This window comes from Pseudorhodobacter aquimaris (assembly GCF_001202025.1).
Lineage (GTDB): Bacteria > Pseudomonadota > Alphaproteobacteria > Rhodobacterales > Rhodobacteraceae > Pseudorhodobacter > Pseudorhodobacter aquimaris.
In genome coordinates this window covers 1-57,671 of sequence record NZ_LGHS01000046.1, presented here as the reverse complement: position 1 = coordinate 57,671, position 57,671 = coordinate 1, and the positions used below count along the sequence as shown (strand labels likewise).

The following is a 57,671-nucleotide window of genomic DNA, read 5'->3' as shown; positions in this document are numbered from 1 at the left end:
CATGGCCCCCCATCTTGCCCATACCACCGCCCAACATCCCGCCGTGCTGCCCGTGGGTTTGCTGGGCGATGACAGGCACCGCAACAGCCGCAAGGCCGAGAGTGGCAACAGTAGCGAGGGCAAATTTCAGTGAACGTTTCATTCTATATTTCCTTGATTGGATATGTGATGAAGCCAATCTAGGCGCCGGATGTCCCAAAAGTTTGTCACAAGGGAAGGGACTTTGTATCAAACTGTCGCAAAGCGAGATATCCAGACGATTTGCTATAATCTTTCGTGCGCGGTGCTAGCAGGTTCGGCTAGGGTCGGCATAAGGAGGCCCTGAAATGACCCAAACACCCCATATTTTGATCGTCGATGACCACCGCGAAATCCGCGATGCGCTGGTGAAGTATCTGGAAAAGAATGGGATGCGTGCAACCTCTGCCGCAAATGCTGTCGCAATGGATGCACTGCTGCAAGTTGGGCAGTTCGATTTGATCGTGCTTGATGTGATGATGCCAGGAGAGGACGGCCTGTCGGTCTGCCGAAGGTTGCGCGCAAAGGGTGAAAACCCGATCCTGATGCTGACCGCCTTGGGTGACGAAACAGACCGTATCGTCGGGCTAGAGGTTGGGGCCGATGATTACCTGCCAAAACCGTTCAATCCGCGCGAGTTGTTGGCCCGTATCAAGGCGATCCTGCGCCGGTCCGACCGGGTCGAAGTGGTGGGGGGCAGTCTTGCAGGGCACAAACTGGCATTTGATCGGTGGGAATTGGATACCGACCGCCGAACCCTAACCGGCTGTGATGGGGCTGACGTGGCCCTGACCACCGCCGAATTTCGCCTGCTTACGGTGTTTCTCGAACGCCCGCGGTTTGTTCTTACCCGAGAGCAGTTGCTTGATCTGACCTCGGGGCGCGCGGCGCAGGTCTTTGATCGTACCATCGACAACCAGATCAGTCGCCTACGCCGCAAGATTGAGGCCGATCCAGCCAAACCTGCGCTGATCACCACCGTATGGGGCGGTGGATACAGCCTTGCTGCCGACGTGAGGGCGGTTTCATGACCCAGCGCTCCAGTCTACGCCGCGTATTTCCTCAATCGCTGGGTGGTCAACTTCTGGCCATGTTGTTACTTGCACTCGCCATCACACAGGGGCTGGGCCTTCTGTTGTTAACGGATGAGAGGAACCGGGCTGTGCGCGCGGCCTTGGGCCTAGAGGCGGCCGGTCGCGCGGCAAATGTGGTCTTGCTGCTGGATGATGCACCCCCCGCGCTACGCTCGTCTATCCTGCGGTCTGCGGACTCGCCACTGGTCAGGTTTACGGTTGGGCCGCAGGCAGAAGCGCCCCATGACAGCAGTGAGGCTACCTTTGTCCTAGGTCAAATCCGGCAAATTCTGGCTGATCCGTCGCGCGAGGTGCGGGCAGATGTCCATGCCCTTGCAATCGCTCCACTTGCCATGCCCGAAGGTATGCCTGCTGCAATGCGCCCGATGCACGAAGCGATGATGGCCGGCCGCACTGATCCCATCGAGATGACGCTTTCGATCCGCCTTGCTGGTGGCGAATGGCTGAATGTCCGCACGATGTTTCACCGCCCCGCACTTCAGCTTTCACCACAAGCCTTATTGCCGCTTTTGCTGATGGTGATGGCGGTTTTTCTGGTGGTGTGGTGGACTGCGCGGCAGGTGGTTGGTCCAATGCGCGTCCTTGCCATCGGCGCCGACCGGCTGGGACGCGGGCTTGATACAGACCCTTTGCCGTTAACCGGACCGTCCGAGGTCCGCGACACAACGCGGGCTTTTAACCAGATGAAAGACCGCCTGACCCGCTTCGTGAAAGAGCGCACACATATGCTTGCAGCCCTGAGCCATGATTTGCGGTCGCCCTTGACGGCAATGCGGCTCCGGATCGAACTGTTAGATGAAACCGAAGACAGCATTCGGTTAAAGGCTTTGGTCGAGGAAATGCAGGCGATGGTTGAGGCCACACTCGCGTTTGCGCGCGGTGCGGCCAAGGAAGAGCCCGCCACCACGGTTGACCTCACCGCGTTGCTGGCTGATTTGGCAAGCGATGTCGGAGAGGGGCGCGCAAGCCTCGCAGCCTCCGGTCCGATGCCCGTCACCATCCGGCCCCAAGCGTTGATCCGTGCTTTGCGCAATCTGATCGATAACGCGGTTCGCTATGGTGGCGCCGCAAATATAACCCTGTCGCAAGAGCCAGGGCATGTCGTTATTCGCATCGCGGATCAAGGCCAAGGGTTGCCCGATGATCAGCTTGAGGCTGTTTTTGAGCCGTTTATGCGACTTGAAGCGTCACGCAGCCGCGATACCGGCGGCGTTGGTCTGGGCCTTGCCATCGCAAGGACCATCATTCAGGCGCATGGCGGTTCGGTAATCTTGCGAAATCTGGCAGGGAGGGGGCTAGAAGCAGTTGTTCAGTTGCCAACGGGAGTGAGTATCTAGATCTGGCCGTCTTTCAACGTTGGGTCGGGCTTTATGCGCACGGATGCACATCTGGTTGTGACTGCCGCGACGAGCGAAACGGCCATTCCGATAAACCCTCGGAATGGCCGATGATGCCCCGGTCCACTACGCTGCGGCGGTGGCTTCGATTTCGAACAACAAGCCGGGAAGTGCGAGGCGGGTCACGCCAAGCAACGTCATCGGCGGGGCGCAACGGATGGCGCCAAATCGCATGCCCAGCAGGTCAAAGTTCTTCAGCGCTTCATCCACATCGGTCGTAAATACACCCAGCCGGATGATGTTGCGCAGGTCCATATCCGCGCCGTCCAGCACGGCTTCCAGGTTGTCCAATGCGAGGCCGATTTGGCCTCGCATGTCGCCAAGATGCTGGGGTTTGCCCGTATCATCAACAGCGGTTTGACCGGCACAAATAAGCTGACGCGATGTCCCCGTAATGATCTCAGCCTGATTGTAGCCAAGGTTCAAGGACCAGTCCCAAGGGTTTACGGCGGTGCGTTGCATTCTCAAAGTCTCCTTGTTGATACGTATGAGACCTGCTTAGAATAGTTTGGTGCCAAAATTTGTCACCAAAAACTGTAGTGTGTAAACATGAACATTCGCCTTCGCCATGATACCATCGTGCGCATCCTTCGCCGCAACGGCACGTCAACCATCGACGCCCTGGCGCAAAGCGTTGGCGCATCAAGACGAACGGTTCTGCGCGACATCTGTGCATTGCGCGATCAGGGCTTTGTCATCCATTCCGAAACGGGGCGGGGTGGCGGTGTGCAGCTTGACCCGCAATCCATGCAAACCACGGCGCGGCTATCGGTGGCCGAGGTGTTTGCGCTTCTTATCAGCGTTGCTGCGATGCGGGCGGCGCAAAACTTGCCCTTTTCTGATCTTGCTGATGCGGGTCTGGCCAAGATTGAGCGGTCCTTGCCACCCGATAAAGTGCGCGATCTGCGCCGGTTTCTGGATTGTTTGCATATTGGGCAGCTATCGCCGCAGCAAGATCTTTCCGATCTTGGGCCGATCACCCCTGCGTTGCTGCCAGCGTTCGAGACTGCATTTTTGCAGCAACTCCACCTCAGGTTTTTATATCGCGATGCGAAAGGGGCCGAAACGCTGCGCGAGGTCGAACCGCAGGCCATGCTGATCCTGTCGCCCCTGTGGTATTGGGTGGGTTGGGACCCGGCGCGCGACGACTTCCGGCATTTTCGAATGGATCGGATCAGCGACCCCAAAGCCATTGAGGGCACGCAGTTCCGCAGACGACATGTGCCCTTTGCGGATGATGTCTGCCCTTATAACAACTTGACGCGGTGATTGCCCCGCTGCGTCACTCGCGCAAACGCGGCCAATGTTGATGGAAATCGTCGATGATGATGACGTGGCTGTGGCTGCGTCCATCCTGCACATGGGGATGATCTGCTGGCAGGTCGTCATGGCTATGCGCAAGCGCCACATCATCGCTGCGCGGCCAAAGCAATATGCCGCCAGCCAGTCCGATAGCCGCTAGACCCGCGAGCGCGACAAGCGCCGTTGCCGCCCCAAAATCGGTGATGAGCCAACCAGCCAATGGATAGGCCACCAGCCAGCATGCATGAGACAGCGCAAATTGGGCAGCATAGACGGCGGGCCTGTCTTCGGCATGTGCCGAGCGTTTCAGCAGCCGTCCGGATGGGGTCAAAACCGTGGAATAGCCCACCCCGATCACCAACCACCCTGCCAAAAGGGGATACCAGCCGACGCCGCTTATCAGCGTCAGCGCGGCGAGGCCAAGCAGACTGACGACCAGCACAACAGCGCCAACAATCATCACAGGTCGATCGGGTCGGGATCCAGAAGCCGCGGCAAAACAAGGGCTGCAAGCATGGAGCCGCCCCCAAATGCGGCGAGGGCCAAGGCCACCTGTGCCTCACCCAGCCCGAGATCAGACCGCACCAATACAACCGTATTGACCAGCACCATCGCGCCCGCCGCCGCGGCGGCAAGGTTCAGTGACAAAAGCCCACGCAAACGCGGTGTGGCAAGGTAGATGCGCATCCCTCGCGTTGTGCGGTCGTAAATCCCACGCCGCGCCGTTTCCTTTGGGCTGGGCAGCAGCACGGAAACAACCAAAGCGGCGGAGCCTACAAAGCCAAATACCGTCCCAAAAAACAATGCCTGATAGCTGAAATAGGCCAACAAAATCGCCGCCATCATCGGGCTGATTATATTCTCCAGGTCATAGGCCAGCCGCGAAAGCGACAGGGCGCGGGTGTAGCGGTCTTCCTCGGGCAGAATGTCGGGGATGGTTGCCTGAAACGTGGGCGTAAAGGCGGCAGAGGCCGATTGCAGCACAAAGATCAGAATATAGACCTGCCAAATCTCGCTGACAAACGGCAGGCAAACCGCGACTGCGGCCCGGATCAGGTCAAGGCTGACCAGCATGGTGCGGCGCGGCCACCTGTTGGCAAAGGCCCCCGCGATGGGCGCAATACCCACATAGGCCACCATCTTGATTGTAAAGACAGTTCCCAGCACCAGCCCCGCGCGGTCCCCCGCCAGATCAAAGGCCAGCAGCCCAAGTGCGATCGTCGCAAGTCCGGTCCCCAGCAGGGCGATGATTTGGGCCAGAAAAAGGTGACGATAGGTGCGGTCTGCAAGCACAGCGAGCATGGGGGCCTCAAAGATATTTGATGATGGTTTTGAACTCGGTGGTTATTGGCGAACCGGCATCCGGCCCCCCCGCAGCGGTATCAAGGCAATGGTCGGTATGGTCTTGGATCAGTGTGCGCTTGGCTTGTGCAATGGCCTTTTCAACGGCGTGGAGTTGCTGGGCAATATCGGTTCGCCGATTGGGTGGTCAATCTGCCCTCTGAAACGGCAACGTCAGTGCCAGCTGGGCGATTGGTTTCGACAACGCGCCTAAGGTTGCCCAAAAGCTGTTGCTTTACATCTTCCGGCTCGCATTTCCAATGTTTTGCCAGCTCGGCAAAGGCAGAAGACAGAGCTTCTCTAGGGTAACTGTGGCCCTTGGTTGAGGCGAATGGGGCATCCGTTTCCGTCAGAATTCTCTCTCTAGGGATCTTGGCCAGTAATGATCCCGCCCGCTTGCTTCGCAACATTGGCAGTCCAACCGAGAACCAAGCACCAAGCTCAACGGCCCGCTCGGCATCACGGATGGGACCGGTGAACCAGTGCAGAATTGGTATTCCACAACCCGGATATTGTTTTAGGGCCTCCAGCACCTCACCGCTCGCATGCCTGCTGTGGATGGACAAGATCTTGCCCCCCGCATCTGAGCAGGATCGCAACAGCCTGTTGAAAACCTCGTTTTGTAGGTCAAGGTGCCGCGCAAACTCATTTCCGCCATCGAGTCCGATCTCCCCGACATAACGGGTCTCTGAGATTAGGCGGCAAAAAAGATCGACCTCTTGGTGCCGTTCATGGACGAGTTGAGGGTGAAGGCCGAGCGCGGTTCGGATTCGTGATGACTTGGTTGGCAGTCGGGCAGTCTTGGCAAAAGCCTTAGGGGTGGTCGTGACTGAGAGAAGATAGATCCCTGCCGCCTCGACCTCAGACACAACAGCCGCTGGTCGAGGAAACAGGTCAAGGTGGCAGTGAAAATCAATCAATCGGGTATCCCCTTGCTTCTAAGGTAGTTGCGGACCTCCGCAAGGCCTCTCTCTTGAACACCAAACCAGCCGTCCCGCTCGCCGATCTGGAGTGGCAGTGGACCACTTGCGATTGCCCTTGCCTTCAGATTCTCGGCGCCCTCCCTCGAGGCGAGCACCATTGCGAGAAGGTCGTCGCGGATCTCCAGATCTTTCCACGCACTGATGACATCATAGCGATAGCGGGTCTGATCGTCGATCCCGGCTCTGAAGAACGCTGCCCTACGGATCAAGCAGGGCACGCAGTAGCCGCACTGTGTGTTTTTCCGCTTCCACTTGCCGCAGGAAACGGTCCCGGAAAAGATGGCCGTTGGACGCCCAGCTCGCGCGGCATCGTCCATCATCTCACCCTTGGTCTGATGCCGAAACTCATTGGCAAGCCGGACCGGCAACCCTACCACATCTAGGACATCTTGGATAAGGCTGAGGAAATGTGGATGCGTGGTCCGGGTGCTGTGTGACCCGACACGCCTGCGCGTCAGGGGAGCATTCAGGGCGATGAAGCCGTTCTCCGGGACAAACAGATCTACCGTTCCTTTTGAGGCCCCACGCTTAGATGCCACCGCGCTGGCGACCACTGCGCCGTAGGCCAGAAAGCCAAGGCTACGGGTCCGCATGCTGGTATCGTTCGGGCCACCACCCGTCTTTGCCGGGTGGGCGTTTGCCTCAAACCATGGCAGTTGTTTCCCCAACTGGGGAGCGAGCTTCCTCTGGTAGCTTTTGTCACCGCGATAGGAGTGGCTGACGAGAACCGGAGTCCGGCCACTGGCGACCAACTTACTGACACCGAGAAGGCTGTCGAGTCCCCCTGAGAAAAGCGACACACAGTCAGCCGACCCTATCCCGACCGCCTTACGTTTCCGGAGTATCGCAGCCTGACTCGGTGGACGAGGGCCGCCAGACCTAACCGATATAGCCCATTGATCGCCACTGAGGAAATCGAGCGCTCGCTTTAAGATCGGCAGCACGGGAGCCCAGACCGCAGGCTGGGCAAGCGGGATATCGATCTCAATTTTCCTGGACCAGCCGTTCGCAGCACACCGGCCGCGATCGACAAACGTATCGGCCGCGATGACTGCCATTGCTATCGAGAGAAAGTCAAACGCACGCTCATCTACCCTGACCCCAAGTCCGGCAATCGCCGAAGGAAGTTGATTCCCAACCGACCCGGTCGCCTGTCGCATCGGCCTTGGTCCATAAAAAACGACATCAAGCCGACCGTCCTCCGTGATCGCGGGTAGGGTGATCTTGTCGAGGTGAAACACAAGCTTACTCACCGTATGCCTCCCATGCCGCCCAGACCTCGTTGATCGTCTCTCGCATAAACTGTCGAATATCGGCCTGCACGATGTTGCTCTTCCCTTCGAGCCGAGGACTGAGATTGACCTCAATAACCGCTCTAATGGTCTCGAGGAGCGCGCCCTCGGCCTCGGGAGTGCTAGTGGCCGTTCCATTTGCCCAGGAACCACCGACTTCTTCCACGATTTCCTGAAACACAGCCTGCGAAAGATACTCACCAAGGATTCTTTGGATCGTCTCATCATCCAGGCGTCCAGGGTCAAATTCCTCCTCACCCAGCACTTCGATCATCGCCTGATCGATTGACTCTCGGATCCGGTCCGCATCGCCATTGGCTGGCGCGAGCGCTTCGCTCAGTCTTTGGCAGACAACGTCAAGTGGTTGTCCGGTAAGCGAAGCCTTTGAAAGCCCCCGATCGTCAGCCAGAATCCCGTCCCCTCCGAGAGAGGATAGGACAGAGTAGAGATCGCCGCCCGAAGTATAAACGCTTCCGAATCTTCGCGGACCAACAGAGCTCCCGCCGGTTGCGGTGCGAGCATAATGCCCTAGGGAGCGTTGGAGGTCTTGCTGATCCCCGGTTTGTAAGTATTTTCCGAAGTTTCGACGAAACGCCTGAAAGCGCTTGGGCTCTGGCTGCGGAACTGGCTTGCCGGGTTCATCGTCTGCCCATGGTGGCACCAGGGGTTGATCTCTGCCGGATCCTTTAGAGGATGCTGACGTGCCCATACTTTACTGCCCCTTGTCCTTCATAAGACTCGCCATCCACGGCGGCACTTTGGGCAGAGACCCGACATAACGCACCAAGCGCGCGTGAGCCTCCGCAGACGTTTGCGCCAGAAGAACCGCTCCACGAAAATCGGCCCTAATCTTGGTCCATTCCAGATTTCGATTCATGGACAAACACAATTCTTCCATAACACTCTCTATCTCGCCTGGGTTGAGTGTGGAAATTGCATCCTGTGAGACTTTGGATGTCATAGAAACAGTTTTTCGCAATACTTCGAGCGCCGCAACAGCTGCGAGACTCAAGCCAGCCGATATGGGCTGGATCGGCAGGGTCTCTCGAGAGAGATAGAAAACGGCACGCAGGTCAACACCGCCCAACGGCGGATCAAGTTGCAGCCAGTCCTGAATGAACGCTTTGTGTTTCTGCCATTCTTTCGGGAGTTGGCTCTCGAAAGCCTCATCGTCTTCGAAGAGTGTGGCCTCGAGGCTTTTCAGCAGATCAACTTTTCCGCTTTGCGCATTATTGACCAGCCGTCCGAAAGAGCGGATGGCATCCCCGTCCGTGCAACGTTCGAACAAAGCCAATTTTGCAATCAGACCCTCATCAAGAGGCATTTTCCGGCGCCGCGCTACGGCAGCCCTCATGCGAATGACATTCAGAAGTCGCTTCACAATACGGGGGTTACCCTGCACTCGCTCGGCGTAAGCCAGCTGACTCGCTACCTGATCCATCGTATCAAGATGTCGCAGGACGGCATGGCTGGGCTGAAGCTGCAGTATGGCAGCCACCTCTTCTACCGTAATCGGCGGCTCATCAGACCAACTTCGACGCAGCCTTTCGATAAGCGTGACACGGAGTTTTTCCACAACCTCTTCACCAAGGCCACCTTGGGAGGCGGCAAGCATGAAAAGATATGCCCGGACCTCCTGCAGCCCCAGCTTCGGCACACGAACTGGCACGTTGATCAGCTTGTCCAGATAATCTGAAACATGTCGGTCCCCTGGTCCGGAGAAGTGTTTCGCGACGGAATGCCTGATCATGTCCTCGTCGGCCGCAACGATGAAAGCGGTCTTAGGAAGAAACAGGAACAGCCTCATGGCCTCAAGGGTGGCAATCGTATTTGGCGGCAGGCATCGGTCCAGATTATCGACAAACACGACCAGTCTTCGGTCTATCGATTCAAGAAGGCTGGCAAACTCCTCCCGAAAGGCTTCGATTTCCTCCGGCGGGTTGCGCTTTTCTTTTTCTTGGAGCAAGCCGCCGAGTTGTTCGTTCCCCTCGGCGATCGCCCCGCGGATATCACCGACATCCTCAGCACCACCCTCACCGCGAAAGACGTTGCCAAGCGCGCCCAGTCCCTTGGTTATTCCACCGAAGGTCGGGACGCCCATCGCCAGCGCGCCTAGGTCCATGGCGATCCCCATAACCTTCAGCTTGTTTACTCGGCGGTAAAAGCTCGCGGCCTTCTCTTTATGTCCTTCGGGAGCCGCTGCGTAGAGGCTTTTCGCAATTACGGTCATCAGGGCCGACTTCGCCTCGTCAAAATCCTGGTAGAGCCAGGCATCGAAGTCGACGACCACATACCGACTATCCGCCAGTTCTTGAGAAATCAGACGTAAGATACTAGACTTGCCAACCCCCCAGCTCCCATACACCCCGATTGATGTGGGTAACATTGAGTCGTCTAACAATATCTCGGCGATCATCTCCGAAACTTCCGAGTAGTTCAAATAGTCAATGCGACTTTCGGTGTCGGACCACATACAAAATTTCCCTGCCGTTTCACCCGGCCCCCCTTAACTAAAAACAGTCATCGAATATGATGGACTGCTCGGATCGAGGTATCCAGCACCTATACTCTTCATTGATTATGAATGGGCCGATATGCTTCTGTAAAGTGCGGACTTGCCGCACACCAAAATTGATGGATCTGATCCCACACGGTAGTGTCTTGCGTTTCAACCGCCACGCCCGTCACTTAGGCGACAGAGACGGAGGCAGGATCATACGTCATTTTGGCTTTCTCTCTCGAGGATGATGAATCCTGCGGGAAGTCGCCCCAGCTTTCCGAAACGCCGTGACCCACCGCAATAATTCCGCTGACGTTTCATGAGATTGTCATATTTCAGAGGGGTCAGCGCCATATGGAAAAATGGGGGTGCGGCATGAATTCGGAGGTTTGAGCTGCAGCTTTGGGCCGAAACGTCCATTTTACACGGCAACGCTTAATCCGCCATGACAACCGCCAGAATAGCCTCGGACAAGTCCGGCCCGACCCGCTGGAACCCCAGCAATCGCGCCACGGCTTTGGTCATTTCTTCGGGGGGCATGATGCCGCTTTCGTTGCGAATGCGGGTCACTGCTGCAGAGATTTCCATTGGTGGCAAGCATTCGGCCTTCAGGATTGCACCTGTTTCGGCCCTACGGTCACGAACTGGCGGAGCGGTGGCTTGCCCTTCGGTCAGGACGAACTTGCCCACGGTTATCAAACTACTGTCGCTGCGTTTTTGCACCGCGTTGAGTGCCCGGTGGGTCGCATCAACGATCCGGCCACCTGTCCTCGCCTTGCCAAAGGCTGCTGCAATCCTCCGCGCGAGCTCATCGATATGGATAGGGCCTTCGATCTCGACAATTTTAATGATCAGATCACCGATCTGCCCCACAGGCGCTTCGTGTGGCTCAACAGTGCTGCGGACTGACACTTCCGCACGCTGATAAGCTGGGGCCGTAAGCTCCAGATGCCCGATCTCAATCGGTGCTGAAGCATCTGGTGCGGCCGTAGCCGCTTGCAGCATCCCTCCGGCATTCGCGCCAGGAACTGATATTCCATCTGAGGCCAACTCTTTTGCAGTCAAAAGGGCGTCTGCAAGGCGGCGGACCTCATGGTCGCGACGGTGAAACCAATCGGTGCTCCAAATTCGGTGAAAGCGCCAACCTAAGCCTTCCAAAACATCCTGACGCAAACGGTCACGTTCGCGCGCCCAAAGTGCCGAATGATACGACGCCCCATCGCATTCGACGGCCACGATATACTGACCAAGCCGATCAGGGTGACGCACCCCAATGTCAATGCGAAAACCGGCCGTGCCAACTTGTGGATCTGCCTCATAGCCAAGGCCGCGAATAACGCGGGTGACATCCTCTTCAAACGGGCTATCGGCATCAAAGCCCGTTGCGACCTGCTCCTCAATAATGCCGGTTTTTGCATAGTCCAGAAAGCGTTTCAAAACACGGGGACCATCCCGCGATGAGCGGCTTGGATCAATATCGCCGGGGTCGAACGAGGCAAAAACCTCGCAACGGATTCTGGCGCGCGAAAAAAGCACATTCAGGCGGCGCTCGCCACCTTCCCCATTCACCGGGCCAAAAGACATAGAGGCCAATCGCCCGTTTGGTTCCTGCGGACCATAGCCGACCGAGATAAAGATCACATCACGTTCATCGCCTTGCACGTTTTCAATATTCTTAACGAACACATCTTCGGCCCGCCCTTCGCGCAAAAAGGTATCAAGAACAGGGTCGCGGCGGCGTTCATACTCCAACGCCTCGGTCAGTGTATCGGACTGCGCTTTGGAAAAGGCGACGACGCCGAGAGACAAGTCGGGGTTAGAGCGGGCATGCTCGGCAACGGCTTTGACGACATGCTGCGCCTCAACTTTATTGGTGCCTGCCCGCGCGGTCGTGGTTTTGCCGCGCGCATAGACGCCCGGCACACGACGAAATTTCAAGCCGTAATTCGGGTCAAGCTGCAATGGCGACGGCGGCAGAACCAGATTATCGTCATAAAACTCGGCATTCGATACCCGGATCAGCGACGGATCGCGGGATCGATAATGCCATTCCAACATGCGCGACCGCAAACCTTTGGCCTCACAAAGCGAAAGGATGCTTTCCATATCCGCAGCCGTTGCCCCCACAGGCATTTCGTCGTCGCCCTCCTCGTCGTCAGCCTCATCAACAAGGCGATCAAAGAAGGACGTGGGCGGCAGCTGCTTTTGATCCCCGACCACAACAATTTGGCGCGCGCGGGCTATCACGCCCAATGCATCCTCGGGTCGAATTTGCGATGCCTCGTCGATTACCAGCAAGTCAAACATCACCATTCCCGGCGGCAAAAACTGCGCCACCGAAATTGGGCTCATCAACATAACCGGTTTGATGCGTTGCACCATTGACCCCGCATTTTTCATCACCCATCGAATGGGCTTGTGCCGGCTTTTGCGGCCAATTTCGCCGCGGATCACCCCCATCTCGCCCATGCTGCCCCGAGGTATCTGTGTAAAATGGCGGGCAAGGATAAGCGCTTGGGCATCATTTAGACGCGAGCGCTCCTTTGCCTGAAACATCCGCACAAGGTCGTGGCGATCCATTCCGGCCAACTGCTCCAATTCCGGCTTTGCCACACGCGCTGCATTCCAACGGGCCTCAGCACAGGCATAGAAGAATTCATCCATGGCCAATGCCGGTTCAGTGCGACCATCGGCAACAGCATCGATCACGCCGCCCGCCCCGTTTTCTACTGCCTGCGCGGTCGCACGGGCCAGTGCCGCCCAATCAGCGTAGCGACCGCTATCCGCGCGCATTAGTTCAAAGGCGGCGGCCAGATCAGCCATATCTGAGTCCGCCATATCGGGTCCAAGGTCGGCCTGTTCAAGATCAAGCTTGAGCCGCGCGATTGGCGTTTCAGCTTTTTGCTGCGCATCACTTGCCAAAGCAGCCACCGCTTGGGCCGCTTGCCCAGGGGCATCCGTTTTCCCCAATGCGGTCATAACGTCGGCAGCGGAGGTAAAACCCGCCGCCTTTGCCTTGGCAAGCCACGTTGACACAACCATTGTCCCAGCAAACTCTGTGCGTTCACCGCGCCAATTTTCGCCCAAAGCGGCTTGCAGCCAAGCTTCCTCATCGGCAAGGCTCTGTCTGTGGGTTTGCACCTCCAGCAATTCATCAACCAAGGCCAGTCGGTCGCCTGCTAGCTTTGGCAGCGGGCCCGACAATAACCCTGCCAACGCAGCTGACGCCTTGCGATAGGGCCCAAAGAGCCGCGCAAAGAATGAGGCCTGGCCGCCCGCAATGGCAGATCGCAGCGATCCAACCTCAGCTGACCAGGCAACAGCCGCAAACCGCCCTTCGGCTGCACGGCGCGCCTTGGCCCAATCACTACCAGCGGTCAATGCCTCGCTCAAGCGCGATTGGCCCAGCCGATTGAACAGGCTTTGCGTGACAAACGTTTGCGCCTGATCGGGTGCAGATGCCAATACCTCCAAGCTGGCCACCAAGGCGGTAACATCGGCAAGTGAACCTGGCACAGTCCGATGCAATGGCATCGCCAGGCTTGCGGCTTCAGCGGAAACAGCTGTCAATGCGGCGGCGGCGGCCCCCAACTCTCCGCTTAAACGGGCAAGGTCGGTTGGCTGAAGGTTGTATTCGGCTACTCCTCGGTAAGGATGTGTCTCTGGCGCACCGACACCCTTTAGCGCCTCAACGAATCGCACAATGGCTTGCAGAGCGGCCCTTCGTTGCGGCGGCCCAAGATTTTCAAGACCAACAAGCGGAATTGACGGCGGTTGTGCGCCCCGCCCGATCAGGCCGATGATCTCGGACATCGCACGAAAAGGTGTGTCACCTGCTGCGCCCACCGGCATGTGGAGCAGGTCAGAAATCTTATTGAGCGCATCGCGGTTCTTGCGCAGGCTGGTCACATCAGAGACATCGGGCACCGCTGCTGCGCTGGCCATCAATGTTCGGCCAAGCTCTTGCGCCAATGCCTTTTTATTCGCACTGCGGGAATGCAATTCCAAACAAATATCACGCAGCCCCGACCGCACCAAGCGGTGATGCACAACCGACAATGCCGCCATCTTTTCGGCGACGAACAGCACCGTTTTGCCATCATGCGCCGCCGCCGCGATCAGATTGGTGATGGTCTGCGATTTCCCTGTGCCGGGCGGCCCCTGCACGACAAGGTTGGCCCCGCGTCGAACCTCTTCAATCACTTTAGTCTGCGACGCGTCGGCATCAACAACCTGAATGATATCCGCCGGGTCCAACAGCACATCAAGCTTGTCATCGGGCCCGAAAATCGATGTGCCCCCATCAAAGCCTTCGGCCAACAACCCAGCCAAAAGAGGGCTTTCCGTTAACCCACCGTCAGGCCACGCAGCAGGATCAAGGTCGCGGTGCATCAACAATTTGGCGAAAGAGAAAAACCCAAGCTGCATCCCATCCGCATCAACCGCCCACCCCGGTTGGCCCGAGACCGCATCAGTTACTTGGTCAAAATAGGCCGAAGGCTGCCACGCTTCGCCCTCGTCAATTTCAGGCAAAAGGATACCGAAATCCTGCCGCAGGCGCTCTTGCAGTGGCAGGTTGGTAGTGATGTCATCTTCGCGCGCGCGAATATCAAAGGTAGAGGTCCGTTCATTGCGCACCAATTCAACCGGAAGCAGCACCAACGGCGCCTCACGCCAAACATCGGAACTGCTGCTTTCGCGCCATTTCAAAAATCCCAGCGCGAGGTAAAGAATGTTCAACCCCTGCTCTTCCTCGGCTGTGCGGGCATCGCTAAAAAGCCGCAACAGCCGGCGCGCCTGCGCCTCGGGGCCAAGTGGAGTTTCAAGAAACTGGTCGGTAAACCGCTCAGGACCCGCACTTTCTGCCGTCTCATTTTCATCCGGCAAAAGGTTAAACTGTCCGTCGTCCTGCTCCTCGCCGGATTTGCGATCCTTACCCATCGGCTTGAACCGCATGCGTTTGGCCTGATCGCGCAACATATCGAAAATGTCGTCTGACCGTTCATTGATGATGTTCAGCGTGTTCGACCGCTGGTTAGCCCGATTTACATGTATCAGCCTGTTGCGGGTGCCCGTCTCCAAGAGCTTACGCCGCGCGGCATCCAAAACTCTTGTCGTCAACCGATCCACAGAATTAAGCATGAAAAACAAACCTTTCGTCAAATGCGCGCCGATACAATAACAACACAGTTAAACAAACAGCACCAGTGCATTGCTAGGATCGGTTCTTTCCAGTTCTGATCGCCACAATGCTAGCTAGGGCGATTTTATCCGGGCTGCTAACCTATTGCCACAACAAGCGCCGCATGGGTTCAATCTGCAAGATTCTTTGAACTTATCGCAACACCCCTTTCAGCCATCTAAAAGTGAATACCAGAACCGAGAGCCATATTAGAATTAGCCACGAACCGGACTATGTTGCCGCATTCCACCTCACGGCAACCCTAAGTCCCTAACCAGACCACAGGGACTGCGGGGGCTGATCCGGTTGTTCAGCCCCAAAATTGCGACTTAGTGATATATCTTTAAGATATGGATATGAACCGCCCCGGTTTCACCGGAGACCAATTAGTCCGTGTTACGCGACCATATCGAGTGTGTTCAAGTTTGCATAGAAGGCCTTCTCTGCTTCTGCGGGTGGGATATTTCCGATGGGCTCAAGCAGGCGGCGGTTGTTGAACCAATCGACCTATAAGCCGGTAGGCGATGCTCTTGCATCGCCGTAAGGCCATTTTAGGGTTTCCAACTCGACCTCTTCCATTGTTTTCCATGAACTGCGCCGCCGGATGACCTCGGTTTTGTAAAGGCCGTTGATGGTCTCAGCCAAAGCGTTGTCGTAGGCGTCGCCGACGCTGCCAACGGATGGCTCAATACCCGCCTTTGCCAAGCGCTCGGTGTAGCGAATGGACACGTACTGCCCGCCCACTGCCCGGCAGGGCATTGTGCAACAATGTCCCGAGAGGGGCGGTCCCTATGGTGAATAAGCCCGCCCTGATAGGTTGGACGGCGGGCATAAAGCGCTTGCTCAAGTGCATCGAGGACGAAGTCGGTCTTGGCAGACCGCGATGCTTTCCAGCTGACGATGCGGTTGGCGAAGGTGTCGATCACGAAGGCGACGTAAACAAATCCTTGCCATGTTGCGACATAAGTGAAGTCGCTGACCTGTTACCCGACAGACGATACGCAGTATCGGCGAGAGGGCACAACAAATTTGGCGCTGGCGCTCGGAACTTGCGGTTCACCTTGTCGCGAGGGCATGGAACTGAGGTATCGGGGGCCATTGTTTTCATAGCCTTTCCTCGAAGGATACCCCGTAAACCCATGCCCTTCATCAGGCGAGCCACGGTGCAGCGCGCCACAGCTTCACCTTCACGGCACAGCTGCCGCCAGGCTTTGCGGACACCATAAACCTCCCAGTTGTCATCCCAGACCTTCTGGATTTTTGGCCGCAAGACCGCATCCCGCTGCTGGCGTGCCGAGGCCTTGGACGGATCGGCGCGCACAGCGAGGCAGGCGTAGTAGGTCCCCTCTCGGCCGAATTGCCATGCAATTCGCCTGCCGGGCAATGGATGGGGCAATCGGCAGCACCCTGCAGATCGACCCGACCCCATGGACCACGCGATGATCATCCCCTCTCGGGCCATTGCTGCGCAATGCCCTGCCGGGCAACGAATAAAGCCGATCATGGCTTGAACGGGCGGTCGAGTTCCCGCTGCCCGGCAGCGGTTTGTCTTCAAACCGCGTAAGGGGCTGCGCAAAATACGCCGACGCCTTGCGTAGGATCTCGTTTGCCTGCCTAAGCTGGCGCACCTCACGTTCCAGTTCTTTGATCTTGTCACGCTCAGCACTGGTCGCACCGTCCCGTGCCCCGCTGTCCTGTTCCGCCTGCCGAACCCAGACCCTCAATGTCTCTGGGATGCAGCCAATCTTGGGGGCAATGGCAGCTACCGCCGCAGATTGCGTTTCATAGGAGCCTTGATGCTCCAGCACCATGCGAACAGCGCGCGCCCGCATCTCCCCCTCTCACGCATGTAAACATGCGTTGCCGGGCAGCGGGTGAATAACGGTTTGATGTCTTACTCTTTTCCATAGCCCTCATCCTTAGTCAGGTTGAAGGTCTCCGGCAAACAAGGGGCGGTTCAGGTCGATAACGCCGGACAGATCGTTTTCCTCGGCGATGCGGGCGATGATGGTGTCCATCCCCTCGCCGATATCCTTGGACCCGCGCAGCGCCTTCATGTCGGTAAAAGATGCCCCCACCGGCACCTCGATCAACGCATCCGCAAGCCCCGCACGGTCGGAGACATACTTCACGAACAGCAGTGTCAGGATGTAGTCTTTATAGAGCGACGCATCCATTCCGCCACGCAGCTGGTCGCAGCTTTCCCAAAGGGATCGATATATGTCGCTTTTCTTGATCGCCATGCCGCGCCCCCGTAGTCAGATCGTTATTATCGCAACAGCAATACGGTGGTTTCAAAAGAGATGACACCGCCAAGCATGCTATAGCTCACATTTATTAGGCTGCAGTGTCGCGGTTAGGCCAAGGGCTTGCTACACCGTTGTCCCACGCCAAAGCCTCTGGGAGGATATAGAGCATCCGGTTGGCAAGGTAGTGGCGCGTTAACAACTCATCATTCGACAGGGTCGCGATGCAGGACTGCACATCTGGGATGCGTCCCTCGCAGGGTGAACGGTGCCTGCGCAGTGCGCGTCCCTACGGTGTGGCAAGAATGAGAATGGTTACGGCGGGATAGCTACTGACCAGCAAGAAAACCTCAAGTCGGCCCAGCCCCGCGAACAGCGTCCCCTCGGCAATGAAAGCCGATGGTCAGGTCAAAACATTCATACGGAAATCGCGAGGTAGGAAATTGCTCTAGCCCAGACACCCCCTCTTGACGAACGTGATGGGCGCGATGTCGGTGGCCTGCATCGTCAGTGCGTTGACCCGGAGCAGGCCCTGCGAGAGGATGAAACTGACAGCCAAGGCGGCGGTATCGGTCAAGGAAAGGTTCGAATATCCGCAAAAGATCGCCAAAATATTCTCACGGGCTTCAGAAATATTGTCAGAAAGAAGCTCGATCCCAAAACAGCACATCAATCCAAGCAAGATTTAATATCATTTTTGAAAGTCTGAATTACCTTATTCCATCTCGCTGTCGGCCACCTTGCCACTGCAAAATACGCATCACAAAGTTGCCACTTCCACGAGCAGGGTCCAAAAGCCGCGCGTCGAAGCGGTCGGCTTCGCCACCCACAAAATCCGGCATAGCGTCCACAATCCAGACGGGCGTAAACACCTCGTCTGGGTGGACAACACGTTGTTTGGATCTAATCAAATCATGTGGGGATCATCGCAGAATCTGCAAAGGTGGGGGTTACTCGATCCGAATTGTAGGAAAAACGGAGTGCATAAATTTAATGAACTACCACAATGCAGCTAAGATTTTGCGCTCCAGGCGCTCGGGGTAAGACGTGTCATGGGCATCTTTCGGCGCGCCCGACCATCCGGCCTCACCCGATAGCATGCACTGACGCGTGATGGCCCACCGCTTTTAATATGCCTCCGCCCGGAATTTCGGCGGCCTGCAACCTCTGATTCCGCTCCGCGTCTCAGCGGTTGGCCATAGATAAATGACCGGAATCCGACGGAACCCATTATAATCGATAAAAAATATGACAATCCGTAAAACAGAGTTCGCCTGTTTTGGTATCCGACAATATAGGGTTTAGACCAAATTGCTGGCAATTTTGAGGAAAATGACAGGATTTTCAAAAAATAACAGCAATGTCCCAATAAGATAAGCGCAGGAAAACGGCTAAAAACCGCGCAAATAACACGCGTATTTTGCCAAAAGCTCCACAAAATAGCTTTGATCTATACGGCGTCAAACACACCATCCCCAATGAAGATATCGAAAAAACGAATGGGTTCTGAGACAACTGTGGCCCTCACAGATCATTCACATTCCCTCGAAACAAACTAATTTTAACTCCAATATTGGCCGAAATAGTTCAAATAATTAGTGTCAGATCAACTGGTTCTACAGGCGAACAAACGTTAGCCATAGCTGAACAAAGATCAAATATTCCAACCATGTTCCGCCAAGCTTTGTCATAATTCTTTTCCTCACAGTGTCAAAATCATACAACTAGGCGGCCATCACACCACCCGATATCTGGCGATAACCTCGCTTGTCCCATCGCAAACCCCAGCCTTCATCGAAACTTAGCCCCTCCATTTCGCTAGTTCCCTTATACATGATGTTCCCTTAAAGTTCCAGGATACCTCAATCCCGTTGGTCTCAACGATTCTGGAATAACTTATGTGCAACCTTTATTCCCAGACGAAAAGCCAGGATGCGATGCGGCATGTGTTTGATGATATGCTTCAGCAGAATGAGACGTTTGAGGATGTGACCGGCAACCTACCAGCGCAAACCGGGATCTGGCCCGATTATGCAGCACCGATCATCCGGCATGGGCCGCAAGGGGGCTGGCAACTTACCAAAGCCCGCTGGGGCATGCCAACGCCGGAGACGTTCCTCAAGGGCAAGCGCACCGACCCCGGCGTCACCAATATCCGCAATGTGGCCTCCCCGCATTGGCGGCGTTGGCTGGGGGTAGAGCATCGCTGCCTCGTGCCCTTCACCAGCTTTTCCGAGATCGACCAGCGGACCGGTGCGCCGCGGAACCACCCGGTTTGGTTCGCCCTTGGCGCTGACCGGCCCTTGGCCTTTTTCGCAGGCATCCGCACGCAATGGACCTCGGTGCGCAAATTGAAGGAAGGCGAGATAACGGCAGAGCTGTTCGGCTTTCTCACTTGCCCGCCCAACTCGGAGGTGGCCTCAGTCCATCCCAAAGCGATGCCGGTCATCCTGACGAAGCCTGCAGAGTGGCGGCAATGGTTGACTGCCCCGACGCAGGATGCGTTGCTGCTTCAGCGCCCTCTGCCAGACGGAACATTGCAGATTGTGGCTGAAGGTGTGCGTGACGATGCGGGTTGACTCTGCTCCCCCTGATCCGTTCAGCCTGCGCCCGAAGCGCGTGCATGAGGCTGAGGGGCGTGGCCGCCGCGCATTTGCGCTGTTTCAGGCGGCGCGCCATTCCGGCCCTCTGGTCTGGATCCTGCCCGCGCATGCGGTCGAGGTGCCAATGCTGCGCGGCTTGCCGAAGGGCGTCGGCGAACGGTTGCACCTTTTGCGCCCTGTGAACGAGACCGACCTGCTATGGTGCATAGAGGAGGCTTTGCGGGCGGCTCCGGTGGGTTTGGTCATCGCGGAACCCTCTCAACCCCTGTCCCTGACCGCCGGTCGCCGCTTTCAACTCGCCGCTGAGGCCGGGCAAACAACGGGCCTCATGCTGATCCAAACCGATGCAGGCAGCAACGCCACTGAGACCCGCTGGAATTGTGAACCGATGGCCAGCAATCCCGACTCGACTCTGCATCACTGGACTCTTAAAAAGAACAAACAGGGAACTTTGAGAAGCTGGATATTGAACTGGAATGGCGCGTCGGCTGCTGTCCATATGGTTTCCGAGGCTGGCGAGCGATACCAGCCTGCGGAACCGGCCCGTTGAAGGGCCGTTTGCCCTGACCCTTCGGTCAGCCAATTCCGATCATCTGCATTGCGTGAACTTGGCGGCCATTGCACGCGGGCTCAGCCGTGGCATGGCTTTAGCCGATGCCCGCGCGATTTGTCCTGATCTTGCGACACGACCCGCTGACCTTGCGACGGACGCAGCGGCCCTCGCCAGTTTGCGCCGCTGGGCCAGTCGCTACGCGCCGATGGTGGCAAGTGATGGCAGCGATGGTCTTATGGCTGACATCTCGGGTGTGCCGCATTTGTTTGGCGGCGAAGCAGATCTGCGGGAAGACTTGCAAGCCCGGCTGGAACGCGCAGGTTTGGCGGCGATCAGCGCCATAGCAGGCACACGGGGGGCCGCCCATGCGCTCGCCCGCCATGGCGGTGGAATTGTGGCTGATGGGCGGCTGGCGGAGGGCATTGGTCGCCTTCCGGTCACAGCCCTGCGCGTTGATCATGACACAGCCGAGGCGCTGGCGCGGGTCGGGTTGTCACGCATCTCTGACCTGATAAACCTGCCCCGCGCCCCGCTGGCACGCCGGTTCGGGCAAGGGCTGGTGATGCGGCTGGATCAAGCCTTGGGGCAATATGCCGAACCGGTCGCAGCCGAACCGGAGGCCCCGCATTTCGGGGTGCGGATGACCCTGCCCGAGCCGATCGGGCTGCAAGCGGATGTGATGGTAGGGTTGGAACGGCTTCTGGACCGGCTTTGCGCTAAGCTGGCACAGCACCGGATGGGCGCACGGCGGGTGCGGTTGGAGCTCAGACGCGTTGATCATGGCGCTATGCAGGTTGAGATTGGCCTCGCCCGCCCAATGCGCGATCCCGTCCGCATTGCGGCGCTCTTTGCAAAAGGCGTGGACGAAATCGACTCTGGTTTCGGCATCGACGCCATGCGGCTGAGCGTGCCGGTGGTGGAGGCGCTTGCACCAGAACAGATCGGCGGTGGCCCGACTATCCGGCATGAGGATGCACTGGCCGATCTTTTATCTTCCATCGGCAACCGGATCGGCTTTGACCGGGTGCTGCGCCTGCTTCCAGCGGACAGCCGTATCCCCGAACGCAGCTTTCTGCTCGCCCCTGCGGTGTATACGGCGCCCGAGGCTCTGCGACACCAAGCCGGGCCGCAGCGTCCGATCACCCTCTTTCCACCTGAACCGGTGATGGCCGTCAGTGGCAGCCCGCCTGCCAGTTTTCGGTGGCGGCGCATGCGTTTTACGACGCTGCGGGCGATGGGGCCGGAACGCATCACGCCTGAATGGTGGTTTGATGATCCGGCTTGGCGCTCAGGCCTGCGGGATTACTGGCGGATAGAGACACAGCAAGGACCACGTCTTTGGCTGTTTACCACACCGCAGGCACAGGCGTGGCAGGCTTCGGGTGGTGCAGACTGGTATGCGCAGGGTGAGTTCGCATGAGCTATGCAAATGAGCGCTATGCGGAATTGGGCGTCACCTCAAATTTTACCTTTTTGACCGGGGCGTCCCACCCCGAGGAATTGGTCACGCGCGCGGCAGAACTGGGCCTTGCGGCCATTGCCATCACCGACCGCAATTCGGTTGCGGGTGTGGTGCGCGCTTTCTCGGCGCTAAAGGAGTTGACGCGCCTGCGGACCGAGGCACAGGCAAACGACGAGGCCGCACAGGATGGCCCAACAATCCGCTCTCGCTGCGTCACCGATCATTCCAGCCGCCAGACCGTGCCGCATTTCAGCGGCAAAACCGATGCACCGATGCACAGCGGGGCGCCGCTGCCAAAATTGATTGCAGGATCCCGATTGGTCCTGACGGACTCGGCCGTCGAATGGCTAGCCCTGCCGACCGACCTTGCGGCATGGTCACGGCTAACGCGGCTGCTCAGCTTGGGCAAAATCCGCGCACCGAAAGGAGAATGTCATCTGACCCGCGCCGATCTGAACGCGTGGGGCGCGGGAATTATCCTGATTGCCCTGCCCCCCGACCCTATGGAGGATCCCCAGCCAAAGATCACGCGCCGTGATCTACTAACCGTTGCGCGTGCCTTCCCCGGCCAGTGCTTTCTTGGGGCAGCGCCCCATTATGATGGCCGCGATCAGATCCGCCTCGATCAACTGGCCATGATGGCACAGAGCGTGAACCTGCCCATGGTCGCCGTGGGCAATGTGCTGATGCACCGTTCGTCTCGTCGCCCTTTGGCTGATGTGCTAACCTGCCTGCGCATTGGATGCACCATCGACACTATCGGCCAGCACCGGCTTGCCAATGGCGAACACCGCCTGAAATCCGGCTCGGAGATGGCGCGGCTGTTCCACCGCCACCCCGCCGCAATCCGCCGCACGCTAGAGATTGCCGACCGTTGTGCCTTCCAATTAAACGACCTTCGCTATCACTATCCGGATGAGACAACAGATAACGAGCCCGCACAGGACAGGCTGGAACGCCTGTCCCGCGCGGGCCTGCAGTGGCGTTATCCGGCGGGTCCGCCGCCCAAAATCATCCACCGGGTTGAAAAGGAACTCAACCTGATCCGCGAGGTGGAATACGCCCCTTACTTCCTGACCGTGCATGACATTGTGCAGTTTGCACGATCCAAAGGGATCCTCTGCCAAGGCCGCGGCTCAGCCGCCAATTCAGTGGTTTGCTACCTTCTTGGCATTACCGAAGTGCCGCCCGAATCCATCACCCTGATCTTTGAGCGGTTTATCTCGAAGGAACGTGGCGAGCCGCCAGATATCGACGTTGATTTTGAACACGAGCGCCGCGAAGAGGTCATCCAGTGGATATACGCGCGTTACGGTCGCCACCGCGCCGGGCTGACGGCAACCGTGATCCATTTCCGCAGCCGTGCCGCCATTCGCGAAGTCGGCAAAGTCATGGGATTAAGTCAGGACGTGGTCGCACGGCTGTCTGGCCAAATTTGGGGCTGGTCTTCCTCCGCCCCCGGTGAGGACCGGATGCGCGATGCTGGCCTTGATCCGACCGATACCCGCGTGACACTCGCCACCAAACTGATCGGCGAGATCATCGGCTTTCCCCGCCACCTCAGCCAGCATGTCGGCGGCTTCGTCATTACCCACGGACGATTGGATGAACTTTGCCCGATTGAAAACGCCGCGATGGAAGATCGCACCATCATCGAATGGGACAAGGACGATATCAATGCGCTGGGATTGTTGAAGGTCGATATTTTGGCCCTTGGCATGCTGACCTGTATCCGCAAAGCCTTTGCCCTGCTGGCCGATCATCGCGGCCAACACCTAACGCTGGCCAATGTGCCGTCAGAAGATGCCCCGGTGTATGATATGCTCTGCCGCGCCGATGCGATTGGGGTGTTTCAGGTCGAAAGCCGCGCACAGCTGAATTTCCTGCCCCGCATGCGTCCGCGCAAATTTTATGATCTGGTCTGCGAGGTCGCCATCATCCGCCCCGGCCCGATTCAGGGTGGGATGGTGCATCCCTTCATCAACCGCCGTATGGGCCGCGAAAAGGTCGAAGACCTCGGCCCCGCGATGATGGAAGTGCTGGGCCGCACCTACGGCGTGCCGCTGTTCCAAGAACAGGCAATGCAGATCGCTGTGGTGGCTGCCGGATTCACGCCATCCGAGGCTGACCGCTTGCGCCGCTCCCTCGCCACCTTCAAACGCATGGGCACCATCGGCAGCTTTCGCGACCGCTTTGTTTCCGGCATGCTGTCGCGCGGCTATGACGCGGATTTCGCGGCGCGCTGCTTTGCCCAGATCGAAGGCTTTGGCTCTTACGGCTTCCCCGAAAGCCATGCCGCCAGCTTTGCGCGGCTGGTCTATATTTCCGCTTGGCTCAAATGCCACCATCAGGCGGTCTTCACCTGCGCATTACTGAACAGCCAACCGATGGGATTTTACGCCCCCGCGCAACTTGTGCGCGATGCGCGGGATCGCGGTGTAGAAGTCCGCCCGATCTCGGTAAATCACTCAGAATGGGATTGCACACTTGAATTGCGCCCCGATGGGCGTTTCGCGCTGCGCCTCGGTCTCCGCCAAATCAAGGGGCTGCGGGCCGAGGATGCAGACTGGATCGTGGCCTCCCGCGGCAATGGTTATCCCGATGTCGAAAGCCTGTGGCGGCGCGCTGGCGTCAAACCCGACACGCTTGAACGCTTAGCCGAAGCGGACGCTTTCGCCGCGATAAACCTTACCCGTCGGGATGCGCTCTGGGCTGCATCAGCACTGAAGGCCCCTGCCCCTTTGCCGCTGTTCGGCCCAGATGGCGAAGGTGGCATTGAACCAACTGTCACCCTGCCTCAGATGACCCTCGGCCAAGAAGTGATTGAGGATTACCTGTCTCTGCGCCTCTCCCTTCGCGCCCATCCGATGGAACTTCTACGCCCGCGCCTGTCTGGGTCCTTGCCGCATAATCGGCTCGGCCAAGCCAAAGGCCGCGTCACAATCACCGGACTGGTCATAACTCGCCAGCGCCCCGGCACGGCTGCGGGCGTGATCTTTTTAACGCTAGAGGACGAGTCTGGCACCGCCAATGTGATTGTCTGGCAGCAAGTCTATGAAGCCTTCCGCAAAGCGGTGATCGCCGGGCGCTTGGTTCGCGTGACCGGCCGCGTCCAACACGATGGCCCCACGACCCATCTCATTGCGGAGATCGTCGAGGATGTGTCGCACTTGCTGGCCACCCTCGGTCGCCCGATTATGATCGACGCCAATGACGGGCGCGCAGATGAGACAAAACGGGCATCTGGGGGCAGCGCCAGGCCGTCCGCACGCCATCCGCGCGAGCAGGCCAAGAAACTGTTCCCGAGCCGGGATTTTCACTAGGAACGTCGGCCCCTGCAGCATCTGTCGGGAAAGACTACGCTGTGACCAGCTTCAGCCCCCGACCTTGATTTCATGCACACAACCAACACTGCTGGCCGTGCTGTGCCCGCGTCTGGGATGTTCGGGGCAATATGCGTTAGCTGTTGCTGTTGTTGTTGGAGTAAGAGTTTCTGCCTCCGTTAGTTGAGGCACGCCGCGTAAGCAGTCACTCCACGACATGCACGGTCACCCAGATTTTGCCATCGTCAACAACATCCGTTCAGTGGACACGATGTAAACCGCACCGCGCTGCGCCCGTTCAATCTCACGCCACACCTGCGGGCAGGCGAAAACCTATTTCCAAGTCCGTATTTCAATCAGAGCATCAGGCACACATAATCTTTCACAACAAGGCTTTGCCCTGTTCATCCCCACATGCGCGGGGAACAGGATAACACAGCGTTCAGGCGTTGACGATAGGTGTGTCCTGCATGGCTCAAACCAAAGTTGGGCCCACTTGCAGCGGCCCAAACTGTGAATTTCATCTTATCTTTTAATATTTTTGAACTTTTTAGTCTGAGCGATAAGCGCGTCCTCAGCGGGCAAGCGTTCCATTGACGACGCCCCATAAAATCCGTGACAGCCAAGGCAATGACTTAGAATGTAGGCTGCGTCTTCGGGCTGCGCAATCGGACCGCCATGACACAGAACGATGATCTCGGGGTTCACAGATTTAGCCGCCGCAGCCCAAGCGTTGATTTGCGGAATGCAGTCGTCAAGCGTCAGCGCCGTCTCTGCACCAATCGCCCCGCCTGTTGTCAGCCCCATATGGCAGACGACGATATCAGCCCCCGCCTCTGCCATCGCACAGGCATCATCTTCGGAAAATATATAGGGAGTGCAAAGCATGTCTTTAGCGGCAGCCATGCGTATCATATCGACTTCTTTGGCAAACCCCATACCCGTCTCTTCAAGATTTTTTCGGCAGTTGCCACCAATAAGCCCAACGGTAGGAAAGTTTTGCACGCCGGAAAAGCCAATCGCTTTCACTTGATGTTGAATTCTGCGAGGAATTGATCCAGCTTTTCGAAACGCCGTGACCCACTGGCATCAAGAATTTCGTCGCCTTTTCATGAGATTATCATGTTGCAGAGGGCTTAGCGTCAAATGGGAAAATGGATCAATCCTACACGAAAATCAACAGAGCGGCCAACGCAACCTCTCGTGCGAAGCTTAAGCAGTCGGGTCAGAGTGAGCGCGCAGATGCGGCCTCAAGGCCCCGCCGGCGCCGCCAAAATGTTCCCGGCGCCAAACATATTCCCTGCGGCCGCCAGCGCTTCTTCGCTGAGGGTCTGCGTGGCCAAAACCGCCAATCGTGTTTCTGGCCGAGAGATGGCGACATAGAACAGGTTCCGTGCCCGATGAAAGCCACTGACCTGCTTGGCTGGAATGTTTCCAGTGTGCAGCTGTTCTAGAAAGCGCGGCCAATTGTAATGGTTCCAGCCGCCACTAAGGACGACGAGCACGTTTTCGAATTGCGCGCCCTTGACGCTGTGCTGTGTCGCAAACGGCGTAAACCCCTCGACGAACTTTTTCACCTCAACAAGTTCCGAATAAGGGACATTGCGGAGGGTACGATGGCGCTTAAGAGAGCTGGATTCTTCCTGAGTTTCATCTGGTCCAATGGCCATTATTTCAGCTTCCCGGCCAAGCACGCGCTCGCTCAGGCGCGGCCGGGCAGTTGACTTCAGGTGGTCGATAACATTACCGATGGTGCCATTAAGGCGTAGATAGACAAGTCGATCCATATCTGTAGCCCAGGCGGCCTTGTCTTCATGTGATCGGATGGTGGGTGCGCGACCCATATGGGAAAACATTTCGCCAAATTGGCGCGCCATATAGGCCGTGCAAACCGGCTCAACCAAGTCGATTAGACAAGCAATCAGCGGGTCTTCCTTCTTAACAAAGGCCTCCTTGTGCTCGAATATAGCCGCAATGGTAGGGTAGCCCTGTTTGGCCGCAATTGCGTTATGGGTCAGCATGAGGATCTTCGTCCGTGCAGGCGAAAAATCCCATCCATCCTGCGCCAGACGATCTTTCAGCCGCTCGATCGTCGCCGCATGTAGCTCTTCTTGCAGATCATCCTTATAGGGGCTTGCCGTTCTTCGCTCCCCTACGAGCCCGTTACAATGAAAGAATCGTGCCTCACCCGGTGCCTGCGGGTCGCGAACTGCTTGCGGAAGTTGGGGGCGAAGTTTGTTCAGGACATCGACGATGGCCGAGACGGACCGGAAGTTAGAGCCCTTATCGATTCCGATGACGTGCGGAAAGGCGGCCAATTCGAAGTCGCTGCGGTAAATGGTCTGCCAATGATCGCCGAACAGCCCGGTGACGGGGCCTTCACCGGCAGCAAAGAAATGCTCCGATATCGCATTCATCACGGTAGGGTCCGTGTCTTGGTATTCGTCGATGAAGAGAACGGGATAAAGCCCTACAAACAAGCGCCTGATTTTTGGCACCGCAAGTAGACTGGCGAAGAACTTCGGCACGTGGTCATGGTGGAGGGTAATACGTTTTTCATCAATCCCGAAGAAGCCGAGATTGTATTCGACAACTTGATCCTTCACCCCTCCCGCCGCTTCGATCGCCGCGAGTTCTCGATCCGAGGTCAGCGCGGCGACCCTTTCCCGAAGCGCCTTCTGGTGCTGGGACAGAAAGGACCACGCGAAGCCATGAATGGTGTTCACGAGGATCGCCGGATGATCCTCGATGTCCTGCGCAATCTCTTTGCGGGCAACTTCCGTGTAGGTGATGCAGGCAACCTTCTGCCCGGCGCGGATCAGGGCTGGTCCCCGCTCCGCCATGATCTTTTTAAGGGCCTCAACCAGCGAGTAGGTTTTGCCGGCACCGGCGCCGGCTTCGAGACGGAAGTTGATACCGTCTTGCAAGCAGGCCTCGACACGCTCCTGCGCGGCTCGCGCTGCAGCAACGGCAGGCGAGATCTCCCCCTTCAAAGCGCGACCTCTGCCTGGGCGCCAGCTTCCGCTACCGCGGGGCCAATTTCGGGCGGCGGCTCAGAAAGCCACACCAGCGCTTCCCGTATGTAAAGTGGCACATTCCAGTTCTCCGGCATCAGCGCAAATCGGATTGCCTCAGTGGACTTACCGAAGCTGGCAGCCCGATCAAAAGCGACGCGCGCTGCCATATGATCGTTTGCGATATCGAACATCGCGGGATTAGCGAGGATTAGCGCATCCTCGTAGCTGCGAGCGCAATGCGGGGAGCCTTCCTCCGGTATCTGATAGGCGATGCGGTAGAAATTCCGGGTTTTCTCTGCCGGGGTTTTGGCACGCAACTCTGCAAGCGAAATTGCCGGATTTTCAAACCAGGCCTTCAGCGCATTGTTGGATGTTCGCTCCCCATCTTCACATGGGCACTTGTGATACCGTCCGCCGTCCAGCCGAACCGCATCTAGGTCCGTCACTACGATGGATTTGAGCTCCAAATATTCGAGGAGGGGGAAGAATTTTTGGGCATAGTCGCCGCCTACTTCCATCGTGGTGATGTATTGTCGACCGAGGCGGTTGGCCACATCAAGTGTCTCGTCGATCACACCTATCACACGTGGCATCAGAATCCGTTCGGTGGCACCCTCTACCAAAATGGCCTTGTCGGCAAAATAAAGATCGCACTTTGTTAGTGTCATGTATTGCTGCAGAAATGCGCGGTCTTCCTTCGATATCGTTGCGGCGCCTTTCCTGAAGTCCTTAATCTTGGTCTTTCGGCAGCCCGGCGTCTGAGAGGGGACGTTCAGGAAGTATCTGATGGCGTCAAATTGAGCGGCATTTGCCAGGTGCGATGAGTGGGTCGAGACCACGAACTGGGCCGCCCAGGCAGGTTCGTCCGCATACCTATCAGAGAGGTTTCCTATGGCGGCGTTCAGCTGCGAGATGAACACCTCCTGCATTTGCGGATGAAGGTGCGCCTCCGGCTCCTCAATAAAGACTAGATGGACCAAAGGTCGGGAGGGCAGGTTGCGATATGACTTATGAATGGCTTCAAGCTGGAAAAGGATGTAAATCAGGTTTCGGGTTCCTAACCCGTTGTAACCTTCGGGCAAATGGACACCGTCTATTCCAGAGTAAAGTATTCGGGTATTGTCCGTCAGAACGCTTTCAATATCGATAGTGGTATGCGGCCTCAGCTCGGTGTCATTCAGGCTGGGAAATCCGAAGAGGCTCAAAGCAGGCAACAGACCGCGCAATTGCGTATCGAAACTGCCTTGCATCGCGCTTTCCACCCGCGCAACGGAATCTTTCATCTGTGACACAATCATCTGATCTTCCGGTGCCGCGGTGAGCGAATTTGCAGTCCGGAAAAGCTGGCTCAGGAGCTTGCCGATTACATCCGGGTCGCCTTTTTTCCCAGCTTCCAGCATCCGCTGAGCGCCAATAAAGCCCACCTGTATCAGCGCCGAGAGCTCGGCGGAATTTGCGAAGATGCGGCGATTGGATGGATCTGTTGGATCGATCGCACATACACGCAGCGAGTAGGCTTTCGGAATTTGCACACGGAGATGCTGGAAGAATGCGGCATGGGGATCGGCGGGTAAAGGGGCGTCTGGGTCTGCGCCCTCTACAAAGACCTCGCCTTCTGCGTTAAGCGGTAGGTCAAGGAGGTCGCCGACCCCAGAGAGAGCGGGCGCATATTCGATTCTTGCAATTGCAACACTGCAATCCGGGTCCAGATCAATGATGAACGGTGAAAGCGGCCCGAGATCTCCGGCCGCCTCGTAGCTGAAGGTCAGTTCCAGCGAAATGGTGGGCAGAGCATTCAGCAACGCACTTGCCGGGGCATTGTCCCGAACACGCTGTGTTCGGCATGAGATGAATGCGGTGCGCAGCGATGCAGCGAAATCCTCAAGCCGGAATTGCCCCGCCTTGTCGCCAATAAAACGGTCGAGCACCTCAGTCAGCGATGTTTTGCCGCTATTGTTGCGACCCACGATGACCGTCGAGCCGGCCTCCACTGACATTTCAACATCTTCAAGAAGCCTAAAGCCGCGCACATGTATTCTGGTCAGCCTGATCATCAATTTACCCACTATAACATTTATAAAATGGTGCCCGGCCAATCGCAGAGTGCCACCACTTTTTCTAATTGTGCTTCGTATTATTCCTGTGCTTTCTACGCACTCCAAGCCTTAAGCTGCATCTTTGTCTGTCCGTCATCCATTCGAAAATGCGCCCATGCCAATTGTGACCGATGTCCTGCGCCGATGTCCAGATCAACCGCACGAAACTCTTCAACGCCGTCGCAAACCGAAAGCTGGGCGGCGTGCTGCAGGTCTTCCCGCAGGGCTGGGGTGTGGCCATGGACGATAACGGTGGGTCGGGTCTGCTGGCGGGTTGGATCCGGATCGTTCGCGTCCCATCCTCCGGTCCGGTCGAGAAAAGGATAGCGGATCGTGGCCCAGTGATCGTCTGATCTGATATTCCGACGATCTTGTGCAAGAAACGCTGCCATGTCGCGATGCGGATGGATGCCTGCATGGACGAAAATCAGATCGCCGAGGATGAGATGGCTCGGTCCATTGGCGATTTGTTCAAGATAGGCGGACGGGATTTTCTGCTGGAGAAGGTAGCTGATCGCTGACCAGCTGTTTTCAGGCCATGACAAACCTGCCTCGTTCAGCACATTTTTGCCGCCATTCATGAGCCAATGTTCAAGCGCGTCTTCGGCCTCGAGCGCGTCCAGCAACATCAGGTCATGGTTGCCCGGCAGGATTTTCAGATGATCGGCCGCAGCCAGCGTAAGGCCGTTCACCGCCAAATTGATACTGGCAATGGACCTCGCGCCGCGATCAATCAGATCGCCGAGGAAAACCAGCTGGCGGAGAGGGGCGGTTCGCGGGGTCTGGGCAATCGACGCAAGGGCCGCTTCCAGCAGGTCAGCTTGACCGTGGACGTCCCCGATCGCAAAGAACTCGATGCCGCTGGGCAAAGCACCCGGTAAGTCGCGCCACGGCAGGCTAAAGTGTTTCTTCACGATTAAGCCTTTCTGACTGCGGTGCGTTCACCTTCACTGTGCAAAATTGGTAGGCGAATGGCGGCGCTAACGTCAACTGCGCGATGCGGTTCCGCCACGCTGGGGCTGATGGAAATTTGCTAAATCAGCATGTCTTTTAAGATATTGATATTATAGTAAAATATAATATTCCCGTTCGCGACGGCCAATAACCATCTGGTTTAATGGACAAAAACTCCCTCCAATGGACATTATTTCATGTGTCCGACATGAAGAAAAGGGGCGACAATCCCAAAAAAACAATTGGAAATATAATATACGCAGCCCAAGAAACCCCATCGCCCCTGAAGGTCACGATGCGCTTATCCCCGTCTTGTTTGATTTCATACCCTTGATCATAATTTGCTTGTTTAGCCATACTGCAGTCCTTTGGAAAAAATATTACCCCCGCACAAGCGCGCAAAAAAATACGCCGCTGGCGGCGCTTGTCGGGATTTTTTGTATCTCAAAAATCTTGAATTTCAGCGGTTGCGCTGAGCACGCAGGCCGACTTGGCCAAACTGATCAGGTCGCCTGAACCACGGCCAGCCCGCGTTTATTTCCGTCGGCAATCGAACGTGTCGCCGCTCGCTGGGGAGTGCCACGTGAGGCTCTTTGATCTCACATCGAACAGTGAAACCCGATAGCCGTCGGTCAATTCGACCCCGTAGGCATCATCAAGTATTTTCTCAACACTCTTAACTGCAAGTTTTTGCCCGCTGACGACATAAGTGTTAGCGTCCAGAGTAAAATCCATGATCTTGCAATCCCACGCCCCATAGACAGGAAGGGTTTCGGCCTGCGCAACAGCGGTCATGGCGGCAAACAAGATGCCGGTGGCACCGATAAGGTTTTTCATGCGGTTGGTCCCTTCAAGGATGAAATGAATACTAGCGGACGATCTACCAAGCGCAAAGTTTGGCGGCCTTATTGCGCCAACACGCCCCGTCCCGCTTGAGCGTGCCGAGCGGGGTATGCGCATGATTTGCCCCTTTTTCTTCATTCCAATACCCTTTTGCTATGCCGGGAACGTCCACATTCACATAGGCGAAATAGAGGAAATCGGGCGCGGAGATCTTGAAGCTGCCAGTTTTATCCAGAGCCTCAAAGTCGCAGGCGCCGTCGATATAGGCTTTGCCGTTGACCTCCATCAAACATTTTGCCGGGCGAGCTTGTGCCGGGAGTGCAGCAAGTAAACAGAAAGAAAATGCGCGGATCGAAAGACAGAATTTGGTTTTCATAACGACACCCAATGATTAGCAGAAAGGCACAATAGATATGATACTCGCACATCTCTCCATGGACCGAAATACCACCTAAAGCAGGTATCCCATTGATCCGAACGGGTCGCCGTGCCAGATATGACGTGCGGCGCAGCAAATTCTGCCCGTGGGGCGTCGAAACTCCAATAGCACACAGGCCGGTCGAGATATTTCTTGGCCGGGTGGTCGTCACGTATGTCCAGGGCTTGCCTAAAGGTGGCGGCGCCCTGTGCTGTGTGCAGGGTTTCGAACACCCGGCTATATGCCGGGATGCCCCTAATCGTCATGGGGGCAGAACAATGTTTAATAATTTCAATTTTATAAGCACTGGATCAACGGAAGGGTATATCCCAAGGGTGAACTCCGATGATCCGCGTTTTGGATATCAGGCTTGTCCGCAGACCATCAGTGCCAAATTGGTGTTGGTCAACCGTATGGTCGCCTTCGAGAAGGAAGGCGGCAACGAAACCTCTCGGTCAACATCGCCACCTTCCGCCTTTTACCTCGCGCCGCGTGAAAAAGAGGTTCTATGGTGGGCTGCGCGTGGAAAATCGGCATGGGAAACCGCGCAGGTCCTCGGCCTCTCGGAAACCACTGTCAAATTCTACATCAAGAATGCCTGCGCGCGGTTGCAGGTCCGGAACAAAACCCATGCTGTAGCGATCTGCGTGAGCAACGGCGTGTTTCAGATCTGACCAGCAGGAGTTAGACCTCTTCCCAAGATGCGTTGGAGTGAAACTTTTCAAGGCTTGAACGATGTCTCCCGCTCAAGAAACTCGGCCATCACACGTCGAACCATTTCTGGACGCGTGGGCAAATCGCCTTGCGTCCTGCGATATTCGTCGATTGCGGTAATCATGGCAGGACTCATGCGCACCATTACCGGCTCCGTATCTGTTGGCGGCCGCCCCATCTTCTTTTTTTGCTCCGACATACCGATTTTCTCCAAAAGCTGCTTGACTTATTGATTACAATATTACAAAATACATAAGCTAAGGCAAGAGAATAATCTCACGTCATTAAATTAGCGGACCAAGGCAAGAGCTGTAACTCAAACCAAGGTCCTAACCAATTAGATCCTTAGGAGATCATCATGGCTGACCAATCCCCTATCATGCCGCATGCGGCAAATAAAGTGTCCCGTATCAGTGAATTCGCGGCTTATTTTTCTGCGCACCTGTTGCCGGCGATTGCCGAGTATAACGCCGCCGAACGCGACCTTGAGGATGTGCAAGGCTCTTACGATCCCGCATATCACGCATGGGAACGCGATGCCGATCTTGCCCGCGAGCGCTTGGTCTCCGCGCTGGTTTACCTTTGCGAAGAAAAGATTGTTGAGCCGACGGACAAACCACTCAAACGGATGACCCAGCTCATCAAAGACTTAGTCTGGTCAGATGACGTCACGGAGTTCAAAGAACTGCACCGCGATTTGCGCCTGTCCTTTTCGTCGTTCTTTCTCGTATCTGGCGCGGGCGCGTCCGCAATTGCGACCAACGCGTTGCTTATGCAAGCCCGTCGGGCGGTCGATGCCCTCGTCGCATTGCCTCTTTATGAGCGGTGGTCGGACGACGCACTCGCGATCTACCATCAGCAAGATTGCCAAGAGCTGACAGCGATCGGTTTTTAATAACCATTACTTGCGCACGCTGAACCGAGACGGCGGTGGTCTTTTTATAGCCCGCCGCCCGAGCCTAGCCCGTGCGTTTCAGCTTCCGGCCCCCATGCCGTGTGCTGCTCCCCCTATAGATATTCTTTTTCCAATCCTCTGGAGGACTGCTTATGAATATGGTCAACACATCTAACCCTATGACTATCAATGAATTTAACATGCCAATCTTTACGGGCGCTATTCTGCCTGACTGGGTCAAGATGGCCGAAACGAAGGGTTTTGACTTTATTGCCCGCGTCGTCGACCGCCTGCATTTCGCGCTTAGGTGTGTGCGCTGTGGAGGAATAAACAAGGTCAAACGCTACACTCTGATGTCCGCCCAACCATCATGTGGCCATTGCATCGAGCAGGAGTGGGCAAATGATGCGGCATCTGCCGGTCTCAGGTTCCTCCACCGCGATCCCGCAAATCGTCACTATGGTGTATACCGCGCACGCTGTGGACATGAATACGTCCGGCAATTCGAACTGATTAAGCGTGTGGCTAAGGGTAAGATCAAAATCCGCTGCGAATTGTGTCAGCCGCAGATTGAGGCGGCAGAAGCAACTGACCGGGAGTGGGAACTGATTGGTGCGGACCCCAAAGGTGATCCGAGTTATCGCTACTATCGCCATACCGAATGCGGCTTTGAACAGCGGATGGCGCGCACCAATATGAAAACGGGTAGGCATTCCTGTGGCGGATGTGGCGTCGAGTGGCCCGCTGCCCCCAGTTTTCTATATGCAATGAGGTTCACGATGGAGAATGGACGGGAGCTTGTCAAACTCGGCTATTCCAAGGATCCTGACAGTCGCCTCAAGTATCAACTACGGCGCGATCCTGAAATGCCTTGCTCGATCCTGCGCGTTGTTGCGGTGCCGACGGGGCATGCTGCAATCATCGCCGAAAAGCGCATCCATGCCGAGCTGCGGTATTATCATCCTGCAGCGATTGTCGACCCATCTGTTTTTGCGGCACACATCCGCGTGAAATCTGAGATTTATGACGGTGGCTTGACGCAAATCATCTTCGATCACCTCACCGAGGTCGAACGCAGTATGTCGGTCTGCGCCGCCTAAGCTCAACCAAATGCCTGAGATACTCGAACATGACCCCGGGGCCACGCTGTCCGGGGATCCCCCCACACATCCCAAATTCAGGAGGGCGCTCTCATGCCCCAACTTTTCTCCTCACCGAACTGGACCCCTTACGCAAATGTCCTGATAGAGCGTTTGCGCCGTTTTCACGGAATGCCGCCGCCCGAAGCAGAAGATGCTGAACCGTCTGACCTTGAACAGCTTTTCTCACAGATGGAGGGCGATCTTCCCGTCGAGCGCTTTGCGCAATCCGCAGAACTCCCATCGCGCTATGTCCCGACACGTCAAATCATGATCGCAATCCGGCTTGCAGCGACCATCGGGTCGATCCAGGTCGAGATGGACTGTCGCCAATGCGGCGGATTGACCGTGATCCGGGATGTGGCCGTGGAAGATGCTGTTTTGCTAAAAGAAGTTCTCAAAATCTGCTTTCCCCGTGATCAGCTGCATATCATCACGCCCGAAATCAGCGACGGCGCGATCTCAAAAGCGTCCGAGCAACGCTATCTCCAGCAGATCAACGACTGCACCGACAAGATCGAGCCCGTCCTGGTTCTGCAAATCCATGGATCATCGCTGCCGCACTTTCTGGCCGCCATCGCGCCACGCATCCTGTCACTTTCGCCGATTACGCGCGATATTGTTGTCACATTGCTGGAGGCCGGGCGTCTTTCTGACCAAATCGCCACCGAGGATGATCTGCGCGCAGCACTTCCCGAAAACGCCGTTTTGGCCGACCTAGGAACGACAGGCACTTGTGCAGCCCTGCGCGCGACGATCCTCGCGACAGCGGTGCAGCAACTTGCAGACCTTGCGAAACCTGACGCCAACTCCGCCGGCCCACGGCTAGAGGACATGACGGGAGACAGCCCAGCACTTATGGCCGCCCGCCGCGTTGTTGCCGATCTGCGGCTGTGGCGACAGGGCCAGACAGGATGGCATGAGTTGAGCCGTTCATTGTTGCTTTTTGGGCCGCCGGGCACGGGTAAAACCTGGCTTGCGCGCGCAATGGGCAACTGCGCAGGGTTGGCCGTCGTCAGTGCAAGTTTCGCCGAGTGGCAAGCGGCGGGGCACTTGGGCGATATGCTTCGTGAAATGCGACGCAGTTTTTCAGAGGCTCGGCGCAAAGCGCCCTGCATTCTGATCATCGACGAGATTGATGCAGTTGGTTCTCGCTCTGATGTTGATCGCCATGCCAGCAACTACCGGATGCAGGTCATCAACTGTTTTTTGGCAGAAATGGATGCAATCGCAAGGGAGGAGGGCGTGGTGCTGGTTGGAACTTGCAACGATCCTGGCCGTATGGACCCCGCGGTGCTGCGCGCGGGGAGGATGGATCTCAAAATCGAGGTGCCCCTGCCCGATGCAGATGCGCTGCTTTCGATTTTGCGCCACCACCTAACCGAGGATATTGCCGATCTGGAGCTTCGCAATCTCGCGCGGCAGGCGGTTGGGCGCAGTGCTGCAGAGCTTGACGCCGCCATCCGCGCCGCAAGGTCGGACGCACGGCACAGCCGCAAGATGCTCTCACCGGCGATGCTGCGCAAACATCTCAATATTGGTGCATTGACTGAGAATGCCGAGCTGAATTGGCGTGTGGCTGTGCATGAGGCGGGGCACGCTATTATGGGCGCTGCTCTGCAACTCGGGCCGATCAACAGCATGCAGATCACGGCGGCGGGCGGCACCATCACCCGCCAAGGCATACCTCATCAGAGCCTGCTGGCCGATATCGAGGCTGAAATGGCCTATTCCATGGCGGGACGCGCGGCAGAGCGGCTCATCTTGGGCGAGGTTTCGGGCGGCGCTGGGGGGCCAGACACCTCGGATCTGGCAAAGGCGACGCGCTATGCGATCGATATTGAGACGGTTTATGGCCTCGGATGTGTCGGCCCTGTTTGGCACGCCAATCCAGACAAGGTCCACCTAGCGACACCGGCCATCCGGGACCGCGTGCGCCAGCGGGTTGAGCGGGCCGAGGCTCGGGCGGGCGTTATTTTGACCCTGAATCGCCATGCTTTGGAAGCGCTGGCACGCGAGCTCGCCGACAAGCGGTCGCTGCGGGCCACCGAGATATTGCCGTTTTTGCGGGTCGTGTTGTCAGCAAAGGTCGCAGAAGGCGTCGCCGCGCCAGAGAATGAGGTGACCCCATGATCGTCGTTGCACCCTATGCAATCCATGACGCGTTCGCCGCCTGGCTTCTGGACGCGCCCCCTATCGCACGGCATCATCCCGCGCCCATCGTCTTCGCGGCGGTGCGGTTCGGGCCTGAGGGCACGTGGCCGACCTTGCAGGCCAACGGCGGCTCACATGCTATCGTCGGCGTCAGCCCCTCTGGCTGGATGTGCGTCGCGAATCTCAGATGGCGCTATTTTGCTGGAAATACCCTCGATTTCCTGAAGATCGCTGCCGCCTGCAATCTGGCGCAGGCGGCGGCTCTAACTGAGAATGCGTGGTTCGAGACTGCCCTTAGACGTCACGGGCAACGATCCACTCCTGAAAAAATTGGCGGATTGCTGGTGATGAAAGGCTCAGACGGTCGCCAATGGGTCCGGCCCGCTGACATTAGGCGCATGGACGTCAAAGCAGCCTTTCGTCAGCATTTGACAGTCAAACGCGACGCTACGATGCACCTCCGCTACAATGTCGGAAAATATCGAATGGACGAGATCTTTGCTGATGCCGAGGTGTGGTGGCGCTTTGCGCGTGGCTGGACCGAATACCCGTCTTCGGTTTGATCACCGTATTTTCGTTCGTGACATGGACAAAATCTGTTTGCGAAAAAGAAAATGGAACCTGTGGCTAATTCTTGTTTTGCCGCACGTTCCATAAATGAAAATGCCAAAGCAACGCACAGTTAGGCAGACCATATAGATCATGCGCGCTTCTTAACCTGTAAAAATGGTATCTTAACTCAAACAGCATCACCGGCGCAGGCTATACGAATGACTTGCAACTGTTTTGAGGCGCCTCCGGTATTTGACTAAGGTTCACCCTGTTTTGCAAATTGATTTTCGCAAACGGGGAATGGGTCGTGCGATAAGGGGTAATAGGCATGTCGAATTTTTTTATGCTGATCGATTCACTTTTAAGAAGCGCTTCCTACCCATTTCTTATGGATTTTTTTGTTTCTTCATTTTTATTCAGGGCAATATTTTTCCGTTTTTTCAAAGTCAGGGAGATGTAGTGATTCGGTTTTTGTGTTTTTTCAAGAAAGGGACGATGTGGATTTTTTCGTCTTTTCTGTTTTTACATTTCTTTGGTTATTTCTTTGCGTTGCTTCCGCTTCAATAGAATTACGCTCTATTTTTAACTCTAGGTTATCAACATCTTTAGGCCGATCTGGCCCACCTTCAGGCTCTTTTAACAACCCGATGAGTCCCTCGATGCTTTATATTGATCATCATAGCGCCGGACCAACAGCCGGTCAAATCAACATCAGTATACCCCGCCTGACGCATAGTCAGGACGGGCAGGAGCACTCGGCCAATGGCACGGGATCGGAAGAGACATGCGCAGAATGGGGAGCTGCCAGCGATGGCCGCGCCGCCTGCCGCGGTATTATCTTCTCCAACGCTACCCCCAAACGCCCCTATTGCCGCGACGCACCAAGCCGCTCACCATCAAGATCAGATTCTGGCTCTGGTTCGCGCCTTGGCCCGGGATGAAGCGCGGGCCGACCACGCGCGCGATATTGCAGCAAACCGACGCCACCGCTCATCTGATCAGTAATATTTCTCGGGGGGAGACCACATGACCAAGCCACTGTTTCGTGTTGCTATTTATGCGCGATTTTCGTCAGACCTTCAGAATGCGGCGTCCATTGATGACCAGATCAGGCTGTGCCGCACCCGGGCGGCACGCGAAGACTGGGAGGTCGTGGGCACTTATGAAGACCACGCCACCTCCGGGGCCAGTATGATGCGGCCCGGCATTCAGCGACTTCAGCGCGATGCATCTGACCGCCGTTTTGATATCGTCCTGTCTGAAGCGCTTGATCGCCTGTCGCGCAATCAGGCAGATATCGCCCATCTTTACCAGAACCTGGCCTTTGCCGGTGTGGGGATCGAGACCGTCTCCGAGGGCACCGTCAACGAGATGCACATCGGCCTCAAGGGCACCATGAACGCGCTCTTTCTGAAGGATCTCGCCGCCAAAACCCACCGGGGGCTTAGCGGACGCATTCAAAAGGGTAAATCCGCGGGCGGTAAAGCCTATGGCTATGACATCATCCGCAGCCTGCGCGATGATGGCGAGCTGAACCGGGGCGATATGGCCATCAATCAGGGGCAAGCGGCCGTCGTTTTGCGGATATTTGAGGCTTATGTGGATGGCATGTCATCCAACAAAATCGCCGATATGCTGAACCAAGAGGCCATTGCGGGGCCTCGCGGCCCTGCGTGGGACAAATCCACGATCCACGGCAATCCCAAACGCGGCATCGGTATCCTGAACAATGAGCTCTACATCGGCCGCCGTGTCTGGAACAGGCAAGAGTTTGTCAAAGACCCACAGACCGGCAAACGACAGGCCCGCCCAAATTCGCAAGCGGACTTTAAATACGCCGATGTGCCCGATCTGCGCATCGTTCCGCAAGATTTGTGGGAAGCAGCCAAAGCCCGCCAACAAAGTCGCAAGATCGAACATACGCAGACTGAGGCATGGGAACGCCGTAAGCCGAGGTTCCTGTTCAGCGGGTTGATCAAATGCGGATGCTGTGGCGGCGGGTTCTCAACAGTGTCGATGGACAGGTTCGGCTGCAGCAACTCGCGCAACAAGGGCACCTCGGTTTGCACCAACCGCACCACCATGGCACGCCAGGATATGGAAAGACAGATCCTGAGAGCGCTTGAAGGCAACCTGATGGACCCCGCCTTGGTGAAGGCTTTTGCGGATGAATACATCGCCGAACGCAACCGCCTCGCTTCAACCCGACAGACGACCGGGCGATCAAGCAAAAGGAACTGAACAAGGTGGTCAAGGATCAGGACATCCTCGTCAACGCCCTTTTGGCGGGCACGCCCGCGGACCGGATCAAAGACCGTATGGCTCAGCTGGAAGCGCGTCAAAAGCAGTTGGTGAAGGAATTGGCGAAAGCCCCTGCCACAGACGCCACTCTGCGCGTCCATCCGAAGATGGCCGACACCTATCACAGCCGCATAAAGTCCCTAATCGCGCGCTTGACCGAGCCTGACAGCACCATGGAAGCGCGCGATGAGATCCGCAGCCTGATCGAAAAGATTGTCATCACCCCGGTGCCCACCGGTGGCAAGCGTATGGAACCGCGCTTGCACCTTCATGGCGCTCTGGCAAGCATTCTGAGGCTGAGCCTTGGGGATCAGCGCAAACCCGGACAGCAAAAAACCTCTTGCGAACAAGAGGTTGAAGAAAGTGTAGTATTTATGGTTGCGGGAGGGTGCAACCGCCGTTGCCTACCCAGTCTGCATTGTTTGCTCTGAATTGGACGAAGGGCCAAATCGACCATGTTTTCAAGGGCTTTTCACGCCAACTATGGACGAGGAGGCCACTCATCCGTGTGGTTCGAATAAGGCAGAGTTGATATATTGGGTTAGCCGCACGCGAAGCGACATCAGACAAAAAACCTATCCTGCAGCACGCAGCGAAGTGGTCAATGGATCAAACGGCTCCGATCGGCAGGCGAACCGCAGCCTCCAGCCCGCCGTCTGGCAAATCGTGCAGAGCCACGGTCCCACCATGCGCCTGAATGATGGTTCGGGCAATGGCGAGACCCAGTCCGACGCCCCCGGTATCGCGGCTTCGCGACCGCTCGAGCCGCACAAAAGGTTCAAAGACGGCCTCAAGCTGATCATCCGGCAATCCCGGACCCTTATCAGCGATGGAGATGACGGCAGTCCCTGACTCTTGCGTCAAGGTCACGTCTGCAACGCCACCATAGCGGACCGCGTTGTCGATCAGGTTGCGCAGGGCGCGGTTCAGGGCTTGGGGGCGGAAGGTGGCGTAGAGCGGTTCCCTAGGTGCGAAACTTGCGCCGCCCCTTGCCACATCTTTCACCAGATCGCCCAGCAATGCGGTGAGGTCGACTGCGGAGGTGGCCTCTGCTTTGGCGACGCCTCGCGCGAACTCTAGCGTGGCCTCGACCATCGCCTGCATTTCCTCGACCAATGCCTTCAGCCGGATACTACCTTCGGTTTCGTCGAGCATTTCGACCCTGAGCCGCATCGCAGTCAGGGGAGAACGCAAGTCGTGGCTGAGGGCCACAAGCATGTGCGTGCGCTCGTTCACGAAACGGGTCAGGCGGTCTTTCATCTGGTTGAAAGCCCTTGTGGTATCGCGCACATCAGACGGTCCCGTCATTGGCAGCAGGTCCGTTTCAAGCCCTCGGCCCAGCCGATCGGCACCAACTGCAAGGACGCGCATCGGCCAATCACCCGACGCGCAGTCCACCATGCAACCAAAGCGACGGCTACCGCCATCAGCAGCAGCGGCAACTAGGCTTGCGGTGAAAGCTGCAGGCCAGGCCGATGAAACATCGTCCGCACGTTCAACCATTCGCGCCCCGCCAGACGGATCGACAGAGTCATCTCGACAGGGTCGGTTCGTCCCGCCATCATTGCTTCGTGCATCGGACGCATTGCTTCAGGCATGCCGTCGGGCGTGGGAAATGGATCACCTGCAAGGGCATGGACATCGGCCCGGACCTCCCGCTCCGGTTCGCCGAGGATCTGCAGGATTTGGCGCAGAACGACATCCGAATTGCTGCTAGTGTGCGGCGCCTCCGGTTCGGCCCCCAGTTCGAACCTGACCAGTGGTGAATCTGCGGCCCGCAAGATGGAAGGGCGCAGATCGGCGGGGGCATCGTCCAGCAACAAGACCACATTCGCCGCACGTCCTGCCGCCTCCAACCCCAGCGCCGCGCGCACGGCCCGGTTGCGCTCGTCCGTTAGCAACAAAAGGCCCAATCCCTGCGTGATAGCCAATGCCAGCAACAGCATGGCGAGCAACTGCCCCCCCCCAGGGAATGCGGGAAGATATGGCGTAGCAAGGAGAACCGCTGTTTCATGGAAACGCCCTCACATCGGCGGCGAGGCTGTAGCCCCCCCCCATACGGTCGCGATCAATGCGGGCTTGGCGGGGCCGGCCTCGATCTTGCGACGCAGGCGACTGATCTGGTTGTCGATGGTTCGATCAAATACCTGCGCCGCGCGACCCGAGGTCAGGTCGAGCAGTTGTTCGCGGCTAAGCACAAAGCGCGGGCGTTTCAGAAACGTCGTGAGCAAGCGGAACTCGGCGGTGGTGAGCGCCACTTCGGCGCCGTCGGCTTCCGAAAGGGTCCGACGGTCGGTATCCAGCACCCACCGATCGAATGCCAGCCGGCGGCCGGCTAGACTGCCGCCCACGACTTCGGCCCGGTCGGACCGGCGAAGGATTGCCTTGATCCGGGCCAGCAACTCGCGCGGGTTGAACGGCTTTGGCAGGTAGTCATCTGCCCCGACTTCCAGCCCCACGATGCGGTCAGTTTCATCGTCCAAGGCGGTCAACATCAGGATCGGGACCCCGCCCTGCGCGCGCAAGCGTCGGCAGACCGACAGACCGACAGACCATCTTCGCCCGGCATCATCACATCGAGCACGATCAGGTCGAACTGTCCGACCTTCATCGCCGCGTCCATCGCCACAGCGTCTGCGGCCGAGGTCGCCCGCATGCCATTCTTTTCAAGATACCTTACCAGCGCATCGCGAATCTCGCGGTGGTCATCGACAATCAGAATGTTGGACGGATGGGGCGTCATATTATCTCCTGATGACAACCTTAGCCGAACCTGCTGACGGCACGCACAGAAGATTGTCGCAAATCCTCCCTGCGCCGCTGTTTGCGACAGTTTGATACAAAAGACCGTCCCGGCTGACAAACTTGTGGGACACCTGCGCCCCAGATTGGGCTCATCACAATCAAATCTAGGAGAGACAGAATGAAACGTTCAACCAAATTCGCCTTTGCAGCTGTTGCTACCCTCGGCCTTGGCGCCGTTGCGGTGCCAGTAATTGCGCAGCAGACCCAAATGCAGCACGGCGGAATGATGCGCGGCCATGACAACATGATGGGGCGCGCAATGGGCATGATGATGGGCGGAGCCGGGAGCTACGCGATGGCCACGTTTGACACCGACAGCGACGGCACGCTCAGCCCCGAAGAAATGACAGCAGGCATTCAGGCCGAACTCTCGACCTATGATACAGACGCCAACGGCACGCTTTCGCTGGATGAGTTTGCGGTGATGCACGTGGCTCATACACGACCGATGGCTGTGCGCGCGTTTCAGATGCATGATGCGGACGGCGACGCGCAGGTGACGGACGCAGAAATGGCGGCAATGGCCGCGATGATGCAAGATCACAGCGGCGAACGGCAGGGCGACATGCCGGGTGCGGGTCGCGGCATGATGGGCAATAACTAACACGCCCTTTTTCCCGCCCGTCGCGCCAAATGGCGTGTGGCGGGGCAAGCCGGGAAGGAAACCTGATGTCCGAAAGCTACAAGAAAAACAGCATCACCCTGCCAGGCGCAGTGGCTATGGGCACCGGCGTGATGATCGGTGCAGGCATCTTCGCCTTGACTGGACAGATTGCGGAGCTTGCCGATCCCCTGTTCCCACTGTCGTTCGTCGCGGGGGCGATCGTGACCGCCTTCAGCGCCTACACCCATATCATGAGGTCGAACGCCTTTCCGTCCGCGGGCGGCATCGGGATGATCCTGAAGAAAGCCTACGGGCCGACAACTGTCGCAGCGGGGGCAACGCTCCTGATGGCACTGTCGATGGTTATTGCCGAAAGTCCCGTCGCGCGAACCTTCGGCACCTACACGCTGCGGGCTTTTGGCGGCGACCCGGAAAGCGTCCTGGTCCCGATCATCGGCGTCGGGTTGATCATAGTTGCATATCTTATCAATATATCAGGCAACCGCTCGGTCGGGCTTCTGTCCATAATCATGGCCGTTATCAAAGTCGGCGGCATTGCGCTGTTCGGAGTCGCAGGCCTCTGGGCGAGCGGCTTCACCTTCGAAGCAACCGGCGGGGATACGGGTGCTACCGGCTTCGTGGCTTCCGTTGCGCTGTCGATCCTGGCGTTCAAGGGCTTTACGACCATCACCAATAGCGGGGCCGAGGTCACTGACCCGCACCGCAACGTGGGCCGGGCCATTGTCCTGTCCATCTCAATCTGCGTGATGGTGTATCTGCTCGTCGCCTTCGCCGTCGGCTCCAGCCTGCCAATCGACCGCATCGTGGCGGCCAAGGACTATGCCCTTGCCGAGGCGGCCCGGCCCGCGCTCGGACAGACCGGCTTCTATCTGACCGTAGCGTTGGCACTTGTGGCCACGGCCACTGGATTGATCGCGAGCGTCTTTGCCGTCACGCGGATGCTGGCCATGCTCACCGAGATGAAGATGATCCCGCACAGTCATTTTGGGATGCCCGGCACGATCAAGGACCACACGCTGATCTACACCGTCGTGATCGCAGGTTTCCTGACTGTCTTCTTCGACCTCAGTCGCATCGCCTCGCTCGGCGCGTTCTTTTACCTCGTGATGGACATGATCATTCACGCAGGAGTCTACAGGAACCTTCGCGAGGAAATCGGCGCGCGGGGGTGGGTGATGTTGACGGCAATTGTGCTCGACGCTGTGGTCCTGACCGCCTTCGCGGTGATGAAATGGCAATCCGACCCGCTAATCGTCGTTTTTGGCGTCATTGGCATGGCACTGGTGTTCGCGTTCGTCGGCGTCTTTCTCGCGCGCAATCCCGTAAACGAGGGCGATCACGATCACCATTAAAAAAGAGCTTGAGATTCCAGTGGCTGGAAGCCTCAGACTAAAGCAAATCATTAGAAAGTTGGCAGGACATGGACCACAATCATCAGCACTCGAAATCTGATATTCCCGACGGGGCCGAGACGGCCACGGATCCGGTTTGCGGCATGACGGTGGCGATCGGGCCCGACACGCGCCACGCCGAGTTTCAGGACAAGACCTTCCACTTCTGCTCCGAAAACTGCCAGACAAAGTTCAAAGCCGATCCCTGGTTTTACGCCTCGGGGCGTGCCGCCGGGCATACCAAAGCGGCCCCTGCGAACGCCCAATACACCTGTCCGATGCACCCGGAGATCATCCGCGATGAACCCGGCGACTGCCCGATCTGCGGCATGGCTCTGGAGCCGATGCTGCCCTCGGACGAGCCGAGCAAGGAACTGACCGATTTCACCCGCCGGATGTGGATCTCGTCGGTGTCGGCGGTGCCGCTGATCATTCTGGCGATGGGGGAAATGGTTGCCCTGCCGGTGCGCGACTGGATCGGGCATCAGACGGCCAGCTATCTGGAATTCGTGCTGGCAACACCGATTGTGCTCTGGGCGGCTTGGCCGTTCTTCAGCGCGGCTGGGAGTCGGTGCTGAACCGCTCGCCCAACATGTGGACCCTGATCAGCCTCGGCGTGGCGGCGGCGTATCTCTATTCATTGGTCGCAACATTTATGCCCGGCGTGTTTCCGGAGCAATACCGGACGGGGGCTGCTGTCGGTAACTATTTCGAGGCGGCGGTGGTGATCGTGACATTGGTCTTTGTCGGTCAGGTGCTGGAGTTGCGCGCCCGCGAACGCACCGGCGACGCCATCCGCGCGCTACTGGACCTTGCGCCCAAAACTGCGCGGCGCATCCTGCCCGATGGCACGGAATATGACGCACCCTTGGAAAACATCATGGAAGGCGACCGGTTGCGGGTGCGCCCCGGCGACGCCGTGCCGGTGGACGGCGTGGTGATCGACGGGCGGTCCAATCTGGACGAAAGCATGCTGACCGGCGAGTCGATGCCGGTGGAAAAGGGTCCGGGCGATGCAGTGACAGGTGCCACGATCAACAAGAATGGCAGCCTCGTGATCGAGGCAGGCAAGGTCGGGGCAGATACGGTGTTGGCGCAGATCGTGGAGATGGTATCGAACGCGCGCCGTTCACGTGCGCCGATCCAAGGGATGGCCGACCGGGTCTCGGCTATCTTTGTGCCGACTGTGGTGGCGGTTTCAATTATCGCGTTCATTGTCTGGCTGATATTTGGCCCGGAACCGGCGCTGGTCTTTGCCATCGCATCCGCCGTCTCGGTGCTGATCATCGCCTGCCCCTGCGCGTTGGGCCTCGCAACACCGATCTCGATCACGACAGCAGCCGGACGTGGCGCGCAGGCAGGCGTGCTGATCAAGGATGCCGAGGCGCTGGAGCGTATGGCGGGTGTCGATACGTTGATCGTTGATAAGACCGGTACACTGACCATGTGCAAGCCCAAGCTGACGGATACAGTTGTGCTGGGCGATATGGCTGAGGGCGACCTCCTGTCATTCGCCGCCGCGCTGGAGCGCGGCTCGGAACACCCGCTTGCCGAAGCGATTGTTGAAGGAGCCGAAGCCCAAGGCGCCACGCGTCAGGAAGCGGAGGATTTCGAAGCGATCACCGGCAAGGGCGTGCGTGGCAAGGTTGCCGGACGCTTGGTGGCGCTTGGCAATGCTGCGATGATGCAAGAGATGGGGCTGAACACGGCAAATGCAGAGGCCGAGGCGGACACCCTGCGCACGATGGGAAAGACGGCGATGTTCATCGCTGTCGATGATGCGCTTGTCGGTATTGTGGCGGTGGCCGACCCGATCAAGGACAGCACCGCTCAGGCGATCGATGAACTTCACCCGCAGGGGCTGCGCATTATCATGGCGACCGGTGATAATGAACGCACGGCGCAGGCAGTGGCGGAGAAGCTGGGCATCGACGAGGTGCGCGCGGGCGTGTTGCCCGAGGCCAAGAAAGACCTGATCGACGAATTGCGACGCGACGGCCACAAGATCGCCATGGCAGGCGACGGGGTGAACGACGCCCCTGCCCTCGCCGCCGCCGATGTTGGCATCGCCATGGGCACCGGCGCGGATGTGGCGATGGAGAGTGCCGGCATCACCCTGCTGGGCGGCGATCTGATGGGCATCGTGCGGGCGCGCAAACTGGCCCGCGCCACCCTGCGCAATATCAAGCAGAACCTGTTCTTTGCCTTTGCCTATAATGCGGTCGGTGTCCCGATCGCGGCAGGGCTGCTTTATCCTGTCACTGGCCTTCTACTCTCGCCAATGATCGCGGCGGCGGCGATGAGCCTGTCGTCGGTCTCGGTCATCACGAACGCGCTGCGCCTGCGGCGGGTGGATCTATAGCAAAACATAAAAGGAGAACTGAATGACAACCTACCATATTCCCGACATGAGCTGTGGCCACTGCAAGGCTACTGTTGAAAAAACGATCCATGCCCTCGATCCTGCGGCGCAAATCGCGTTCGACATGGCGGCGCGGCAGATCACGATTCAGAGCGGCACTGACGCCGCGCATATGACCGCAGCGCTGGCAGAGGCCGGATACCCTGCCTCGCCAGCCTGACGACTGCTCGCCTGTGGGTCACTGAGTATCTGCACGGCTCCGCTCGGCCTGAACGGCGCGTTCACGTTCAGGCCAGCGGGATTTGATATACGTGAGGATGTCATCGACATCGTCCAGCGTCAGTATCTCGCCAAACCCGGGCATGCCACTGTCAAAATCCACGCCCATTTGTGCCAGTGCCTCCTCGCCGCCCAGAGTAATGTAGGCAATCAGGTCGGCGTCGGAATGATGCCATGTATGTCCGGTGGCATCATGGGGCGGCGCGGGTAAGCGCCCATCAGCATCAGGGCTTTGCCAGTCGGGTTGACCTTCGAGGTTCCTTCCGTGACACGAAGCGCAGTGTGCATCGTAAAGAACGTGGCCGCGCGATACGGCGGCATCGGGTGGCGCAAACAGGTAGGCGGCGGCCCAGATGGCTCCCATGAGGGCCGCTGCACCTGAAATGAGGAGAAGCGGCCTCATGCTGGATCGCCGTGGAGGCAACCACCCACTTCGCTTGGATTGCCTGCCATCAGTTGATCCCGTTGGCGCGCTGTAACTCTCGCACATAGGTAATAATCGCCCCGAGTTCTGAATCGGTCAAAGGCTGTTCAACCGGTGGCATGTTGCCGAATTTCCAGTGATGCGCACGGACGCCGTTCCGCGCGGCCAGAACGAATGCCATGTCGCTGTGATGCGACGGCTCGTAAATACGATGGACAAGCGGTGGCGCGATCCCGTCCTGACCGGCAGCATTCGCACCGTGACACGAGGCGCAGACCGCGCTGTAATATGTCTGGCCCAGAACGGCCTGCGCGGAAAACTCCGCCGGCAGCGTGACCTCCACCATTGGTGCCGCCGAAGAGGTGCCCGGCGCAACAGCAGGTTCTTGCGTCCCTCGGCCCTGAGACAGGTACCAACCTGCGGCTGCGATGATGGCGACGACGGCGAGTGTGCCGATAAGTCCTTTATTCATGATGAAATCTCCAATTTATTTTCGCCGACGCTGCGGCTTTGGCGGGGTGCCCGTACGGTAAGCGCACCGCTATGAATGTGTTCTGCCACCGATAGGAACGCTCCTCTCCGGTGGCAGGGTGTCAGGCGGTGACAGAAAATTCGGTCATCATGCCTGAGGCCAGATGCGGCATGTGATGACAATGCAGCATCCAGCGCGCGGCCTCGCCTGCATCCAGCGCAATCGTCACCATCGTCATCGGCGGGACATAAACCGTGTCGCGGATCGCACCATCAATCGCGCGTCCGTTGATAGTCACCACTTGAAACACGTGGCCGTGCAGATGCATCGGATGTCCCATCATCGACATATTGTGGAATGTCAGATGCACCCGCTCGCCGCTCTTGGCGGTGATCGGCGTGTGATTACCCCACGTCTCGCCGTTAATGGTCCAGAGGTATGGCTGCATTGCGCCGCCCAGCATGATCTGGTGCGACCGATCTACCGGGCGCGGCGCAAGCCCGCGCATGCCTTCCGGTCTTGCCGCGCGCAGCGAAGCCTCCTGCGCAAGATCAATATCGAAAGCGCTACTTTCTGTTTCGCCCAGATCGTCAATCCGGCGTATCTCTACACCTGTGGTGGCGAGGATGAGACCCGTGCGCTCCCGCGCACCTTCGCGCAGCGCGAGGATTGGAAAAGCTCCCGATTCCGGCAGATCAATTTCCAGATCAAGGCGCTGTGCCATAGCAAGACCAAAGCGTGTGCCTGCCATCGGCTCGACGGCGTGGCCGTCCACGGCCACAAGACGTGCCGGTATCCCGCCGGTGTCGATCCAGAACGTTGTCGCCGCCGCCGCGTTGATCACCCGCAGCAGAACACGACCCCGACGTTCAACGGCGATCACCTCCGGATCGGAAAGCGTGCGGTCATTAGAGAGGTAGGCATCGAAATCGAAGTCGTTCAGGTCCATCTGCATCCCACCGGCACCCATTCCGCCCATGGTCATGCCATTCATATTCATATGGCCGCTTTCGCCCGACATCATGCCGGAATGATCCATGCCCGCCATCGCGCCACTGCCTTGCATCGCGCCACCCATGTCGTGTGGCGCTGCACCATTCGTGATCTCAGCCAGCACATCAGCAGCGGGCCGGAATGAAAAGTCGTGCAGAAACATCACGACCTCCTGACGATCAGACGTCAGATCCTCGGGCCGCCGCACGATCAGCGGCGCGGCGAGCAGGCTCATCTCCTGCACAGGCACATGGCTGTGCATCCAGAATGTGCCGGCTAAGGTCTCATAATCATAGCTGCGCATCTCGCCCGGTTGCAGCAGCGGCATCGGCAGGTTCGGCACGCCGTCCTGCACATTGGGCGGGATCTGGCCATGCCAGTGAATGATTGTTTCTTCATCCAGTGCATTGGTCAGGTCCACGCGGAACCTCTGACCGGGATCAAGGACCAGCCCCTGTCTGCCCGAGCCATTGACCAGCCCCATAACCGTGGCGGCACGACCGCCAACATCGATCACCCGTGTCGTTGCGGTCAGGGAAAGTGGTCTGTCTTGCGCAAATGTAATGCGTGGAAAGGCGGTGGCTGCAGCCATAGCTGCGGATGCGGCCAGAAAGCCGCGGCGTGTCAGTTCATTCTTCATCATAAAAATCCATCATACCCCCAGGGGGGGGGTGTCAGTCGGGAACCGCTACCCGGTTCCGCTCGTCAACTCTTCAGATAGATTTGGGAGGGCGATCGGCGGTCTCAATCAGGCGCCCGTGCAGAACAAGGGATATTGCTGCCAAGTGCCCTGCTGATCGTAAGGCCACCGGAGCTGGGTCCAGAGATGGAAACAAGGCCGCTATTGACCCGATACAAGCAGTTGCGCAGGCACCCGTCATAGAATGCCCGGTAGCACTGCAATGCTCAGCTCCAGATTGCCCGCTTCTGCCGGCTTGTTCGGCATGACACGGAATCGACATCGTTTCAGCCTGCCATGCCATTACCGCATGCGGAAGGGCGCCGAACAAAGCGACGGCAACCAGCAGCAAAAGAGAGAACAAGTAACGCGTCATCGGTCCCATCAGCAGAAATACAGCGGATATCTATAATTTATCTGGCCGTTCCACAATACATGATGCCATTTTCCAAGTTTGTCGAACAGGTAAATGCCCTTCCTCGAAGGGCGCGTGCTCGCTATGATGTTGGGGCAGTATATCCGAATGCAGCACATCCGCATTTTGGACTGCCATTCGGTGCCCAAATATCAAGGTGAACCCTGACGATTGATGGTCGAAAAACTGCCGTCTTTGTCACTCGCCGCCGTCTCACCTGAAATCAAGCTGTTGATAAGGACAAAACCCTCGGATCGATACTGAGGGCGATTTGGCTGGAATCCTGAGCCTATGCGACATAAGAAAAAAGACCGCCGAGCTTTCGCCGGACGGTCTTTTGCAAATAAAGCTGGTTGCGGGAGGGTGAACCGCCGCAATCTACTAAAGCTCCGGTGCTTCGTTTAGGACGTGTCACGAAAGATGTAACCCAGTTCCTTGCAAACCTACAGAATTTCCATACATAAAGCGCGAATGCGGCGTCAACTTCTCGAGCGTCAATTTCGACAAAATCAATGATGGACTCTCGGAAAGCCCTTCAACTTTGTTGCCACTGCTTACGAATTCTATCTCTGTGCAAGAGATAGACATTTTTCTAACTTATGCCCTGGCGTTGGCGACCAGAGCCTCATTGGCTCAGACCCACCGCAAGCGGTCACACATGCCCACGAGGTTAATATCTGGACATTGACCTTCGATAACCTCACGCGCACGCGTCACGTTGGCTCCGATGCTCAGGTTATCAAACGCTTTGGCGTGGATGCCGTCCGTAATAAAATAGGCGTCAAAGCCGTTGTCAGCGGCACCCTTGATATCTGTGAGCAACCCGTCGCCGACGGCCAGCAATCGGCTCTTCGGGATATTCCTGCCAGCAATATCCGCTGCTTCTCTCAGCGCCTCGTCGTATATCGCAGCCTCGGGTTTGCCCGCAAAAATTACTTTGCCGCCCAATTGCGCGTAGCGTTGGGCAATTGATCCTGCACAGATTACCATCCGGTCGCCACTGCGCACAACCAGATCGGGGTTTGCGCAGATCATCTCCACGGATGCCGCATACATTGATGCCAATAGACCGTGATAGACTTCAGCCGATTCAATCTCATCATCAAGCGGGCCCGTCAGCAGGCATATTTTGGCTTCCGGCAAGTCCACAATCGGGTTCGCCAGACCTGTAAGAATCGAACGGTCGCGTGCGGGGCCAAAGTGGAACAACGGCGCGTCGGGTTGTTTTGCTATCAGCGCAGCAGTCACATCGCCCGACGTGATGATGGTATCAAACGCCTCTCGCGGAACTCCAAGACGGTCCAGCTGCGGATAGACATCTTTGGACAATCGCGGCGCATTGGTGAGTAAAATGACAAAGCGACCACTGGCACGGACACTGCACAAGGCATCAACGGCATCTTCACAGGCAGCAACGCCATTGTGGAGGACACCCCAGATGTCGCAGAGTAGGCCATCATAGCCTGCAGTAAGATAACTCAGCGGAGTAAATCCGGCTGGTGGATCCGAAAACTGGCCGGTGTGTCCCATGGATAAGATGGGTCAGGTTTCTGTGCGCAAGGTCAAGCAGAATCTCGCGATGGGAGGACGGGTTTGAAACTGTTGGGCACATGCGGGTCTTACCCGGTTCGCAGGCACAATTGTCAGTATCGCATCCACTCCTTGCAATCTGGCAGAATTCTCCATATGGCTAAGCCTTGAGGGCGCACCAACTAGTGTGCGCCGATTCTTTCAAGATCAATCGTAGCAGAGCAGAACACCTGAACTGCTGCCGGACGTTTCCGGCAAAACTCAACGTCACTCCACATCTTTGCGCGTTGGCCACCTCTTGTTGCCTGCGAATTTGCTCGACTTTGCTAAACTACCGCCCAAACGCCGCTTTTCAGCGCAAGACGCGCATCTAATCCGCAGGTGTTGCCGGGATCTGGGGTTTTTCGATTATTTCTGCACGCGTTCAATTGTGGGACGACATGACAACAGCCTCTCTTGATGGCTGCGCTTTCGAATTCGATTTGTGCCCTCTCGATGTCCATGTGCGGCCCACGTGCGCGGACGTATCATGGGCGTCCCGATCTCATGACCCTTCGTCATGTGGTCGTTGGAGAATGACCTAATGTTAGACAAATACCTGCTATTCACCCCCGGCCCTGTGAATGTGGCCGAGACCCTTCGTGATGCCATCAGTAACAAAGATATCTGCCACCGCGAACCTGATTTTGACGCCCTTCTGGGCAGTATCGAGAACAAACTGATCTCGCTCTTTCAGATTAGAAATCGAGCGCGATATCGTGCAGTGGTGATCACCGGATCCGGCACTGCAGCAAACGAGGCCATCCTGTCTTCTGTCGTGGGAAAGGGTGCGATCCTGATCCTGTCGAACGGCGAATTTGGCGGACGGTTGCACAAGACGTCCAATATCCACAACAAGCGGACCCACCTCATTGAGGTTCCATGGGGAACCCCTTTTGATCTGAACCAGATTGAGTTGTATCTGGCGGCCCACCAGATTGATGTCATCGCAATGGTCCATCACGAGACTTGTTCAGGCATGTTAAATCCACTGGCGCAGATCGGCGCTTTGGCCAAGGCCAATGGCGCGTTGTTCGTGGTTGATGGTGTCAGTTCCGTCGGCGCGGAGGTAATCGACATGGAGGCGTGCAACATCGCGTTTGTGTCCAGCTCAAGCTCCAAGGCGATAGGGTCCTACCCTGGCTTGTCCTTTGTCGTGGGCCGTAAAAAATACTTCAAACAGCTGAAACATCACGCGGCGAAAACGACCTATCTGAACCTCGCGACGTTCTATGCCTTTCTGAAAGATCATGGTCAAACACCCAATACGCCTGCCGTTCCATTGTTCTTTGCGTTGGAGCAGGCGTTGGCGGACATCCTGCGCGAAGGCGTGATCAAACGTTATGCGCGGATAAAAGCCCGCGCCGAACTATTACGTGTCGGTATGCGTCGCCTCAACCTTGAGTTTTTAATCGACGAGGCGGACATGTGTTCTATCCTGACCACGGTGCTGGTGCCACCTTCAATTTCTGTGCGCAATCTGCGCGCTCGGCTGCGCGAAAAATCCATCATCGTATACGAGGGCAAGGGCTGCTTTGCCGGCAAGGTTTTTCAGGTGGGTAATATCGGGGAATTGTCGGACTACGATATCCGGTTCTTCCTTACGGCACTCAAAGACGTGCTGCTGACCTTGCAAGCCGAGGCAGCCGAACTGGTGTCCCCTGTCAAATCTAAGGCGGGAAGATTGGTCATGCTCCCGACGCCTGACCGTTTTCCGGCAAAGGTGGTGTCATGACGGATAAGCTGAAACGGCTTTGGGCCACCAAAACCCGTGATGACGAATGGTGGTCATCGTTTGTCACATCACCCCTTGCCATCGCTGCCAACTATGGCGCTGCTGATGTCCCGTGGATCACGCCAAACCGGATCACTGCGGCCTCATTTCTGGTCGCTGTCGTTGCCACTGTGTGTATCTTGGTTGGAGGCTTTGGCGCATTCATCGCAGCAGCAATCCTGATCCATTTCAGCCACATACTAGATTGTATGGACGGTCAAATGGCACGCTACCGAAATGTGTCGTCCCCCGTAGGCAGCTATTACGACCGATTGACCGATCAGGTGCAGGTCACACTTTGGTTTGGCGCAACCGGATACGCGGCCTATCTGCAAACCGGCAGCGTGACCCCCGTCTTCCTCGCGATGATCGGCATCGCGTTCTACGGATTGCGGGGATACGCCAAATACATCGCGCTTGAAATCGAAACCGCCCGCAACCCAGACTACCCCGCAGACTTGGCACTGCTGAAACGCATCGAAATCAGGGCGGGTTTGGGCTTTGGCCTGCGCAAAAACTGGGCGTGGTTCTTAAAGGAGCAACGTAAAGTTCTCGCCTTTGATGAGGGTGTGTTCATCTTCATGCTGTCGATGGCGCTGATATTTGACCAGCTCATCCCGATGCTCTGGGTTTTCGCCGCAAGCCAATTGTTCTGGGGCCTCTACAAATCTTGGCTCAGAGGCAAAAACATCCGCGAAAACTGTAAACTTCCCTTCCCGAAATAGTCGCTTTTGTCGCGGCTCATCCAGGACATAATGATATGAAAAACGAAATCAACCGCCCTCCCATGGTAGTCATTCTGGCCGCAGGAATCGGCTCCCGGCTCAGCCCGCTGACAGACAACTGCCCCAAAAGCCTGTTGACCGTTGGCGGGTCCGTTATCCTTGAACGGATGATCCGAAATTGCCTCAGCTGCGGCTTGTCACAGTTCGTTCTGGTGCTGGGCCACAGAGCAGACGAGATCAGGCAGTTTGTCGATAAGACGTTTCGAGGAATCCGTGTCACCTATGTGATCAACGACCGCTACCGTGAGACGAACACGGGGTATTCCCTGATGTTGGCATCGCAGGTGATCGGCACTGCTGAATTTATTAAGTTCGATGCAGACGTTGTGTTTGATGTGAAAATCCTACGTCAACTTGTCGATGACGACCGTGCCAATGTTTTGTGCATCGATCAGAATATCGCGCTTGAGGATGAAGAAGTGAAGGTCATTACTGACGACCAGATGCAGGTGCTTGAGGTCGGTAAATCCGTTGATCCCAAGGTGGCTTTGGGGGAATCCATTGGGATCGAGAAGATCAGTGCCAAAACTGGCCCGCTTCTTTTCGTGGAATTGTCCGAGATGATGGAAAGTCCAGCGCGGTATCAGGACTATTATGAAGACGCCTACGCACGGCTCGTGGTGAAAGGTGCTGCCTTTCATGCGCTTGATATCACGGGATCGAACTGGACCGAGATTGATACGGCGCAAGATTTTGCCGCAGCAAATGCAATGTTCGGAACGCCGATCACGACAGTCTCGCGTGGACAGCAACGGGCTATAGACGAGGCTTCGGACAAGGCGGCCACCGCCATGTAACGCCCGTCAAGAACAACACCAGTGTGTACCTGATCCAGGCAAACATTGGACAACCGCAGCCAAGCCCTGCCATTTCGGCACCGGATCGCTGCATTTTGGAAGGACACGACCATGGCCAAAGGCAAAAACAGCAATAAAGAGACAAAAAAGCCAAAACAGGAAAAGCCGAAAGTCCACGCCACAGCGAATTCTCTGGCGGGTAAACCTGCGGTTGCGATCGGAGGCAAAAAGGTAAAGTAACCCACGAATCCTTGTGCAAGATTGCAAGCCTAAAGACCCTGCCTCTTTGAGCGGTAAGCCCAAAGAGGCAGCAGCTCGTCGTGGATACAGGATCAGTGCTGCGGCAAATTTTGGCCCAATCGCCCCATCAACCTGGTCAGGAGGCCTGCCATGACCGACGAAGAAAGCACCTCGAAGGTGCATTACATCTGCCAGACATACATCGAAAAGAAGGCGGGACGCAGTGGGCAGGTCAGTTTGCAGATCGACAAACAATTCCAATACACTTCAGCGTCACAGGCCAAGGAGCGAGCGGAACGCGAATGCCGTTCCGAGGCGTGCGTCGGTGCTGACGCCTACATGGTCACAGAGGACCCCAGTTCGGGTGAAGTCGGAGAACCGACTTTCATCGTCAGGGTTGGGTCTGTTCCTGAATTCGACGCATTCTGAAGCATCGCAGTCGGGTCATCAATGGTCTCCTCAGCCCGTCACACACCGAGAAATTTGGCCGACGCGATCCGTGCATCCATCATGTCAAGCCAGCGTATGACTGGCGAGCATGGCAAACAACGCCTATTGTGCCTGTGCCAAGTGTTTGCGCCCGCCCGACTTTTTTTGAGGCTGAGCTATGGCCTGCCGCAGTACGGTGACATGAATTTGGTTCGGATAATCGTATCAATTTCAAGATCAATTGTCTGACGTCAGCGCCTATGGGGCCAAATATGGCAATTTGATTAGAGAGTATTCTTGGCTCATCGCAACCACTGAAAGTGGGGTGGTTGCTGCCCTCCCCCTGAACGGCATCGCAATGTGCCAAGGGTAATCCCCCCTAAAATTAGTGGTGTTCAAAAGTAGAATTTTCTCGGCAAGATATCTGAGGAGATTTACGATGAAGAATGGACGATACAGCGACGCGCAGATCATGGCGGTGTTGAAGCAAGCGGAGGGCGGTGTTCCGGTTTCTGAGCTTTGCCGGGAGCATGGAATGAGCAGCGCAAGTTTTTATAAATGGCGGGCGAAGTTCGGCGGCATGGATGCGTCATTGATTTCAGAGATGAAGGATATGGCGGAGGAGAACCGCCGCCTGAAGCGCATGTATGCCGAAATGAGCATGCAAAACGACTTGCTGAAGGAAGCCCTTGGAAAAAAGCGCTGAAGCCATCTCGAAGGCGGGAGATGGCCATGAATGCGGTCGCGCAGAACGGGGTCAGCATTGCGTTGGCTTGCCGTGCGTTTGAGATCAGCGAGACGTGCTACCGGTACGCCCAATCCTGAGCGACGAGAACGAGGAGATCGCCGCTTGGCTGGAACGGTTGACCGAGAAATAAGCGAACCTGGGCTTTGGCCTATGTTTTTTGTATCTGCGCAACGTCCAAGGCTATGGCTGGAACCACAAACGCGTTTACCGGATCTACTGTGAACTGGAGCTGAACCTGCGGATCAAGCCAAAGAAGCGCCTGAAGCGTGATAAACCCGAGCCATTGGCTGTGCCTGACAGACCCAATGAGACATGGTCGATGGATTTCATGGCTGATCAGCTCGCAGATGGGCGTTCGATCAGGACATTGAACGTGCTGGATGACTTTAATCTTGAAGGCTTATGTATTGAAGTGGACTTCTCGCTGCCCGCAGAGAGAGTTGTCAGAAGCTTAAACCAGATCATCGAATGGCGCGGACAACCTCAGGCAATTCGAGTCGACAAC

47 protein-coding genes, 5 pseudogenes and 1 other annotated feature (1 of these 53 running past the window's edge) are annotated in these 57,671 nt (G+C 57.1%); of the genes and pseudogenes, 25 read left to right on the top strand and 27 right to left on the bottom strand.

Features of this window, described 5'->3' with window-relative positions; translation table 11 throughout:
* Positions 1 to 142 carry the 5' portion of an EF-hand domain-containing protein gene (locus AKU94_RS06760; RefSeq protein ID WP_050526541.1) on the bottom strand. Its footprint begins 365 nt before the window's first position, so the window shows 142 of its 507 coding nt (coding positions 1-142); its start codon is at positions 140 to 142; its stop codon lies beyond the left edge, outside the window.
* 184 nt (positions 143 to 326) lie between these two features.
* On the opposite strand from AKU94_RS06760, the gene AKU94_RS06755 reads away from it, so the two are divergent.
* Together AKU94_RS06755 and AKU94_RS06750 are read left to right on the top strand one after the other, a co-directional pair.
* Complete coding sequence (locus AKU94_RS06755; protein ID WP_050526540.1) at positions 327 to 1,049, top strand: response regulator; 723 nt, start codon at positions 327 to 329, stop codon at positions 1,047 to 1,049.
* Positions 1,046 to 2,449 (top strand): ATP-binding protein, encoded by a 1,404-nt coding sequence (locus AKU94_RS06750; RefSeq protein ID WP_050526539.1) that lies wholly within the window; start codon positions 1,046 to 1,048, stop codon positions 2,447 to 2,449. Before AKU94_RS06755 ends, AKU94_RS06750 begins: the two co-directional genes overlap by 4 nt.
* Before the next feature lie 126 nt (positions 2,450 to 2,575).
* Here AKU94_RS06750 and AKU94_RS06745 read toward each other — a convergent pair whose 3' ends face one another.
* The gene (locus AKU94_RS06745) at positions 2,576 to 2,971 is read right to left on the bottom strand and encodes a RidA family protein (protein ID WP_050526538.1); all 396 of its coding nucleotides are present in this window, start codon (positions 2,969 to 2,971) and stop codon (positions 2,576 to 2,578) included.
* Positions 2,972 to 3,058: 87 nt separating this feature from the next.
* Here AKU94_RS06745 and AKU94_RS06740 point away from each other — a divergent pair, with 87 nt between their 5' ends.
* Positions 3,059 to 3,778 (top strand): helix-turn-helix transcriptional regulator, encoded by a 720-nt coding sequence (locus AKU94_RS06740; RefSeq protein WP_050526537.1) that lies wholly within the window; start codon positions 3,059 to 3,061, stop codon positions 3,776 to 3,778.
* A 13-nt stretch (positions 3,779 to 3,791) separates the two neighbouring features.
* Here AKU94_RS06740 and AKU94_RS06735 read toward each other — a convergent pair.
* From AKU94_RS06735 to AKU94_RS06685, 10 genes and pseudogenes are all read right to left on the bottom strand, one after another.
* A pseudogene (locus AKU94_RS06735) lies at positions 3,792 to 5,113 on the bottom strand (MFS transporter).
* Positions 5,114 to 5,120: 7 nt separating this feature from the next.
* A complete protein-coding gene (locus AKU94_RS19110; RefSeq protein WP_456300035.1) occupies positions 5,121 to 5,246 on the bottom strand; it encodes a hypothetical protein in 126 nt (41 codons plus the stop codon).
* A 7-nt stretch (positions 5,247 to 5,253) separates the two neighbouring features.
* Entirely contained in the window at positions 5,254 to 6,072 is an 819-nt protein-coding gene (qatD, locus tag AKU94_RS19105) for a Qat anti-phage system TatD family nuclease QatD (RefSeq protein WP_083444975.1), read from the bottom strand.
* Positions 6,069 to 7,388: a Qat anti-phage system QueC-like protein QatC gene (gene qatC / locus AKU94_RS06725; RefSeq protein ID WP_050526535.1), complete on the bottom strand. Its 1,320-nt coding sequence runs from the start codon at positions 7,386 to 7,388 to the stop codon at positions 6,069 to 6,071. Before qatC ends, qatD begins: the two co-directional genes overlap by 4 nt.
* Entirely contained in the window at positions 7,381 to 7,701 is a 321-nt protein-coding gene (locus AKU94_RS06720) for a hypothetical protein (protein ID WP_050526534.1), read from the bottom strand. Before AKU94_RS06720 ends, qatC begins: the two co-directional genes overlap by 8 nt.
* A 438-nt stretch (positions 7,702 to 8,139) precedes the next feature.
* On the bottom strand, positions 8,140 to 9,900 hold the full coding sequence (locus AKU94_RS06710) for a KAP family P-loop NTPase fold protein (protein ID WP_050526532.1): 1,761 nt from the start codon (positions 9,898 to 9,900) through the stop codon (positions 8,140 to 8,142).
* A 462-nt stretch (positions 9,901 to 10,362) separates the two neighbouring features.
* Positions 10,363 to 15,069, bottom strand: coding sequence for a DUF3320 domain-containing protein (locus tag AKU94_RS06705; RefSeq protein ID WP_050526531.1), 4,707 nt, complete (start codon positions 15,067 to 15,069; stop codon positions 10,363 to 10,365).
* 436 nt (positions 15,070 to 15,505) lie between these two features.
* A pseudogene (locus AKU94_RS19100) lies at positions 15,506 to 16,920 on the bottom strand (IS3 family transposase).
* Positions 16,498 to 16,693, bottom strand: a sequence feature (AL1L pseudoknot). Its footprint overlaps the pseudogene before it by 196 nt.
* 108 nt (positions 16,921 to 17,028) lie before the next feature.
* Positions 17,029 to 17,352 (bottom strand): type I restriction-modification system subunit M N-terminal domain-containing protein, encoded by a 324-nt coding sequence (locus AKU94_RS06690; protein ID WP_050526530.1) that lies wholly within the window; start codon positions 17,350 to 17,352, stop codon positions 17,029 to 17,031.
* A gap of 451 nt (positions 17,353 to 17,803) precedes the next feature.
* Positions 17,804 to 18,037, bottom strand: coding sequence for a hypothetical protein (locus AKU94_RS06685; protein WP_157056451.1), 234 nt, complete (start codon positions 18,035 to 18,037; stop codon positions 17,804 to 17,806).
* Positions 18,038 to 19,253: 1,216 nt separating this feature from the next.
* Between AKU94_RS06685 and AKU94_RS06680 the strand changes: the two genes are divergently transcribed.
* Genes AKU94_RS06680 through AKU94_RS06665 form a run of 4 tightly spaced genes read left to right on the top strand, consistent with a single transcriptional unit; the run spans position 19,254 to position 25,296 of the window.
* Positions 19,254 to 19,934: an SOS response-associated peptidase gene (locus tag AKU94_RS06680; protein WP_050526528.1), complete on the top strand. Its 681-nt coding sequence runs from the start codon at positions 19,254 to 19,256 to the stop codon at positions 19,932 to 19,934.
* On the top strand, positions 19,924 to 20,508 hold the full coding sequence (locus AKU94_RS06675) for an ImuA family protein (protein ID WP_050526527.1): 585 nt from the start codon (positions 19,924 to 19,926) through the stop codon (positions 20,506 to 20,508). The genes AKU94_RS06680 and AKU94_RS06675 overlap by 11 nt, the downstream gene beginning before the upstream one ends.
* Entirely contained in the window at positions 20,435 to 21,931 is a 1,497-nt protein-coding gene (locus tag AKU94_RS06670; RefSeq protein ID WP_050526526.1) for a Y-family DNA polymerase, read from the top strand. The genes AKU94_RS06675 and AKU94_RS06670 overlap by 74 nt, the downstream gene beginning before the upstream one ends.
* Positions 21,928 to 25,296, top strand: a complete 3,369-nt coding sequence (locus tag AKU94_RS06665) for an error-prone DNA polymerase (protein WP_050526525.1) — start codon at positions 21,928 to 21,930, stop codon at positions 25,294 to 25,296. The genes AKU94_RS06670 and AKU94_RS06665 overlap by 4 nt, the downstream gene beginning before the upstream one ends.
* A gap of 525 nt (positions 25,297 to 25,821) precedes the next feature.
* Here the strand turns inward: AKU94_RS06665 and AKU94_RS06660 are convergent.
* The 7 genes from AKU94_RS06660 to AKU94_RS06630 all read right to left on the bottom strand — a co-directional run bounded on the left by AKU94_RS06660 (position 25,822) and on the right by AKU94_RS06630 (position 32,582).
* Positions 25,822 to 26,325, bottom strand: a complete 504-nt coding sequence (locus AKU94_RS06660; RefSeq protein WP_157056450.1) for a phosphoenolpyruvate hydrolase family protein — start codon at positions 26,323 to 26,325, stop codon at positions 25,822 to 25,824.
* A gap of 221 nt (positions 26,326 to 26,546) precedes the next feature.
* On the bottom strand, positions 26,547 to 28,289 hold the full coding sequence (locus AKU94_RS06655; protein WP_050526524.1) for a UvrD-helicase domain-containing protein: 1,743 nt from the start codon (positions 28,287 to 28,289) through the stop codon (positions 26,547 to 26,549).
* Positions 28,286 to 30,367: an ATP-dependent nuclease gene (locus tag AKU94_RS06650; RefSeq protein ID WP_198144860.1), complete on the bottom strand. Its 2,082-nt coding sequence runs from the start codon at positions 30,365 to 30,367 to the stop codon at positions 28,286 to 28,288. Before AKU94_RS06650 ends, AKU94_RS06655 begins: the two co-directional genes overlap by 4 nt.
* Positions 30,368 to 30,462: 95 nt before the next feature.
* Positions 30,463 to 31,278 (bottom strand): metallophosphoesterase, encoded by an 816-nt coding sequence (locus tag AKU94_RS06645; protein WP_050526523.1) that lies wholly within the window; start codon positions 31,276 to 31,278, stop codon positions 30,463 to 30,465.
* Positions 31,279 to 31,558: 280 nt separating this feature from the next.
* Positions 31,559 to 31,720 carry a hypothetical protein gene (locus tag AKU94_RS19630; RefSeq protein ID WP_157056449.1) on the bottom strand — a complete coding sequence of 54 codons (162 nt, stop codon included), beginning with the start codon at positions 31,718 to 31,720 and terminating at the stop codon, positions 31,559 to 31,561.
* 177 nt (positions 31,721 to 31,897) lie between these two features.
* On the bottom strand, positions 31,898 to 32,200 hold the full coding sequence (locus tag AKU94_RS06635) for a hypothetical protein (RefSeq protein ID WP_050526521.1): 303 nt from the start codon (positions 32,198 to 32,200) through the stop codon (positions 31,898 to 31,900).
* Between the two features lie 43 nt (positions 32,201 to 32,243).
* Positions 32,244 to 32,582, bottom strand: a complete 339-nt coding sequence (locus tag AKU94_RS06630; RefSeq protein WP_050526520.1) for a hypothetical protein — start codon at positions 32,580 to 32,582, stop codon at positions 32,244 to 32,246.
* 125 nt (positions 32,583 to 32,707) lie between these two features.
* On the opposite strand from AKU94_RS06630, the gene AKU94_RS19095 reads away from it, so the two are divergent.
* Complete coding sequence (locus AKU94_RS19095) at positions 32,708 to 33,298, top strand: helix-turn-helix transcriptional regulator (protein WP_198144859.1); 591 nt, start codon at positions 32,708 to 32,710, stop codon at positions 33,296 to 33,298.
* 47 nt (positions 33,299 to 33,345) lie between these two features.
* Here AKU94_RS19095 and AKU94_RS06620 read toward each other — a convergent pair whose 3' ends face one another.
* Positions 33,346 to 33,537: a hypothetical protein gene (locus AKU94_RS06620; protein WP_050526519.1), complete on the bottom strand. Its 192-nt coding sequence runs from the start codon at positions 33,535 to 33,537 to the stop codon at positions 33,346 to 33,348.
* A 159-nt stretch (positions 33,538 to 33,696) separates the two neighbouring features.
* Here AKU94_RS06620 and AKU94_RS06615 point away from each other — a divergent pair, with 159 nt between their 5' ends.
* The 7 genes from AKU94_RS06615 to AKU94_RS20330 all read left to right on the top strand — a co-directional run bounded on the left by AKU94_RS06615 (position 33,697) and on the right by AKU94_RS20330 (position 40,810).
* Positions 33,697 to 34,233: a hypothetical protein gene (locus AKU94_RS06615; protein ID WP_050526518.1), complete on the top strand. Its 537-nt coding sequence runs from the start codon at positions 33,697 to 33,699 to the stop codon at positions 34,231 to 34,233.
* A 152-nt stretch (positions 34,234 to 34,385) separates the two neighbouring features.
* Positions 34,386 to 35,333, top strand: coding sequence for a GIY-YIG nuclease family protein (locus tag AKU94_RS19625; protein ID WP_157056448.1), 948 nt, complete (start codon positions 34,386 to 34,388; stop codon positions 35,331 to 35,333).
* Positions 35,334 to 35,426: 93 nt separating this feature from the next.
* Complete coding sequence (locus AKU94_RS06600) at positions 35,427 to 37,505, top strand: AAA family ATPase (protein WP_083444972.1); 2,079 nt, start codon at positions 35,427 to 35,429, stop codon at positions 37,503 to 37,505.
* Entirely contained in the window at positions 37,502 to 38,089 is a 588-nt protein-coding gene (locus AKU94_RS06595; RefSeq protein ID WP_050526514.1) for a hypothetical protein, read from the top strand. Before AKU94_RS06600 ends, AKU94_RS06595 begins: the two co-directional genes overlap by 4 nt.
* A 387-nt stretch (positions 38,090 to 38,476) precedes the next feature.
* On the top strand, positions 38,477 to 39,019 hold the full coding sequence (locus AKU94_RS19985) for a hypothetical protein (RefSeq protein ID WP_198144858.1): 543 nt from the start codon (positions 38,477 to 38,479) through the stop codon (positions 39,017 to 39,019).
* A gap of 85 nt (positions 39,020 to 39,104) precedes the next feature.
* The gene (locus tag AKU94_RS06585; protein ID WP_232295712.1) at positions 39,105 to 40,319 is read left to right on the top strand and encodes a recombinase family protein; all 1,215 of its coding nucleotides are present in this window, start codon (positions 39,105 to 39,107) and stop codon (positions 40,317 to 40,319) included.
* A gap of 5 nt (positions 40,320 to 40,324) precedes the next feature.
* Complete coding sequence (locus AKU94_RS20330; RefSeq protein WP_232295711.1) at positions 40,325 to 40,810, top strand: hypothetical protein; 486 nt, start codon at positions 40,325 to 40,327, stop codon at positions 40,808 to 40,810.
* A 178-nt stretch (positions 40,811 to 40,988) separates the two neighbouring features.
* On the opposite strand, the gene AKU94_RS20325 is transcribed toward AKU94_RS20330, so the two are convergent.
* The 3 genes and pseudogenes from AKU94_RS20325 to AKU94_RS06575 form a co-directional block, all read right to left on the bottom strand.
* The gene (locus AKU94_RS20325; protein ID WP_232295710.1) at positions 40,989 to 41,687 is read right to left on the bottom strand and encodes an ATP-binding protein; all 699 of its coding nucleotides are present in this window, start codon (positions 41,685 to 41,687) and stop codon (positions 40,989 to 40,991) included.
* Positions 41,688 to 41,821: 134 nt separating this feature from the next.
* Complete coding sequence (locus AKU94_RS20320) at positions 41,822 to 42,334, bottom strand: hypothetical protein (RefSeq protein WP_232295709.1); 513 nt, start codon at positions 42,332 to 42,334, stop codon at positions 41,822 to 41,824.
* Between the two features lie 55 nt (positions 42,335 to 42,389).
* Positions 42,390 to 43,122: pseudogene (locus tag AKU94_RS06575) on the bottom strand (response regulator).
* Between the two features lie 180 nt (positions 43,123 to 43,302).
* On the opposite strand from AKU94_RS06575, the gene AKU94_RS06570 reads away from it, so the two are divergent.
* From AKU94_RS06570 to AKU94_RS06555, 4 genes and pseudogenes are all read left to right on the top strand, one after another.
* Entirely contained in the window at positions 43,303 to 43,788 is a 486-nt protein-coding gene (locus tag AKU94_RS06570) for an EF-hand domain-containing protein (RefSeq protein WP_050526512.1), read from the top strand.
* 65 nt (positions 43,789 to 43,853) lie between these two features.
* Positions 43,854 to 45,161 (top strand): APC family permease, encoded by a 1,308-nt coding sequence (locus AKU94_RS06565; protein ID WP_083444971.1) that lies wholly within the window; start codon positions 43,854 to 43,856, stop codon positions 45,159 to 45,161.
* 68 nt (positions 45,162 to 45,229) lie between these two features.
* Positions 45,230 to 47,562, top strand: a pseudogene (locus AKU94_RS06560) (heavy metal translocating P-type ATPase).
* 22 nt (positions 47,563 to 47,584) lie between these two features.
* A complete protein-coding gene (locus AKU94_RS06555; RefSeq protein ID WP_050526510.1) occupies positions 47,585 to 47,782 on the top strand; it encodes a heavy-metal-associated domain-containing protein in 198 nt (65 codons plus the stop codon).
* Positions 47,783 to 47,800: 18 nt separating this feature from the next.
* Here AKU94_RS06555 and AKU94_RS06550 read toward each other — a convergent pair whose 3' ends face one another.
* The 4 genes from AKU94_RS06550 to AKU94_RS06535 form a co-directional block, all read right to left on the bottom strand.
* Positions 47,801 to 48,244, bottom strand: coding sequence for a c-type cytochrome (locus tag AKU94_RS06550; protein WP_050526509.1), 444 nt, complete (start codon positions 48,242 to 48,244; stop codon positions 47,801 to 47,803).
* Positions 48,245 to 48,293: 49 nt separating this feature from the next.
* Positions 48,294 to 48,737 carry a c-type cytochrome gene (locus AKU94_RS06545; RefSeq protein ID WP_050526508.1) on the bottom strand — a complete coding sequence of 148 codons (444 nt, stop codon included), beginning with the start codon at positions 48,735 to 48,737 and terminating at the stop codon, positions 48,294 to 48,296.
* A 121-nt stretch (positions 48,738 to 48,858) separates the two neighbouring features.
* Complete coding sequence (locus tag AKU94_RS06540; protein WP_050526705.1) at positions 48,859 to 50,370, bottom strand: multicopper oxidase family protein; 1,512 nt, start codon at positions 50,368 to 50,370, stop codon at positions 48,859 to 48,861.
* 1,087 nt (positions 50,371 to 51,457) lie between these two features.
* A complete protein-coding gene (locus tag AKU94_RS06535) occupies positions 51,458 to 52,354 on the bottom strand; it encodes a TIGR01459 family HAD-type hydrolase (RefSeq protein ID WP_083444970.1) in 897 nt (298 codons plus the stop codon).
* 625 nt (positions 52,355 to 52,979) lie between these two features.
* Here AKU94_RS06535 and AKU94_RS06530 point away from each other — a divergent pair.
* The 6 genes and pseudogenes from AKU94_RS06530 to AKU94_RS19090 all read left to right on the top strand — a co-directional run.
* The gene (locus AKU94_RS06530) at positions 52,980 to 54,128 is read left to right on the top strand and encodes a pyridoxal-phosphate-dependent aminotransferase family protein (RefSeq protein WP_232295708.1); all 1,149 of its coding nucleotides are present in this window, start codon (positions 52,980 to 52,982) and stop codon (positions 54,126 to 54,128) included.
* Positions 54,125 to 54,892 (top strand): CDP-alcohol phosphatidyltransferase family protein, encoded by a 768-nt coding sequence (locus AKU94_RS06525; RefSeq protein WP_050526505.1) that lies wholly within the window; start codon positions 54,125 to 54,127, stop codon positions 54,890 to 54,892. The genes AKU94_RS06530 and AKU94_RS06525 overlap by 4 nt, the downstream gene beginning before the upstream one ends.
* Positions 54,893 to 54,927: 35 nt before the next feature.
* A complete protein-coding gene (locus AKU94_RS06520; RefSeq protein WP_050526504.1) occupies positions 54,928 to 55,749 on the top strand; it encodes a phosphocholine cytidylyltransferase family protein in 822 nt (273 codons plus the stop codon).
* Positions 55,750 to 55,860: 111 nt separating this feature from the next.
* Positions 55,861 to 55,989 carry a hypothetical protein gene (locus tag AKU94_RS20650; protein ID WP_269744959.1) on the top strand — a complete coding sequence of 43 codons (129 nt, stop codon included), beginning with the start codon at positions 55,861 to 55,863 and terminating at the stop codon, positions 55,987 to 55,989.
* 150 nt (positions 55,990 to 56,139) lie between these two features.
* Entirely contained in the window at positions 56,140 to 56,418 is a 279-nt protein-coding gene (locus AKU94_RS06510; RefSeq protein ID WP_050526502.1) for a hypothetical protein, read from the top strand.
* Between the two features lie 439 nt (positions 56,419 to 56,857).
* Positions 56,858 to 57,671: pseudogene (locus AKU94_RS19090) on the top strand (IS3 family transposase); the annotation flags it as partial.

Excerpts from the sequence above, each read along its gene's own strand:
- AKU94_RS06755 (WP_050526540.1), top strand. The coding sequence starts at position 327 with ATGACCCAAACACCCCATATTTTGATCGTCGATGACCACCGCGAAATC.
- AKU94_RS06750 (WP_050526539.1), top strand. The coding sequence starts at position 1,046 with ATGACCCAGCGCTCCAGTCTACGCCGCGTATTTCCTCAATCGCTGGGT.
- AKU94_RS06745 (WP_050526538.1), bottom strand. The coding sequence starts at position 2,971 with ATGCAACGCACCGCCGTAAACCCTTGGGACTGGTCCTTGAACCTTGGC.
- AKU94_RS06740 (WP_050526537.1), top strand. The coding sequence starts at position 3,059 with ATGAACATTCGCCTTCGCCATGATACCATCGTGCGCATCCTTCGCCGC.
- AKU94_RS06720 (WP_050526534.1), bottom strand. The coding sequence starts at position 7,701 with ATGATCGAAGTGCTGGGTGAGGAGGAATTTGACCCTGGACGCCTGGAT.
- AKU94_RS06710 (WP_050526532.1), bottom strand. The coding sequence starts at position 9,900 with ATGTGGTCCGACACCGAAAGTCGCATTGACTATTTGAACTACTCGGAA.
- AKU94_RS06705 (WP_050526531.1), bottom strand. The coding sequence starts at position 15,069 with ATGCTTAATTCTGTGGATCGGTTGACGACAAGAGTTTTGGATGCCGCG.
- AKU94_RS06690 (WP_050526530.1), bottom strand. The coding sequence starts at position 17,352 with ATGGCGATCAAGAAAAGCGACATATATCGATCCCTTTGGGAAAGCTGC.
- AKU94_RS06680 (WP_050526528.1), top strand. The coding sequence starts at position 19,254 with ATGTGCAACCTTTATTCCCAGACGAAAAGCCAGGATGCGATGCGGCAT.
- AKU94_RS06675 (WP_050526527.1), top strand. The coding sequence starts at position 19,924 with ATGCGGGTTGACTCTGCTCCCCCTGATCCGTTCAGCCTGCGCCCGAAG.
- AKU94_RS06670 (WP_050526526.1), top strand. The coding sequence starts at position 20,435 with ATGGCGCGTCGGCTGCTGTCCATATGGTTTCCGAGGCTGGCGAGCGAT.
- AKU94_RS06665 (WP_050526525.1), top strand. The coding sequence starts at position 21,928 with ATGAGCTATGCAAATGAGCGCTATGCGGAATTGGGCGTCACCTCAAAT.
- AKU94_RS06650 (WP_198144860.1), bottom strand. The coding sequence starts at position 30,367 with ATGATCAGGCTGACCAGAATACATGTGCGCGGCTTTAGGCTTCTTGAA.
- AKU94_RS19630 (WP_157056449.1), bottom strand. The coding sequence starts at position 31,720 with ATGGCTAAACAAGCAAATTATGATCAAGGGTATGAAATCAAACAAGAC.
- AKU94_RS06635 (WP_050526521.1), bottom strand. The coding sequence starts at position 32,200 with ATGAAAAACCTTATCGGTGCCACCGGCATCTTGTTTGCCGCCATGACC.
- AKU94_RS06630 (WP_050526520.1), bottom strand. The coding sequence starts at position 32,582 with ATGAAAACCAAATTCTGTCTTTCGATCCGCGCATTTTCTTTCTGTTTA.
- AKU94_RS06620 (WP_050526519.1), bottom strand. The coding sequence starts at position 33,537 with ATGTCGGAGCAAAAAAAGAAGATGGGGCGGCCGCCAACAGATACGGAG.
- AKU94_RS06615 (WP_050526518.1), top strand. The coding sequence starts at position 33,697 with ATGGCTGACCAATCCCCTATCATGCCGCATGCGGCAAATAAAGTGTCC.
- AKU94_RS19625 (WP_157056448.1), top strand. The coding sequence starts at position 34,386 with ATGAATATGGTCAACACATCTAACCCTATGACTATCAATGAATTTAAC.
- AKU94_RS06600 (WP_083444972.1), top strand. The coding sequence starts at position 35,427 with ATGCCCCAACTTTTCTCCTCACCGAACTGGACCCCTTACGCAAATGTC.
- AKU94_RS06595 (WP_050526514.1), top strand. The coding sequence starts at position 37,502 with ATGATCGTCGTTGCACCCTATGCAATCCATGACGCGTTCGCCGCCTGG.
- AKU94_RS06585 (WP_232295712.1), top strand. The coding sequence starts at position 39,105 with ATGACCAAGCCACTGTTTCGTGTTGCTATTTATGCGCGATTTTCGTCA.
- AKU94_RS20325 (WP_232295710.1), bottom strand. The coding sequence starts at position 41,687 with ATGACGGGACCGTCTGATGTGCGCGATACCACAAGGGCTTTCAACCAG.
- AKU94_RS06570 (WP_050526512.1), top strand. The coding sequence starts at position 43,303 with ATGAAACGTTCAACCAAATTCGCCTTTGCAGCTGTTGCTACCCTCGGC.
- AKU94_RS06565 (WP_083444971.1), top strand. The coding sequence starts at position 43,854 with ATGTCCGAAAGCTACAAGAAAAACAGCATCACCCTGCCAGGCGCAGTG.
- AKU94_RS06555 (WP_050526510.1), top strand. The coding sequence starts at position 47,585 with ATGACAACCTACCATATTCCCGACATGAGCTGTGGCCACTGCAAGGCT.
- AKU94_RS06550 (WP_050526509.1), bottom strand. The coding sequence starts at position 48,244 with ATGAGGCCGCTTCTCCTCATTTCAGGTGCAGCGGCCCTCATGGGAGCC.
- AKU94_RS06545 (WP_050526508.1), bottom strand. The coding sequence starts at position 48,737 with ATGAATAAAGGACTTATCGGCACACTCGCCGTCGTCGCCATCATCGCA.
- AKU94_RS06540 (WP_050526705.1), bottom strand. The coding sequence starts at position 50,370 with ATGAAGAATGAACTGACACGCCGCGGCTTTCTGGCCGCATCCGCAGCT.
- AKU94_RS06535 (WP_083444970.1), bottom strand. The coding sequence starts at position 52,354 with ATGGGACACACCGGCCAGTTTTCGGATCCACCAGCCGGATTTACTCCG.
- AKU94_RS06525 (WP_050526505.1), top strand. The coding sequence starts at position 54,125 with ATGACGGATAAGCTGAAACGGCTTTGGGCCACCAAAACCCGTGATGAC.
- AKU94_RS06520 (WP_050526504.1), top strand. The coding sequence starts at position 54,928 with ATGAAAAACGAAATCAACCGCCCTCCCATGGTAGTCATTCTGGCCGCA.
- AKU94_RS20650 (WP_269744959.1), top strand. The coding sequence starts at position 55,861 with ATGGCCAAAGGCAAAAACAGCAATAAAGAGACAAAAAAGCCAAAACAG.
- AKU94_RS06510 (WP_050526502.1), top strand. The coding sequence starts at position 56,140 with ATGACCGACGAAGAAAGCACCTCGAAGGTGCATTACATCTGCCAGACA.